The 55,833-nt window shown below is 70.6% G+C and carries 49 protein-coding genes and 5 pseudogenes; 31 read left to right on the top strand and 23 right to left on the bottom strand.

What is annotated here, in order from left to right; all coding sequences use genetic code 11:
• Positions 1–201: 201 nt before the first annotated feature.
• Both ACFV7Q_RS17530 and ACFV7Q_RS17525 read left to right on the top strand, forming a co-directional pair.
• A complete protein-coding gene (locus ACFV7Q_RS17530) occupies positions 202–810 on the top strand; it encodes a restriction endonuclease (RefSeq protein ID WP_385429255.1) in 609 nt (202 codons plus the stop codon).
• A 64-nt stretch (positions 811–874) separates the two neighbouring features.
• Positions 875–1,717: a PE-PGRS family protein gene (locus ACFV7Q_RS17525; RefSeq protein ID WP_385429254.1), complete on the top strand. Its 843-nt coding sequence runs from the start codon at positions 875–877 to the stop codon at positions 1,715–1,717.
• Here the strand turns inward: ACFV7Q_RS17525 and ACFV7Q_RS17520 are convergent.
• Positions 1,647–3,296, bottom strand: coding sequence for a PE-PGRS family protein (locus ACFV7Q_RS17520; RefSeq protein WP_385429252.1), 1,650 nt, complete (start codon positions 3,294–3,296; stop codon positions 1,647–1,649). The genes ACFV7Q_RS17525 and ACFV7Q_RS17520 overlap by 71 nt on opposite strands.
• A 1,048-nt stretch (positions 3,297–4,344) precedes the next feature.
• On the opposite strand from ACFV7Q_RS17520, the gene ACFV7Q_RS17515 reads away from it, so the two are divergent.
• The 3 genes from ACFV7Q_RS17515 (at position 4,345) to ACFV7Q_RS17505 (ending at position 10,685) form a co-directional block, all read left to right on the top strand.
• Positions 4,345–4,851 (top strand): hypothetical protein, encoded by a 507-nt coding sequence (locus ACFV7Q_RS17515; RefSeq protein ID WP_385429251.1) that lies wholly within the window; start codon positions 4,345–4,347, stop codon positions 4,849–4,851.
• A 45-nt stretch (positions 4,852–4,896) separates the two neighbouring features.
• The gene (locus tag ACFV7Q_RS17510; protein WP_385429250.1) at positions 4,897–5,244 is read left to right on the top strand and encodes an HNH endonuclease; all 348 of its coding nucleotides are present in this window, start codon (positions 4,897–4,899) and stop codon (positions 5,242–5,244) included.
• Between the two features lie 146 nt (positions 5,245–5,390).
• A complete protein-coding gene (locus ACFV7Q_RS17505; RefSeq protein WP_385429248.1) occupies positions 5,391–10,685 on the top strand; it encodes an NACHT domain-containing protein in 5,295 nt (1,764 codons plus the stop codon).
• A gap of 256 nt (positions 10,686–10,941) precedes the next feature.
• Here ACFV7Q_RS17505 and ACFV7Q_RS17500 read toward each other — a convergent pair whose 3' ends face one another.
• The 3 genes and pseudogenes from ACFV7Q_RS17500 to ACFV7Q_RS17490 all read right to left on the bottom strand — a co-directional run bounded on the left by ACFV7Q_RS17500 (position 10,942) and on the right by ACFV7Q_RS17490 (position 13,969).
• Complete coding sequence (locus ACFV7Q_RS17500) at positions 10,942–11,442, bottom strand: hypothetical protein (protein ID WP_385429246.1); 501 nt, start codon at positions 11,440–11,442, stop codon at positions 10,942–10,944.
• Positions 11,443–11,730: 288 nt separating this feature from the next.
• A pseudogene (locus ACFV7Q_RS17495) lies at positions 11,731–12,372 on the bottom strand (hypothetical protein); the annotation flags it as partial.
• A 667-nt stretch (positions 12,373–13,039) separates the two neighbouring features.
• Complete coding sequence (locus ACFV7Q_RS17490) at positions 13,040–13,969, bottom strand: hypothetical protein (protein WP_385429244.1); 930 nt, start codon at positions 13,967–13,969, stop codon at positions 13,040–13,042.
• A 185-nt stretch (positions 13,970–14,154) separates the two neighbouring features.
• On the opposite strand from ACFV7Q_RS17490, the gene ACFV7Q_RS17485 reads away from it, so the two are divergent.
• Positions 14,155–14,442, top strand: a complete 288-nt coding sequence (locus ACFV7Q_RS17485) for a heavy-metal-associated domain-containing protein (RefSeq protein WP_385429242.1) — start codon at positions 14,155–14,157, stop codon at positions 14,440–14,442.
• Between the two features lie 71 nt (positions 14,443–14,513).
• Positions 14,514–16,784, top strand: a complete 2,271-nt coding sequence (locus ACFV7Q_RS17480) for a heavy metal translocating P-type ATPase (protein ID WP_385429240.1) — start codon at positions 14,514–14,516, stop codon at positions 16,782–16,784.
• Positions 16,785–16,786: 2 nt separating this feature from the next.
• On the opposite strand, the pseudogene ACFV7Q_RS17475 reads toward ACFV7Q_RS17480, so the two are convergent.
• Positions 16,787–17,215 (bottom strand): annotated as a pseudogene (locus tag ACFV7Q_RS17475) (class I SAM-dependent methyltransferase); the annotation flags it as partial.
• 116 nt (positions 17,216–17,331) lie between these two features.
• Here ACFV7Q_RS17475 and ACFV7Q_RS17470 point away from each other — a divergent pair.
• Complete coding sequence (locus ACFV7Q_RS17470; RefSeq protein WP_385429239.1) at positions 17,332–17,937, top strand: TetR/AcrR family transcriptional regulator; 606 nt, start codon at positions 17,332–17,334, stop codon at positions 17,935–17,937.
• Positions 17,938–18,030: 93 nt separating this feature from the next.
• Here ACFV7Q_RS17470 and ACFV7Q_RS17465 read toward each other — a convergent pair whose 3' ends face one another.
• The 3 genes from ACFV7Q_RS17465 to ACFV7Q_RS17455 form a co-directional block, all read right to left on the bottom strand.
• On the bottom strand, positions 18,031–18,927 hold the full coding sequence (locus ACFV7Q_RS17465; protein WP_385429237.1) for a F510_1955 family glycosylhydrolase: 897 nt from the start codon (positions 18,925–18,927) through the stop codon (positions 18,031–18,033).
• A 90-nt stretch (positions 18,928–19,017) separates the two neighbouring features.
• The gene (locus tag ACFV7Q_RS17460) at positions 19,018–19,647 is read right to left on the bottom strand and encodes a DUF305 domain-containing protein (RefSeq protein ID WP_385429235.1); all 630 of its coding nucleotides are present in this window, start codon (positions 19,645–19,647) and stop codon (positions 19,018–19,020) included.
• Positions 19,648–19,726: 79 nt separating this feature from the next.
• A complete protein-coding gene (locus tag ACFV7Q_RS17455) occupies positions 19,727–20,170 on the bottom strand; it encodes a DUF6153 family protein (protein WP_385429233.1) in 444 nt (147 codons plus the stop codon).
• A gap of 141 nt (positions 20,171–20,311) precedes the next feature.
• Between ACFV7Q_RS17455 and ACFV7Q_RS17450 the strand changes: the two genes are divergently transcribed.
• The gene (locus ACFV7Q_RS17450) at positions 20,312–21,778 is read left to right on the top strand and encodes an MFS transporter (protein WP_385429231.1); all 1,467 of its coding nucleotides are present in this window, start codon (positions 20,312–20,314) and stop codon (positions 21,776–21,778) included.
• On the opposite strand, the gene ACFV7Q_RS17445 is transcribed toward ACFV7Q_RS17450, so the two are convergent.
• Both ACFV7Q_RS17445 and ACFV7Q_RS17440 read right to left on the bottom strand, forming a co-directional pair.
• Positions 21,743–22,459, bottom strand: coding sequence for a hypothetical protein (locus ACFV7Q_RS17445; RefSeq protein ID WP_385429229.1), 717 nt, complete (start codon positions 22,457–22,459; stop codon positions 21,743–21,745). The two genes, ACFV7Q_RS17450 and ACFV7Q_RS17445, sit on opposite strands and share 36 nt — an antisense overlap.
• Positions 22,459–22,680: a hypothetical protein gene (locus ACFV7Q_RS17440; RefSeq protein WP_385429228.1), complete on the bottom strand. Its 222-nt coding sequence runs from the start codon at positions 22,678–22,680 to the stop codon at positions 22,459–22,461. Before ACFV7Q_RS17440 ends, ACFV7Q_RS17445 begins: the two co-directional genes overlap by 1 nt.
• Positions 22,681–22,800: 120 nt before the next feature.
• Here ACFV7Q_RS17440 and ACFV7Q_RS17435 point away from each other — a divergent pair, with 120 nt between their 5' ends.
• From ACFV7Q_RS17435 to ACFV7Q_RS17425, 3 genes are all read left to right on the top strand, one after another.
• The gene (locus ACFV7Q_RS17435) at positions 22,801–23,376 is read left to right on the top strand and encodes a TetR/AcrR family transcriptional regulator (RefSeq protein ID WP_385429226.1); all 576 of its coding nucleotides are present in this window, start codon (positions 22,801–22,803) and stop codon (positions 23,374–23,376) included.
• Between the two features lie 533 nt (positions 23,377–23,909).
• On the top strand, positions 23,910–25,004 hold the full coding sequence (locus tag ACFV7Q_RS17430) for a sulfite exporter TauE/SafE family protein (RefSeq protein WP_385429224.1): 1,095 nt from the start codon (positions 23,910–23,912) through the stop codon (positions 25,002–25,004).
• The gene (locus tag ACFV7Q_RS17425; RefSeq protein ID WP_385429222.1) at positions 25,001–25,273 is read left to right on the top strand and encodes a cation transporter; all 273 of its coding nucleotides are present in this window, start codon (positions 25,001–25,003) and stop codon (positions 25,271–25,273) included. The genes ACFV7Q_RS17430 and ACFV7Q_RS17425 overlap by 4 nt, the downstream gene beginning before the upstream one ends.
• 94 nt (positions 25,274–25,367) lie before the next feature.
• Here ACFV7Q_RS17425 and ACFV7Q_RS17420 read toward each other — a convergent pair whose 3' ends face one another.
• Positions 25,368–26,060, bottom strand: a complete 693-nt coding sequence (locus ACFV7Q_RS17420; RefSeq protein ID WP_385429219.1) for a hypothetical protein — start codon at positions 26,058–26,060, stop codon at positions 25,368–25,370.
• An 87-nt stretch (positions 26,061–26,147) separates the two neighbouring features.
• Positions 26,148–26,585 (bottom strand): hypothetical protein, encoded by a 438-nt coding sequence (locus ACFV7Q_RS17415; protein ID WP_385429217.1) that lies wholly within the window; start codon positions 26,583–26,585, stop codon positions 26,148–26,150.
• Positions 26,586–26,837: 252 nt separating this feature from the next.
• Here ACFV7Q_RS17415 and ACFV7Q_RS17410 point away from each other — a divergent pair, with 252 nt between their 5' ends.
• Positions 26,838–27,377 (top strand): DUF4396 domain-containing protein, encoded by a 540-nt coding sequence (locus ACFV7Q_RS17410; RefSeq protein WP_385429215.1) that lies wholly within the window; start codon positions 26,838–26,840, stop codon positions 27,375–27,377.
• A 252-nt stretch (positions 27,378–27,629) separates the two neighbouring features.
• Positions 27,630–28,042: pseudogene (locus tag ACFV7Q_RS17405) on the top strand (four-helix bundle copper-binding protein).
• 53 nt (positions 28,043–28,095) lie between these two features.
• Here ACFV7Q_RS17405 and ACFV7Q_RS17400 read toward each other — a convergent pair.
• Positions 28,096–29,115: a saccharopine dehydrogenase NADP-binding domain-containing protein gene (locus ACFV7Q_RS17400; RefSeq protein ID WP_385429213.1), complete on the bottom strand. Its 1,020-nt coding sequence runs from the start codon at positions 29,113–29,115 to the stop codon at positions 28,096–28,098.
• Between the two features lie 55 nt (positions 29,116–29,170).
• Here ACFV7Q_RS17400 and ACFV7Q_RS17395 point away from each other — a divergent pair, with 55 nt between their 5' ends.
• Positions 29,171–29,797 carry a TetR/AcrR family transcriptional regulator gene (locus tag ACFV7Q_RS17395; RefSeq protein WP_385429211.1) on the top strand — a complete coding sequence of 209 codons (627 nt, stop codon included), beginning with the start codon at positions 29,171–29,173 and terminating at the stop codon, positions 29,795–29,797.
• A gap of 41 nt (positions 29,798–29,838) precedes the next feature.
• On the opposite strand, the gene ACFV7Q_RS17390 is transcribed toward ACFV7Q_RS17395, so the two are convergent.
• Positions 29,839–30,474 carry a DUF3105 domain-containing protein gene (locus ACFV7Q_RS17390; protein ID WP_385429209.1) on the bottom strand — a complete coding sequence of 212 codons (636 nt, stop codon included), beginning with the start codon at positions 30,472–30,474 and terminating at the stop codon, positions 29,839–29,841.
• 195 nt (positions 30,475–30,669) lie between these two features.
• The gene (locus ACFV7Q_RS17385) at positions 30,670–33,492 is read right to left on the bottom strand and encodes a heavy metal translocating P-type ATPase (RefSeq protein WP_385429207.1); all 2,823 of its coding nucleotides are present in this window, start codon (positions 33,490–33,492) and stop codon (positions 30,670–30,672) included.
• 197 nt (positions 33,493–33,689) lie between these two features.
• Between ACFV7Q_RS17385 and ACFV7Q_RS17380 the strand changes: the two genes are divergently transcribed.
• The 4 genes from ACFV7Q_RS17380 to ACFV7Q_RS17365 all read left to right on the top strand — a co-directional run bounded on the left by ACFV7Q_RS17380 (position 33,690) and on the right by ACFV7Q_RS17365 (position 35,275).
• Positions 33,690–33,959 (top strand): SHOCT domain-containing protein, encoded by a 270-nt coding sequence (locus tag ACFV7Q_RS17380; protein ID WP_385429205.1) that lies wholly within the window; start codon positions 33,690–33,692, stop codon positions 33,957–33,959.
• Between the two features lie 48 nt (positions 33,960–34,007).
• Positions 34,008–34,253 carry a DUF2933 domain-containing protein gene (locus ACFV7Q_RS17375; RefSeq protein ID WP_385429203.1) on the top strand — a complete coding sequence of 82 codons (246 nt, stop codon included), beginning with the start codon at positions 34,008–34,010 and terminating at the stop codon, positions 34,251–34,253.
• Between the two features lie 33 nt (positions 34,254–34,286).
• Entirely contained in the window at positions 34,287–34,493 is a 207-nt protein-coding gene (locus ACFV7Q_RS17370) for a hypothetical protein (protein ID WP_385429201.1), read from the top strand.
• A gap of 137 nt (positions 34,494–34,630) precedes the next feature.
• The gene (locus ACFV7Q_RS17365) at positions 34,631–35,275 is read left to right on the top strand and encodes a DUF305 domain-containing protein (protein WP_385429200.1); all 645 of its coding nucleotides are present in this window, start codon (positions 34,631–34,633) and stop codon (positions 35,273–35,275) included.
• On the opposite strand, the gene ACFV7Q_RS17360 is transcribed toward ACFV7Q_RS17365, so the two are convergent.
• Positions 35,262–35,660 (bottom strand): hypothetical protein, encoded by a 399-nt coding sequence (locus ACFV7Q_RS17360; protein ID WP_385429198.1) that lies wholly within the window; start codon positions 35,658–35,660, stop codon positions 35,262–35,264. The two genes, ACFV7Q_RS17365 and ACFV7Q_RS17360, sit on opposite strands and share 14 nt — an antisense overlap.
• A gap of 157 nt (positions 35,661–35,817) precedes the next feature.
• On the opposite strand from ACFV7Q_RS17360, the gene panD reads away from it, so the two are divergent.
• The 3 genes and pseudogenes from panD (at position 35,818) to ACFV7Q_RS17345 (ending at position 37,309) form a co-directional block, all read left to right on the top strand.
• Positions 35,818–36,237 carry an aspartate 1-decarboxylase gene (gene panD, locus ACFV7Q_RS17355; protein WP_385429197.1) on the top strand — a complete coding sequence of 140 codons (420 nt, stop codon included), beginning with the start codon at positions 35,818–35,820 and terminating at the stop codon, positions 36,235–36,237.
• A 14-nt stretch (positions 36,238–36,251) separates the two neighbouring features.
• Entirely contained in the window at positions 36,252–36,605 is a 354-nt protein-coding gene (locus ACFV7Q_RS17350; RefSeq protein WP_385429195.1) for a GNAT family N-acetyltransferase, read from the top strand.
• Positions 36,602–37,309, top strand: a pseudogene (locus tag ACFV7Q_RS17345) (arylsulfatase). The gene ACFV7Q_RS17350 and the pseudogene ACFV7Q_RS17345 overlap by 4 nt, the downstream one beginning before the upstream one ends.
• A gap of 414 nt (positions 37,310–37,723) precedes the next feature.
• Here ACFV7Q_RS17345 and gndA read toward each other — a convergent pair.
• The gene (gene gndA, locus ACFV7Q_RS17340; RefSeq protein ID WP_385429194.1) at positions 37,724–39,166 is read right to left on the bottom strand and encodes an NADP-dependent phosphogluconate dehydrogenase; all 1,443 of its coding nucleotides are present in this window, start codon (positions 39,164–39,166) and stop codon (positions 37,724–37,726) included.
• Between the two features lie 182 nt (positions 39,167–39,348).
• Here gndA and ACFV7Q_RS17335 point away from each other — a divergent pair, with 182 nt between their 5' ends.
• Complete coding sequence (locus tag ACFV7Q_RS17335; protein WP_385429192.1) at positions 39,349–40,650, top strand: transglycosylase family protein; 1,302 nt, start codon at positions 39,349–39,351, stop codon at positions 40,648–40,650.
• Between the two features lie 102 nt (positions 40,651–40,752).
• Here the strand turns inward: ACFV7Q_RS17335 and ACFV7Q_RS17330 are convergent.
• Positions 40,753–41,499: pseudogene (locus tag ACFV7Q_RS17330) on the bottom strand (DMT family transporter); the annotation flags it as partial.
• A 273-nt stretch (positions 41,500–41,772) separates the two neighbouring features.
• Between ACFV7Q_RS17330 and ACFV7Q_RS17325 the strand changes: the two are divergent.
• The 3 genes from ACFV7Q_RS17325 to ACFV7Q_RS17315 all read left to right on the top strand — a co-directional run bounded on the left by ACFV7Q_RS17325 (position 41,773) and on the right by ACFV7Q_RS17315 (position 44,915).
• Positions 41,773–43,254 (top strand): SDR family NAD(P)-dependent oxidoreductase, encoded by a 1,482-nt coding sequence (locus ACFV7Q_RS17325; RefSeq protein ID WP_385429190.1) that lies wholly within the window; start codon positions 41,773–41,775, stop codon positions 43,252–43,254.
• A gap of 306 nt (positions 43,255–43,560) precedes the next feature.
• Positions 43,561–43,734 carry a hypothetical protein gene (locus ACFV7Q_RS17320; RefSeq protein ID WP_385429268.1) on the top strand — a complete coding sequence of 58 codons (174 nt, stop codon included), beginning with the start codon at positions 43,561–43,563 and terminating at the stop codon, positions 43,732–43,734.
• A gap of 191 nt (positions 43,735–43,925) precedes the next feature.
• The gene (locus ACFV7Q_RS17315; RefSeq protein WP_385429188.1) at positions 43,926–44,915 is read left to right on the top strand and encodes an NAD-dependent epimerase/dehydratase family protein; all 990 of its coding nucleotides are present in this window, start codon (positions 43,926–43,928) and stop codon (positions 44,913–44,915) included.
• Here ACFV7Q_RS17315 and ACFV7Q_RS17310 read toward each other — a convergent pair.
• From ACFV7Q_RS17310 to ACFV7Q_RS17300, 3 genes are read right to left on the bottom strand one after another with little or no spacing between them, the layout of a single operon-like run.
• Complete coding sequence (locus ACFV7Q_RS17310) at positions 44,901–46,361, bottom strand: lipase maturation factor family protein (RefSeq protein ID WP_385429186.1); 1,461 nt, start codon at positions 46,359–46,361, stop codon at positions 44,901–44,903. The genes ACFV7Q_RS17315 and ACFV7Q_RS17310 overlap by 15 nt on opposite strands.
• Before the next feature lie 28 nt (positions 46,362–46,389).
• Entirely contained in the window at positions 46,390–46,926 is a 537-nt protein-coding gene (locus ACFV7Q_RS17305) for a DUF1990 family protein (protein WP_385429185.1), read from the bottom strand.
• Entirely contained in the window at positions 46,923–47,861 is a 939-nt protein-coding gene (locus ACFV7Q_RS17300; protein ID WP_385429183.1) for a YndJ family protein, read from the bottom strand. The genes ACFV7Q_RS17305 and ACFV7Q_RS17300 overlap by 4 nt, the downstream gene beginning before the upstream one ends.
• Before the next feature lie 179 nt (positions 47,862–48,040).
• Here ACFV7Q_RS17300 and ACFV7Q_RS17295 point away from each other — a divergent pair, with 179 nt between their 5' ends.
• The 4 genes from ACFV7Q_RS17295 (at position 48,041) to ACFV7Q_RS17280 (ending at position 52,871) form a co-directional block, all read left to right on the top strand.
• Positions 48,041–49,354 (top strand): DUF6777 domain-containing protein, encoded by a 1,314-nt coding sequence (locus ACFV7Q_RS17295; protein WP_385429181.1) that lies wholly within the window; start codon positions 48,041–48,043, stop codon positions 49,352–49,354.
• A 7-nt stretch (positions 49,355–49,361) separates the two neighbouring features.
• Positions 49,362–51,425: a SpoIIE family protein phosphatase gene (locus tag ACFV7Q_RS17290; RefSeq protein ID WP_385429179.1), complete on the top strand. Its 2,064-nt coding sequence runs from the start codon at positions 49,362–49,364 to the stop codon at positions 51,423–51,425.
• 61 nt (positions 51,426–51,486) lie between these two features.
• On the top strand, positions 51,487–52,347 hold the full coding sequence (locus ACFV7Q_RS17285; protein ID WP_385429177.1) for an Fpg/Nei family DNA glycosylase: 861 nt from the start codon (positions 51,487–51,489) through the stop codon (positions 52,345–52,347).
• A 122-nt stretch (positions 52,348–52,469) separates the two neighbouring features.
• Positions 52,470–52,871, top strand: coding sequence for a hypothetical protein (locus ACFV7Q_RS17280; protein ID WP_385429267.1), 402 nt, complete (start codon positions 52,470–52,472; stop codon positions 52,869–52,871).
• Between the two features lie 45 nt (positions 52,872–52,916).
• Here ACFV7Q_RS17280 and ACFV7Q_RS17275 read toward each other — a convergent pair whose 3' ends face one another.
• Both ACFV7Q_RS17275 and ACFV7Q_RS17270 read right to left on the bottom strand, forming a co-directional pair.
• Positions 52,917–53,381: a hypothetical protein gene (locus ACFV7Q_RS17275; RefSeq protein ID WP_385429265.1), complete on the bottom strand. Its 465-nt coding sequence runs from the start codon at positions 53,379–53,381 to the stop codon at positions 52,917–52,919.
• 247 nt (positions 53,382–53,628) lie between these two features.
• On the bottom strand, positions 53,629–54,174 hold the full coding sequence (locus ACFV7Q_RS17270; RefSeq protein ID WP_385429175.1) for a sigma-70 family RNA polymerase sigma factor: 546 nt from the start codon (positions 54,172–54,174) through the stop codon (positions 53,629–53,631).
• A 278-nt stretch (positions 54,175–54,452) separates the two neighbouring features.
• Between ACFV7Q_RS17270 and ACFV7Q_RS17265 the strand changes: the two genes are divergently transcribed.
• Positions 54,453–55,646, top strand: coding sequence for a CapA family protein (locus ACFV7Q_RS17265; RefSeq protein ID WP_385429174.1), 1,194 nt, complete (start codon positions 54,453–54,455; stop codon positions 55,644–55,646).
• Positions 55,647–55,833: the final 187 nt, after the last annotated feature.

Below are 55,833 nucleotides of genomic sequence, written 5' to 3'. Positions count from 1 at the left end.
GTATCGGGGCCCTGCTGCGGGGAGATGAGCCATGGCCAACAGGCGCTCTTACGCCTATGGAGTTCCTCACCCACACTGGCGGCCGACACCAGGGGGAGGAAACGGGTGGCAGCTTGTAAGCCGAAGCGTCGGTCGTCCCGGCGTAAGCGCAGGGACGACCGGCTCGCTGCGGGAGCCGTCGGAGGTATCGCTGTCCTCGGCGTGCTCACGTCGTCATGGGCCGTGATCTGGCCCTACCTCGTCGGGACTCTGGTCATCGGGGCGGTGACCGCGGGAGGCTGGTGGCTGTGGAAGACCGACCGGCTCCTCCGCACCCGTGACCGGACGTGGCGCCATCAGGACGCGGTCAACACTGGCCACCGGACGCTCACCGAAGTCGACGCGATGGACGGAACGGACTTCGAGGAGTTCGTGGCCGGCCTGTGCCGACGGGACGGATGCACCGACGTGCGCCGGGTCGGTCGCTCGCACGACGACGGCGCGGACGTCCGGGGACGACTTCCCGACGGCCGGACCATGGTGATCCAGTGCAAGCGCTACAACCCGAAGCGGAAGATCTCCAACAGCGAGGTCCGCAACCTCCTCGGCTCCCAGGTCCACTTCGGCGCCGACGTCGCGATCTTCGTGACCACCACCTACTTCAGCGGCCCCGCCGAGCGCTGCGCCGTGCAGAACGGCGTCATGGCCGTCCACCGCGACCACCTCGGCCTGTGGAACAACGGCGCCGCACTGTCCGCCCTCGCCTCTGTCAACGGCTCCGGCCAGGGAGACCGCCAACACCGCGCCCGCCGGAAGAAGACGTACGGATAGCCGGAGAGCCCCGGATTCTTCCGTTGACGGCCTCCAGGAGTCGTCGGACTGGCTCAATGGACCCATGGAGATCGGGGAGCACTGGGCCTATCGAGCAAGGCCGAAGGAACTGTGTGGTGCACTGCGCCGAGTGGAGATCGTCAGAGTGGGCGGCGCCGGCAGATCCGGGAGCGTCCACGTGCGCTTCCTGGAGGGTGACGCGGCCGGCCTCCAGGAATGGGTGAGCCCCAGCTGTCTGCTCGTCCTCTGGGCTGACGTGGACTCCTTCCGGGCGGACGACGCGGCGGAGCTGGCCCTGGCGGAGGCATCGAGGGCAGTGCGGGGAAGCGCCGAATTCGAGGCGGCCCGGATGATCCTCGGCTTCGTCCGGCCCAAGGGCCGACTACGCCTACGCAAGGCGGTAGCCGACGCGGGCGTCCTGGAGCTCGGACACCTCGACGAGACCGCGCCACTCGTCGGCATGGACGCTGCCCAACTGCGCAACGACCCCATGCTCCACGAGGACCGCAAAGGCTGCTTCCTTGCGGGCTGGCCGATCACCGAACGGATCGCACGCCAAGCCGCCCAGCGGCTGGCCGACGAGATCCTCCTGGAGGTCGACCAGCGCCAACAGGCCATGGAAGAGGAACGTGACCGATCTCGCTGGTACGGCTACCAGCGCCGGGACGACCGGAAGCTGGACGCGGAGAAGGAAGCCCTGCGCACGGTGCGGGAATGGTGCGGACAGGAGAAGGCAGAGCGCCACGACGAACTGGTGGCCCTGAGGGAGGAAGTGCTACGACTCGGGGAACTGGTCGAGCGTGCCGTGAAGGCGCTCCGCGACCGGGGCCACGGCGTCATCGCCTCCACCATTGAGCGCGACCTGGGCGTCCATATCTCCAGCCTTGGTCCAGACGTTCGTCGCTGAACGCCCGCGAGCGCTCTGCCTCCGGCCGCACCTCCGGCTGGGCCGGCCCGGGCTTCGCCGACGGCTTCTCCTTCTCGGGACGATGCGGGTGCCAGCCGTCGAGGAACGGACGGAGCTGGTCACCCGTCGGCTCCGCGTGGAAGTTCCGCCCGCGCAGCCCCTTGCGGCTCAGGACGGGATCCAGCCGGTCTGCCTCTGACCGCCCCCACGCCGACCACTCCCGAAGGCTCCCTGCCTCGACGGGGTCACCCGCCTGATCCGCGGCCTCGTCCAGCGCGTCGCAGAAGGCCCGCATCTCACCGGCGGCTCGCCACTGGTCCAGCGCCGTCCCGAACGTCTCGGCTCGCGCCGCGTCCACCGCCTTGATCGAAGCCACGCTGACCGCGGCCTCCCAATTCTCCTGACGACTCTGCCGCTTCTCCGCTTCCAGCCGTTGGCGCTCGGCTTCCTGCCTCGCGCGCTCCTCCTGTAGCCGACGCTGCTCCGCCTCGCGTTCCTCCCGCAGGCGGCGCTGTTCCGCCTCGTACTTCAGCCTGGCCCGCTCCTGCTCTTGCGCACGGGCCTTCAGCACCTTGAAGACCTCGTCGATCTGGTCTTCCAGCCGCTTCCTGTCTGTGTCGGCCCACTCCTTGTTGATGCCGAGGCGCAACTCGAGCTCCCCGGAGGGCTCGAACCGGTGCGCTGGCGTCACTCGCTGCCAGTCGTACGTGCGCAGGCCCGGTTGCTTGGGCACGTACCGGACCTGTCGCTGCCGCTCACGGAAACTGATCTCGTACGTGATGCCATGGACAGTGAGCAACGGCCGCGGCTGCTTCCGCTTTCTGGACACCGTGATCTCACCATGGAGGGCGAAGGCCCGCTCGGCGAACAGCCGGAGCAGTGACAGAGCCCGGGGGAGAACCTCCTCTGAGACTTCGAAGGCACTGTGGTCCTTCTCGACCGCGGCGATTACATCGTCGATGTCGGTCAGAGTCCTGCTGCGCGCGAGCCTGATGCGGTTCCACTCTGTGTCATCCTGGCCGCTCACTCGCAGCAGCCCGAAGCAGATGTCCCCCTTGGCTCGCCCGGTGTACTTCAGGTGGTACCCGGCAGGAGGGCACTGCCTCGCGGCATCGAAGGCCCGCCGGTACCGAGCCCGCTCCGCCTCACCCGGATCTGGGATGCGCAGGAAGCGCCCGGCCTGCTGCACCTCCGCGATCAAGGCCGACCCGATGTCCGCTAGGGAGGGCTGCCGAGCCTTGGGCACACGCTGAACACGAGGTTTCGGTTTGGCTGGAGTCTCGGGCTCCGGAGGCTCAGGCTCCTGGGGAGCAGTGGCGGCCGCCGTTGTACGGGTCCTCCGTGGCGTGGGTTCGGGCCGGTCTGGGTGATGGCCGTGCTGGAGGTAGAACCGCCCCGCCTCGGCGATCTCCGCCTTCCATCGCCCACCTTCCTGCGGCATGGTGATGAGGCCCCGCTCTTTCAGGACCCGTGCGGTGCGGGCGAGGTCCGGGAAGTCAGAGGTGACGGGTGCAGTGCCCTCTCCGATGCGTGTGAGGAGGGCAAGCTGGCGATCGTTGAGCGGCGTCCAACGGTGCATGCGATCGTCGTACCGTCTCTCCTCATGCCGATTCAAGTCGTTTGGCAGCCCAGATACCAGTCACCATAAGGTGGCGTCGTCATCATCATCGTGACTCCCCACCCCGCTGATGGCGGCGCCCTTTTGGCAGGAGTCTTCGTGGATGAGGTCCCGCCGTTGCTGACCTCAGCAACGGCAGTGGGAGAAGCCGATCTTCGCACGCGCATGAGACCTGGATCTTGGGCTGCTGACCGCAGCAGGTTCTTGGTCGGCTGGCGGTACCGCAGTCACACCCGCACTGAACAGGGAAAACGGTGCTTCATGCAGCTCTCGGGTGGGAGCTGGTCGGGAAATGGGCCGGATCTTGGTCTGGCGGGCGCGCACTCGGGCTGCGCCTCGGCAGCAGGGGAGCGGTCTCGACGACGCTTCTCTCCCTGATACCAGCTGCCAGCCGTGTCAGAGGTGTGAGGGAGAATCCGCAGCTGTACGGCAGGCGCCGCGGAGCGGAGCCGAGATAGGGGCGGGGCTGTGACGGAGAATGAAACCCTCTTCCGGGGGCCGCTGGGGGATATGGCGCAGAGTGAAGCGGGCTCTGTAGGAGTCCATCCGGCAGACCTCTACATGGCGGCGGTCAGCTGGTGGTCTGCGGCCGTGGCCCCTGCGGTCTCGATCGCTTCGTGGCCGAGCGCCCCGGTGACGGTATGTGCGGCGGGATGGTTCAGAGGGCGATTCGCTGCATGGTCTCCTTCACTGGCTTCTCGGCGAGTCGGCTCCTTTGGCACTGCACCACGATGTGACAAACCGCAGACTGCTGGGTGCGGCCTGCCACGCAACCCGGCGTGCCGAGAGGGCTGGCGTCGGTGCGCCCAGCTTCCTCCTGACGGGTTCACCGTTCACTGCAGGTCGTGGGGGCTCCCGTATCAGTATGTCGTTGGAAGGGCCCATACGGCAGGCGTGGGACGGCCGGCACAGTCTGCCGCCCCGCGGAGTTGGACGCTACCGGTCGGGCAGGCCCGGACCTCAGTTCGGGTCACTGTGGGAGGTGTCTGCGCGGGAGTGGCGCGGTTTCTTGGCGACCGACGCGGCCACGTACTCGCGCCTCCAGCACTTCTCCCGCCGCTCAGTGCCTGCCCGGTGCACGGACCCGGAGCCGGGCAGCTGGCGCCACGAGCTGGCAGCGGCATACGGCTGGGCCTTCAACACCCGGCCCGAACTGACCTACACGCGCCGTGCGCGCCGACAGTGGCACATGATCCGCACGGCCGTACATCACTGGGAGGACCTTCCCGATCAGCACGCCGACTTCTTCGTCCGGATCGGCGATCACGTCTCCCGCATCGCGGGAACACTCGCCACCACCGAACGCACCGCCATCCACAGTGCCCACGTGGAGTCCGCCTGGTCGCTGACCCGCCGTGCCGTCCTGGACACTGCAGAACTCGCCGCGATGGACCGCAGCGCGGTGGAGCAGTTCATCAAGGACCTGGACGAGACGCTTTCCGACATCGAGCCGGAGGAAGGGCAAGCCGCGCCGATCCGCCCGGTCCAACCTGAACACGGCTCCTCGCGGCCATGAGGGAGCGGCCGCCACGGACAGCAGCAGGCGACCGGCAGCAGCAGCGTGCGCAAACTCAAGGAGTGGTACGAGGACCAGTGCCAGATGTGCGCGGCTGTGTTGGTACTGCCCTCACCTCGCCACCGGTACAGCGAAGCCGCCCACATCCGGGCGAGGGAGGACGACGGCCCCGACGTGGTCGAGAACCTGTTGTGTCTCTGTCCGAACTGTCATGTCCTCTTCGACGCGGGCGCACGGATTCTGACCGACGACCTCGAAGTCGTCGACACCGTGACAGGCCGACCCGGGGAGCGGATCCGGCTCCACCGATGGCACTTCATCGACCTCGATTTCGTGCGCCACCATCGTCGGCGCTGGACCGGCGATGAGCGTGGCGGCGCTCTCTTGGACTGAGACGGAGGCGCGATGACAGGCACCTTGACGATGCCTCCGCCGCCATGGCCGGCTGTGCCGTCGTGCCATGGGCAATGCCAGTGCGTCGGCCGGCGTGCTCGTCCTTTCGCGTGTGTCGTTGAGGGCATCGTGCGAAGATACTGATCGTGGCGGGAAAGAGCGGTGTGGTGGTGCGGTCGTCGGGAAAGGTTCCTCCCGCCCTGCACGTTCCTCCGTCTGGCAGCGTTGCGCCGCCCGTTGTCACCAAGGTCGACTACCTGCCGTTGGACCAGCTTCCGTGGCCGGATGTGGAACGCCTTTTTCTGCGACTTGCGGAACGCAGCGGACGGGCGGAGTGCGCGGAGCTGTACGGAACGCCAGGGCAGGGCCAAGAAGGCATTGACCTGTTCGTCCGCAACACCCGCGAGACCGACGCACGCTCCTCGACAGATCCCGAGCGTCGTTACACGACCCTTCAGTCGAAGCACGTGAAGACGCTCAGTCCGGCGAAAATTGTCCAAGCGGTGGACAAGTTCCTGAGAGGTTCCTGGGCCGAGCGCTCGGAAGTATTCGTCTATGCCACCACCCATGCCCTGCGTCCCATCAAGCTGGCCGAGGAGCTCAACCGTCAGGCGGACAGGCTGGAGCAGAAGGGGATCCGGCTTGAGCGTTGGGGACGCGAGTCGGTCAGCGACCAGTTGCGCCAACTGCCCGAGGTAGTTGACGACTTCTTCGGTCGATCATGGGTAGCCCGGTTCTGTGGCCCTGAGGCAGCGGAGACACTGGCAGACAGAATGTCTGGTCAGGACGTTACTGAACTGCGTACCCGCCTGCGCAGCCTTTATCGAGCATCCTTCGCCTTGCAGGACACCGGGGCAGTGCTCCTGAACCCGGCCATGTCCACGCACGCGCCTGCACCGCTTGAGTACATCACATTGGACATCACCGACAGCGGCGGGGACTCCGCGGTCGGCAGCCGTGCGGACACTGAGGACTATCAGATTCAGGCGGACGATCACACGGTCGGGCACCGCCCACTCAGAGATGGCGACGAGGACTCGGTACGCACAGGGGAGAAGACCTTCGGGAGCGAGCTCTCTTGGCAGGGGCGGGACGAGGTGCCCGCCGTGGACCGCATGCTCCAACTCAACCGAGTCGAGGAGGACCTGGGTGGACCGGACGTTACTCGCAGGGCCTGCGACGAGTGGCTGGCCGCCGGCGATCTGTCGGTTGTGGTCGGCGGGCCCGGTGCAGGCAAATCGAGACTACTGCGTTTCGTCGTGTCCGACCTGTTGGATGAGTCGCCCCGTTCATCAGCCCTGGCCGGCAAGTTCGGCTCGAGTCTGCCGGTGTGGCTTCCCTTCTCATTCCTCTGCGAATACCTCAAAGAGGACGCGGAGCGGTCGATTGAGTCCGCTGTCCGGGCCTGGCTCACTAGATACTCAGCGCAGCACCTGCACAGCTTGGTCGCACGCGCCCTGGCCGACGACCGGTTGCTGTTGGTAGTCGACGGCCTGGACGAATGGACTGACGAGGACAGCGCCCACCCTGCCTTGACCCTCCTTGAAAACTTCATCCGCAGCCGCAATGTTGATGCCATCGTTTCCAGCCGCCCCTATGCTCTGCGCCGTCTGATGGCACTGGCCGGCTGGCGTGTGGGGAACCTGGCTCTGTTGTCCGAAGCTCAGCAGCAGCGCATGGCACGGGCCGCTTTCGCCAGGGCCGGTTTGGCCGAGCTAACTACATCTGAAGACCCTCAGAGCCCGAGCGGGGCCGCGCAACGGCTCAAAACAGACACCGCTGACCGTTTCTTGGATGAGGTTAAGGCCGTAGCCGACTTGAGCACCCTGGCTACCGTGCCGCTGTTCCTGCTGATGCTGGCTGGGATGTGGTCGAATGGGCCGCTGCCCACACGGCGTATGGAAGCCCAACGACGGCTGGTCGATGTGCTGGTCGAGGAGCACCCTGCAGTCCGCAGACGGGATATGCGCCGATCCGGCAACGGACTGGACACCCGGGAAATTCGCCAGGTTCTGGCCGCTGTCGCCTACGAACTGCGTCAGGCCGAGACAGGGCCTGCTGCCAGCATCCGCGTGTGGCGCGCTAGCGTGGTCCGGGCACTGTGCGATGACGACCTGCTCGGTTACGACCCTGCGGATGCCCGCCGTTTGGCCCCGCAGATCATGGAGACAGCCGAAGGCGATCTCGGCATCCTGGTCGCTCAGGGAGCCGGCACCTTGGGTTTTGTCCATCGCGCCGTCGCCGAACAGCTCGCCGCTGAGCACCTGACGACCCTACCCCTGGCCGATCAGAGGGAAATCGTCCGATCCAGAGTGGGCAGCCGTTCCTGGCGCGATGTGCTCCTTGCTCTACTGGCCGGCCAGGGACGCCCAGGCGAGGTTGCCGACCTGCTGCAGACGGCCACCAGCGCAGGGCCGGAGCACTCACCAGAAGGAATGGCCGGCCATGAGCTGGTCGCAGAGGCTCTGGCAGCTGGTGTCCGTATGCTTCCCCGCGATGCCACACGCTTCGCCCGGATCCTTTGCGACCGCGTCGAACGCCACCCCTGGATGCCCCATAGGGCGCGTCTAGTCGCTGCCCTCACCGGCGCCCTAACCGATACGACCGCGAGTCGAGTCTTGCTGCCATGGTTCGCGCGCAAAGCCATAGCCACCACGGACGACCCGAGCGCGTACTGGGCTCTGCGCCGCGGGGACATCGCCGTACCAGACGCTGAGGCGATCTTGCTGCGGGCTTTGGAGCATCCGTCCTCCAGCGTCAAGCACGCCTCCGCTCAGGCTATTGCCCAACGCGTGAGCGGCTCCGAGGCAGTGGCGCAAGCCTTGGCCCTGGTGGTCCGTTCAGGAAGCGAGACCCGCACCCAAGCCGCCGCACTCGAAGCACTGGTCACCGGCTGGCCCGGCCACCCCCAGACGACGGAGCTGGTCTCTTGGGGCCTGAAACAGGGAGCCGTTGGCATCTGGGCAGTCGCCCTGCGCGCACACCGGGCGCTTCAGGGCGATACCTCAGCCCCCGCCTGGGATGAGAACGACCGCCAGCGGTTGCTCAGCCTGCTCGAACGGGACTCGGTAGGGGAGGCCTGGGACCTCGTCATAGCGGAGATGGTCAGCGAAGCGGCCCGGGACGATGAGCCCGTGCGAGACCTCTGCCTCGACATCCTGTCGGGCACCCCAGGCCACCCCGGCACTCCCGGATCGCGGGAGCTCGCTTGGTGGGTGCTGCTCACCGCGTTCCCGCACGACCCGAAGGCGGTCAGATGGGTGGCCCGCGAAATCGCCTCCGACGAGTATTTCCCCTATGCCCTGGCCAACGCGCCTGCAAGCTGGGCGGATGAGCTCACCATCCGCGACGCCGCTCAGACGCGCCTGTTGCGCGAGGCCGCCCACCTCGGCGACGACGCTTATAACCTGGCTCGGCTGGCCAGGACTGACCAAGTCCGCGACCACCTGATCGACGCGCTCGACGCCGCCTTCGGCACAGCTACGGCGGCGCGGGCCCTGCAACACCACTACGGCGATGACCCCACCGCCCGAGAAGCACTGCTACGCAAGATCAACGGGCCTGCTGAGGAAGCGGTGCCCTTTGTGGAGGTCGTCGCGGCAGTCCTGGGGCCCGAGCGAGGAATCGAGCGTCTGGTCCAGCTGATCCAACAGCGCCCCCAGAAATACCTCGAGCACGCTATCGCCGCCCTGGGCAGACTCTGGATCGACTGCAAGAACGCCGCACGGGGCGAACCCTCCCCGTTCCAGCGCACAGAGGCCGAACGCGCCCTGGTACGTCACGATGCACGCTCTCTAGCCAGCCTGTGCCTTGACGCGGTGCCGAGCGAGGACTTTGGCACCGCGCGCGGTTGGATCATCGGGGCGTGGCCAGAAGTCCCCGAGGTCTTGGTCTACGCCCGCCAGTGTCTGAGCGGGGCCTCTCCCGAGGCTGGTGCTGTATTGATCGGCTACGGCCCGGTCAGCAGTCCAGAAGCCGTGCAGATCGTCGCAGAGGCGACGTCCCTGCTCAACCCCCTCCCACCCTCCCTACGGATGCTGATCGCCCGGCAGCTCACACGGCGCGGCATCGACGCGGGCATCGTGATCAAACTGCTGAAGGACTGGCGCCACGACACATCAGGTCCCGTGCGTCGGGCTGCCGGTACGGCGCTCGCCCGCGGGCTCGCCTCCGTCTCTTCCACGGCGCCGACCGCTGATGGCGCCCTGGATTCCGCCACGACGCAGCACGCACACCAGCAACAGGCACTCCCGCGCCTGCGTTCCGAGTGCCGAATTGAAATGCTCTCCCACGATCTTGAGACGGGCGATGACCGTCGCCGCACTGCCTGGGCGATCATGCTCCTGCTCAACGATGTCACCCTCCTACAGGGCGTTGTGGAACGCTACGACGGCCGGCCCGCCACCGTCGAACTTGACGATCCCCTGTCCGGCTACGACCGTCAGTTGACCGACCTGATCGCCAGCCACTGGAAGGCGCTGCAAGACCAGAGCGACAACCGATTGCCCGAGCGCCTTGCTGGACGACTCCGTCGCAACCCGCCAGATCTCACAGGCGTTTGGTCAGCTCTGGCGAACGCCGCCATTAGCCACCCGGGCCTCGACCGCGCACTGAACAATGCCGTGCACGACGACCCTAAACTCCTGCGAGACACGGGTGTGTTTGCCTGGTACGCCGAAGCCAATCCGGAAGATCCGTGCCTGCTCAAATATGCAGCCCAGGCAGCCCAAGCCGAGAACGATCCCCAGCCCGTTCTCACCGTGGTGAAGAGAATCCGCCTTACTGACGTCCACCGCCGCGACCTGCTGGAGCTTCTGGTCCATCCAGCGAGTACCAACCCGTCACGGCAACTGAACAGCGATGACGATATCGATATGGCTGTCACCGGCTGGCGGCGCATCGCCTTGGCCCGGCTCCTGCCCGATGACCCGCACGCCCACAGTCTCTATCGCAAGGTGCAAGAAGAGCCGGCTAGCGGCTACCGGCTGGGCTGGACCTGGCCCGAGGCCATCGCCGTGACGATCAATCTTGCCCCGGCCGCCCAAGTGCCCGACCTCATCCTGCGCTTCGCCGAGCGTCTACAGCGCCGAGCCGTCACCTTTGCTGGCCCCCATCTCCTCGACGCCGCTGCCCACCGCATCCGAAATGATCCCGACGCTGAGGAAGCTGTGATTGACGCCATCATTAGCCCCGATAACATGGATACCAGTGCGGTGGCATGGGGCTCCCGCAACCGCACCTACATCGCGGCATCCAGTGAGCCACTTCATCGACAGGTTCTTCTGGCCGGCATTCTGGCTACCGCGACCCGGCTTCCCGTCGACGTAGTCACAGCCCTGGCACCGCTCACTTATAGCGACTCCGTACTACATGACAACCCCCTGATGACACCTCGACCGATCAGATACGCCGTTCTGGATCTCCTCGACGCCGCTCGGTGATTTCAGCGCCTCCCACGAACTCTTAAGGGTCTTGCGGTCGACGACACATTCAGCGCCAATCAAGCCGGCCTGGCCGCAGTGCATGTGTGTGAGGCGGTTGATTCAGTCGCGCGGCTCCATGAGACCGCCGCGTGTCATCTCTTCTGCACGCAGAGGGTGGGTCGTGTCCTGCTACGTGACTCCCGGCGGCGGTCGCAGCCGAACGCTGCTCGGTATGAGCGCTGTACCGAGCAGCGGGTCCGGCGCGGCGCTGGGCTCAGGCGGCGTCGCGTGCGACGGACGGATGCCTTCGCGGGCCGAACGCGGTGTTGAAGGCGCGGCAGTGCGTCGTAGGTACGAGCAAGTACGGCGCGCCCGAGCCGGTTCGGACCGAGCGGGGGCCGGTCTCTCCCGCTGTGAGGGCGTCGTACGGGGTGAGGACGTCGAGGTTGTCGAACACGTAGTAGAGGGGCAGCTTGGTCCACGCGACGAGCTGGAGGTGCGCGTCGACCGCGGCGCTCTCGATCGCGTGACGGTGCGTCGCCCGACTTGTCATGCTGCTCTTGCAGTCGATCATTGCGACGCGGCCCTCTTTAGCGGCAAGGAGGTCGGGAGTCCAGCGGAGGGAGCTGTCGGTCTTTCGGAGTGCGGCTTGAACGGGCTGGGTGAGGACTCCCTGCCCCCACGGGTTGACCGCCCATCCCCGCGCGGTCAGTTCCTCGGCGATGCGCTGCTCGTGGGCGTCCCCCACGGCCTTCCTCTGCTGAAAGCTCGGCATGACGTGAAGTGTTGCGCAGCACGCTCCCGTCAAAACAAGAGGCAGACGCAGACCGGCCAGGCGGAACACCGCAGAAGCCGTCTCACTGTGTCCCGCTGTGTCCGCCTGCGTCCGGCTGTGTCTCACTGCGTCCGGACAACAATGGCCGGAAGTCATCCACGTCTGGCCCTCTTCGCCCGCAGAGCTGTGGGCGCCCAGTAGAGCGAGGTGGCCCGTGTATCCACGCGTTGACCGTTCGAAGGCTTCGGGGAGCTGTCCGGCTCCCCGAGGGCCTGACAGGAGTCGTGATCAGCGAAGGCGGAGACGGCGCATAGCCATGACGGTGCCGTCGGGGTGGAGAGAGACGGGACCGCGCCACTTGGCGTCCCAGGGGTCGGCGGGCCAGGAGTCGCGGAGGGCGTGGGCCTCGTGGCGGTACTGGTCGACCCTGCCGTCCCGGAGGTGGTCGAAGAGGTTCTCCGCCAGACCGGAGAAGGCCTCCACCCGGACGCCGTTGAGGCGGAACACATGATCGGTGCCCACGAACTTCCTGCCGTGGATGGTATGGGTGACGTCTTGGACGATGCCGGTGCCGGCGTGGGTGAAGGTCTCGAAGTGCCGCTTGCCTTGGCGCTTGGTGAGGTAGCGCGCTGTCGGTTCACCGCCGCCGGTGAACGCCATCAGACCTGCGGCATCGGCCTGGGCGAGAACGAACCAGCCGTGCTCCTCCGGCTGGAGGTGGTATCCGGGCAGCACGACCGGCTTCTCGACGTTCGTACGGGTCGAGGGCGAGTCGACCTGGACGTAGCCCTCTTCGTCGAGGTCGACCTGTCCGGTGCGCAGCTCCGCGCGCGGGGCGTGTCCGATGGCGATGAACAGGCCGGTGACGTCGAGCTCGCGGAGCTTGCCGCTGAAGGTGTCGCGCAGGACGACGCCGGAGAACATGCCGTTCGTGCCCCGTGCACGAGAACGGGCTGTACCTGGCCGTCACGACGGAGCTGGACTGCAAGCGATGCGACAGCGCCTCGCCTGGGACGCAGATTCACGCGGGTACGGTCTGGGTGATGCGCCACAGCCTGCGCTGAAGACCGCCTTCCTCGAAGGTGTGGACTTCCTCAAGGCGCCAGCCCTTGGCCAGGGCGTCGACCAAGTCGCGGGTGAAGAAGTGGAGAAGCCCTCACGAGCGAAGTTCAGCGCCTCGCCGCCGTGCCCGGTACCCAGCTCCAGAACCAACTGCGCGCCGGCGGCCCGGAACACGGCGGCAGCGCGAACGGCCAGCGTGGACGCGTCCTGGCCGTACATCTCGGGGTGTTCGCCATAGGTGGACTGCAGTGGTCGCGCTGCGCCTCGACCAGTGCGTCCTGCCTGTCCTCCGACATGTTGGCGTCCCTCTCTCTGCTGACCGTGTAAGGGGGCAGCCTAGAAGCCGACCACGTTCAGCCGGGCGCCCGGAACTCAGGTGTCCGTTCTCCGGTGTTGGTTCAAACGCTGGGCTCCGTCACCGCCTCGGAGGCGGTTGGCTGCGGAGTTCTCTCACCGTCGATGCTCGCGCAGTGCGTCACGCCATTCTCCCCTTTTCGAATGTGAGGGCGACGATGCCGGTGTGGACCCCTGGACATCAGTGTCCCTGGGAGTGGTCGGTGTGAGTGCCGTTGTCCTGGCCCGCTGTCGCCGAGGTGGGGACGGTGAAAGCGGCTGTGCGGACGGTGCCCTGGTGCTTGAAGTCCAGGAAGAGCCGGTAGGTGCCGTTGGTGGGGGCGGTGGCCATGAAGGAGACGGCGGGGCCGGGCTTGGTGGCGCCGTCGCCGGGCTCCCCTTCGGGGTGGACGTGGAGGTAGGCGAGGTCGCCGGCGCGGAGAGCGACGAGGTGGCCGTAGGCGCCGAGGTAGGGCTCGAGGTCGGTGACGGGCTTGCCGTACTTGGTGACGTTCAGGGTCAGGTTGCTCATCTTCCCCGCGGCGAGGTTGCCATCGAGCGAGACGGTGTAACCGTCGACCTCGGATGTGGTCTGTTGGGCGGGCAGAGCTCGGGGCTGGTAGGCGCCGGCGACGGCGAGGTCCGTGCCGAGGGTGAGGGCGGTGGCGTCCTTCTTGGCGGGGGTGAAGTCGGCGAAGACGCGGTAGTCGCCGGCGGCGAGCAGGTTGACGGGGGTGCTCCAGGTGCCGTCGGCGGCGCGGGTGGGGTGCAGGTGGCGGAAGGTGTTCAGCTCACGTGAGGCGACGATGAGGTGCAGTTCCTCGTCGTGAGCCCTGGTGTAATCGGTGACTGCCTTGCCGTTGTCGTCCTTGATGGCGAAACGCAGGGGCGCTTCCTGGCCGGCGGTCAGGCGAGGGGTCTGCACGTCGAGGGTGTAGCCGTCCTGTGAGACCTGCAGTCCGCCGGGAAGGTCCCCGGTGGTGGGGGCCGCACTGGTTTCGGTGTGTGAGGCGTGCTGCGCATTGCCGGTCCGGTCCGTGAGCGGTTCGGTGGCCGCCCCGAGGGTGTAGGCGGCGGTGAACGTGGTCGCGAGTGCCGCGCTGAAGAGTCCGATCTTGCCTGCCGTGTTCATGGCCGTCTCCTTTGGGGTGCTGGGTCGGCGGGTCTGCCGGCTGGTGCTACGGCAAACCACGATACCCCCCCGGGGTATTTCTGCAACCTGAGCCGATTGCTTGCCATCGGATAGGGGGAGGGGGTATATCTGAGTCATCGCTCGATACCCCCCAGGGGTATCGCCCTGAATGTTTGGAGACCGACATGTCCTCGTCCTGCTGCACCCCGAACAGCAGCTGCTCCTCCGCCGGCGCCGCCGACACGGTGGTCCTGGAGGGCGTCCGCACGGTGTACGCGGTCGCAGGGGTGACCTGCGGCCACTGCAAGGCCACCCTCACCACCGCGATCGGCGCGGTCGACGGCGTCAGCAGCATCGAGGTCGACCTCGCTTCCGGCACGGTCGCCGTCATCAGCGCGAGCACCCTGGACGACCAGGTGATCGCCGCCGTGGTCGACGACGCCGGTTACGAGCTGACCGGCCACGCGGCCTGAATCGCCGCCACCACTTACCATCGCCGGGGCCCCGCCGGGCCCCGGCCGTCCGCCCGCACGAGGAGTTCCGCATGACCACCACCGCAACCGGCGCCGCCGAGGTCGAGCTCGCCATCGGCGGCATGACCTGCGCCTCGTGCGCGGCCCGGATCGAGAGGAAGCTCAACCGGATGGACGGCGTGACTGCCACGGTCAACTACGCCACCGAGAAGGCCAAGGTCAATTACGAAGGTGACGTCACTGTCGCTGATCTCATAGGCGCCGTCGAGGCCACGGGCTACACCGCCCGCGAACCCGAACCGCCCCGGGCGGCCGCTGGTGATTCCGGGGAGGGTGGTACCGAGGGGGAGGGCTCGGATGAGGCGGACGGCCTGCGTCCGCTGCGGCACCGGCTGATCACCGCCCTCGTGCTGGCCGTGCCGGTGATCGCGATGGCGATGGTCCCGGCCCTGCAGTTCGAGTACTGGCAGTGGCTCTCGCTGACCCTGGCCGCGCCTGTGGTGACGTACGCGGCGTGGCCGTTCCACAAGGCGGCGTTCACCAACGCCCGGCACGGCGCCGCCACCATGGACACCCTGATCTCGATCGGTACCTCGGCGGCGTTCCTGTGGTCGCTGTGGGCCCTGTTCTTCGGTACGGCGGGTACGCCGGGGATGACCCACCCGTTCGAGCTGACCATCGCCCGCTCCGACGGCGCGGGGAACATCTACCTGGAGGCCGCCGCCGGAGTCACCGCCTTCATCTTGGCCGGCCGGTACTTCGAGGCCCGTTCCAAGCGGAAGGCCGGGGCGGCGCTGAAGGCGCTGCTGGAGCTCGGCGCGAAGGACGTCACCGTCTTGCGCGGCGGCCGGGAGGAGCGGATCCCCACCGGCGAGCTGCAGGTCGGGGACCACTTCGTGGTCCGGCCGGGTGAGAAGATCGCCACGGACGGCGTGGTGGTCGAGGGGGCATCGGCCGTGGATGCCTCCATGCTGACCGGCGAGTCTGTGCCCGTGGAGGTCGCGGCCGGGGACGGTGTCACCGGAGCCACCCTGAACGCCGGTGGCCGCCTGGTCGTGGAGGCCACCCGGGTCGGCGCGGACACCCAGCTCGCCCGGATGGCCAAGCTGGTCGAGGACGCGCAGAACGGCAAGGCCGCCGCCCAGCGGCTCGCCGACCGGATCTCCGCCGTGTTCGTCCCCGTCGTCATCGCGCTGGCTCTCGGCACCCTCGGGTTCTGGCTCGGCAACGGCGCGGGCTGGACCGCAGCGTTCACCGCTGCGGTGGCCGTACTGATCATCGCCTGCCCGTGCGCCCTGGGCCTGGCCACCCCGACCGCGCTGATGGTCGGTACCGGCCGCGGCGCCCAGCTCGGCATCCTCATCAAGGGGCCCGAGGTCCTGGAGTCCACCCGTAAGGTCGACACCATCGTCCTGGACAAGACCGGCACCGTTACCACCGGCAAGATGACCCTCCTCGCCGTCCACACCGCCGATGGCACCGACGAGGCCGAGGTGCTGCGGCTGGCGGGCACGCTGGAGCACGCCTCGGAGCACCCCATCGCCCAGGCCGTCGCGCAGGGTGCCGCCGGCAAGGTCGGGGACCTGCCCGTCCCGGAGGACTTCGCCAACATCGCCGGACTCGGCGTCCAGGGAATCGTCGACGGGTACGCGGTCCTCGTCGGCCGCGAGAAGCTGCTGGCCGAGTGGGCGATCGAACTCCCCGCCGCGTTGAAGGAAGCCAAGGTCGCGGCCGAGGCCGCCGGCCGGACCGCCATCGCGGTGGCCTGGGACGGCCAGGCCCGTGCGGTCCTGGAGGTCGCCGACGCCGTCAAGGACACCAGCGCCGAAGCCATCACCCGCCTCAAGGCCCTGGGCCTGACCCCGATCCTGCTGACCGGAGACAACCAGGCCGTCGCCGAAGCGATGGCCGCCGAGGTGGGCATCGAGCAGGTCTTCGCCGAGGTCATGCCCGAGGACAAGGTCGACGTCGTCAAGCGCCTGCAGTCCGAAGGCCGCTCGGTCGCCATGGTCGGCGACGGCGTCAACGACGCCGCCGCCCTCGCCCAGGCCGACCTCGGACTGGCCATGGGCACCGGAACCGACGCCGCCATCGAGGCCGGCGACCTGACTCTGGTCCGCGGTGACCTAAGGGCCGCCGCCGACGCCATCCGGCTGTCCCGGAAGACCCTGGGCACCATCAAGTCCAACCTGTTCTGGGCCTTCGGCTACAACGTCGCCGCCCTCCCGCTGGCCGCCGCCGGACTGCTCAACCCGATGATCGCCGGAGCCGCGATGGCGTTCTCCTCGGTCTTCGTTGTCGGCAACTCCCTGCGCCTGCGGTCCTTCCGTCCCCTCTCCTGAGTCCGAAGGGCACACCTGGCCCTCGATCCGGCGCAGCCGGGGTCGGCGAAGAACATCACCCCGTACCGGCTGATGACCGCGTCGAAGCCCTCGGCGTCGAAAGGGTGCACCTGGGCGTCGCCCTGAACGAAGGAGACGTTCTCCACCCCTTCGTGCTGGGCGCTGGTGCGGGCCCTCTCCAGCATCGGACCGGACAGGTCCAGGCCGAGTGCCTGGCCCCGGGTGGCGCGCTGGGCCGCGAGGCGGGTGCTGCGCCCGGCCCCGCAGCCGATGTCCAGCACGTGATCGGTTTCCGTGATGGCCGCGGCGTCCAGGAGGGGCTGGTTGAAGCCGTTGTTGATAGCGTCCCAGCGCTCCTGGCCGCGGGCCCACTGCTCGCCCTCGTAGCCGTTCCAGGCCTCGGCCTGTGAGGTGTTGGCGATTCGACTCATGAGTGGACTCCGTCCCGCCGGGGCGCAGCGCGGCGCCCCGGCCCTAGTATGGGCAAGTGCCCAAACAGTATGGGCGATCGCCCGTACTTGCAACGGGCTTGATGGAAGGGGCTGTTGTGTCACCTCGTGGAGTGGTGATTCCGGACCTGCGCGAGCGGTTGTTCGCGGCGGCGGAGCGTGTGGTGGCCCGCGAGGGTGCGGCGGGCCTCACGAGCCGGGCCGTCACCGCTGAGGCCGACTGCGGCAAGGGTGTCCTGCACACCCACTTCGCCGGCCTGGACGAGTTCGTCGCCGAACTGGTCCTGGACCGGTTCGCGCACAGCGCCCGCCAGGCCGAGGCGCTGGACGAGAAGGTGGGGCGGGCCACCGTCGCGGAGAATCTCCAGAGCGTCGTCCTCGCCCTGCTCGGTGCTCTGCCTCCCGCGGTGGTGGGTCTGGCGCTCACGCGGCCGGCGGCTGCCCTCCGGACCCGGGAGGGCTTCCAGGCCGGCGCGCCTGCTTTCGACGCGATCCAGCACGCCTTCGCTGCCTACCTGAAGGCGGAGCAGCGTGCCGGCCGGATCGCCGCGGACGCCGACACCGCCACCATCGCGCTGGCGCTGGTCGGCACGGTGCATCACCTGCTGATGACACGCGTTCCCGGCCGCGGCGAGGAGCCGGAAACCGTCATCGGGCGGCTGCTGGCCGTGCTGCTCGGCGGCAGCCCTCCGGCCGCCCCTTGAGTGACTTGCCGCCGCGGGCTGGCCTGCAGGGAAGGGCCATGCCCTGCAGGCTTCACCCCGGAGGGGTACTCCTGAAGCAGGGCGGCGGGCAGGTCAGTGCCCTGTGGTCGCCTGGCCCGGCTGGTGCACGGCATTCCACGTGCGTCCGCCGTCCTTGGTCTCGTAGACGGCGTCGTTCGTGTCAGCGGCCAGCAGGTGGGTGGGGCTTGCCGCGTTGAGTACGGCGGGCCGTACACCACCCGGGAGGCGGCCGCGTTCGGTCCAGGACCTGCCATCGCTACTGGCCACGACCTTGCCGTCGGCAGCGAGGCCGATCAGCTGGTCCGGGGCGGGCCGCTCCACGGCAGCCAGGGCCGGTGCGCCGGGGGCCGACTCGAAGGTGGTGCCGCCGTCCGTGCTGTGCAGCAGCCCCTCGCGGGTGGTCGCCCACACCTCCTGGGGCGCCGCTGTGTGGGCGGCCAGGTCACCGGCTGGGAGCTTCGCGCGCCGTTCCCAGGTCGCGCCGCCATCCTTGCTGGCCCAGATCTGCGAGGTCTGGCTGTCGAGGCCGTAGAGGATCGCGCCTGCCTGCTGGAGGGAGTGGAAGTCGGCCTCCCCGCCGGCGGAGACGGTGGTCCAGGTCTGACCGGCGTCGGTGCTGCGGATCAGGCCCAGATGCGGCGAGGTCGCGGTGGGGTCAGTGGGGGAGGGGTGGCCGCTGGCGAGGAAGGTACGCGGGCCGGTGACGGTGAAACCCATCGTGTCCTGGTAGCGGTCGGCAATTCGTACGGCGCCGGTGGGGCTGAGGCGGAAGACGCCCAGGTGTCCGGCGGCGTAGAGGGTGCCGTCGGCGGTGTCCACGCCGAGACTGTGGAGGTGCCCAGTTCCGGGGTCGGGATCGCTGGCCTTGGTTGCGGTGGGCTTGGGGTCCGTGGTTGAGCAGGCGGTCAGGAGCAGGGCGCCGGCCGTCGCGGCGACCGCGAGCGCGGGTATGCGGAAGCGGATGGTCATGTGTGATGTCCAGAACTTTTGAGAAGGGCTGGTCGGCGGGGGTGCGGGCAGCCGACACCGGCTGCCCGCACCGAGGCGTGCTGGACCGCGTCAGCTCTTGTTGCCGAGGAGGGTGTTCATCCGGGCGATCTCCGCGCTCTGGGAGGTGATGATCGCTCCGGCCATCTCCTTTGCGGGCTGATACTTCCCGTCGGACTGCTCGGTCTTGGCCATGGCGACCGCGCCCTCGTGGTGCTTGACCATCATCTGGAGGAAGGCGGCGTCGAACGCCTTGCCGGAGGAGGATTCCAGCTGCTTCATCTCCTCGGCCGACATCATCCCGGACATGTCGTGCCCGCCGTGGCCCGTGCCCACGGCCGGGACCTGCTCGCCCCAGGAGGTCAGCCAGCCGGAGAGGGTCTTGATCTCCGGGTCCTGGGCCTTCTTGATCTCGCCGGCGAGCTTCTTCACCTCGGCGGACTCGGCGCGGGTCGCGGCGAGGTCGGCCATCTCGATGGCCTGACGGTGGTGGGGGATCATCCCCTGGGCGAAGGTGACGTCGGTGGCGTTGTGGTCGCCCTGCTGTGCCGGGGCGGACGCGGACGGCGAAGCGGTGCTGTGGCCGTTGTGGGCCGAACCGGTGTCGTCGCCGTTCCCGCCGCAGGCGGCGAGGGCGAGGGCGGCGGTGGCGGTCGTGGCCACTGCGGTGGCGCGGCGGATCAGGGAACGCTTGGTGGTCATGGTGGTGCAACTCCTGCGGTGAAGGCGCGCCCGGATGGGCGTGCCGGGGCATGGGCCGGTCCGAGAGCTCGGGGCCGCCCTATATACGCAGGAGTTGCAGTTCGCTCAGTGACGGTGGCGCGCGTCCACTGAGGGCACCGTTCACGTGGATCCCGGGCCCCAGGGCCCGCGTGGCAGTGACGACGCTGGGGGCGGCCGGGGAGGGGAGGACCGGCGTGCCCGCCGTGCCCGCGGCGGCACAGGTCGCGTCCGCGTGCTGGGCGTGCCCGCCGCTCCCGTCGCCGGCTGGCTCGTCGGCATGTACGGCGGCGTCGTACTTCATCGCGTGCTCGGCGGCGGCAGGGGCGCCGTGCGTGGTGGCCGTCTCGTGGGCGGCCGCGCACCCGGGTGCGGCGGCGGAAGCCGCAACGGCGCCGGGCCCCAGGCCGTGCATGGCCACGAGGCCGGCCAGTACGGCCAAAACCAGCAGGAGGTAGGAGCGCAGCCCGAGGGGCTTCATCGCGCGCTTCGCCTGCTGATCCATACCGGCATCGTAAGGGCCCCTTCCGCAGAGGGCGAAGCCAGGCCGGAATTCCTGCCTCTTGAGGAAATACCCGCGGGGGGTATACGGTTCCCTTCCTCAGGTACCTCAGGGGGGTATGCGGGATCCTCCGAGGGAGTAGTCATGCCTACCGTCAATCCGCGTCGCTGGTGGGCCTTGGGAGTGCTCGCCGCCGCACAGTTCATGGTGATCATGGACACGTCGATCATTGGCGTGGCCCTGCCCGAGATGCAGCGCGACCTGGGCTTCTCCCAGGGCGACCTGCAGTGGGTGTTCAACGCCTACGTGGTCGCCTTCGGCGGACTGCTCCTTCTGGGCGATCGCCTCTCCGACCTCATCGGCGCCCGGCGGGTCTTCGTGGCCGGCTGGAGCGTCTTGATTGCCGGATCCGTCGTCGCTGCGGCCGCGAGCACCGCCTGGGTGGAGGTCGCAGGTCGTGCGGTGCAGGGTGTGGGCGGCGCGCTCATCGCACCTGCCTCCATGACCCTGCTGATGATGCTCTTCGGGCAGAACCCCAAGGAGCTCGGCAAGGCCCTCGCCCTTTACGGCGCCGCCGCACCGGCCGGCGGCACGGCGGGCGTCTTCCTGGGCGGGGTGTTCACCGAGTGGGCCAGCTGGCCCTGGGTCTTCATCATCTACATCCCCATCGGCATCGCCACTCTCCTTGCCGCCGGCCTCCTTCCGGCCGTCAGCGCCCGCCGCGGAGGCGGGGTCGACGTCCTCGGCGCGGCCGCCGTCACCGCAGGGCTCGCGCTCACCGTCTTCGCTGTCGTCCGCGCCCCCGAAGCCGGCTGGGCCTCGGCCGCGACCCTCGTCGAACTCCTGGCCGGTCTGGCGCTGCTGGCCGTGTTCGTACTGATCCAGCGTGTCTCCAAGGCGCCGCTCATGCCGCTCGGCATCTGGCGCACTCCTGGTCTGGGCGTCTCGAACCTGGCGACGGCGCTGCTCGGGGCGGCCTGGATCCCGATGTGGTACTTCCTCAACCTCTACCTGCAGCAGGTGCTCGGCTACGGTGCTTTCGCCTCCGGAGCGGCGCTGCTGCCTATGACCGGTCTGCTGATGCTGCTCATGACCACGGTCACGGCGCGGCTGCTTGGCCGCTTCGGACCCAAGCCGCTGATCGCGGGTGGTTTGCTCGTGCTGGCCGCCGGCCTTGTGTGGCTGGCGGCGGCTCGCCCGACCGGCAGCTTCCTCGTCGACGTCCTGCCCGCCTCCCTGGTGGCCGCGCTCGGTATGGCCCTGGCCTACATCCCGACCCTGATGTCGGCCATGGCCGGTGCCCCGCAGGAACAGGCGGGCCTCGCCTCCGGCATCGTCAACACCACCTACCAGGTCGGGTCCGCCCTCGGCCTTGCCGCCCTGACCGCACTCGCCACCTCGCAGGGCGCCGGGGCACTCGGTGACCTGCCTGCCCTGACCGACGGGTTCAGCGCCGCCTTCCTGGCCGCAGCGGGTATCGCCGCCGTCGGCGCCTTGGCCACCCTGACGCTGATGCGGAGCCGGCCGAGTGCAGCTGGGGTGGCGGTGGAGCCTGCCGCGGCGGTGGAAGAGGAGTCAGAACGGCGCGGGCAGTTGATCGACAAGAACTGACGGAGGGGAGGAGCGGTGCTGCCAGCGGGGCTCCGTCGGCCGCACCGCTGTGTGTGCGTCCGCGCTGCGTGACTCACGTGCGTACGCGAAGGTGCGCCTGCCAGGGCTGTGGGAAGCCATGAGCGCCTTGGGTGAAGGCCGGTGCGGAGGGTTCAGTGCGCGGAGGTGACTGTGCCGGCCCCGACAGGCCGCCGCCGCCCGCGGCGCGTCACGCCCTTCGGCTTGAACACTGACAACACCATCGCGGCAGCCAGGGCCAGCAGGGCGAGAATCGCGTGGAGGAGCGGCGACGGATTGCGCACTGTCTCGATCGGCGCATCGGATGCCGCCGCCTGCGCCCTGCGCCATTGCCTCGAAGGTCCGCATGTACAGCAGCAGTACTCCGGTGCAGACCACGGTGATGCCTAGCTTGAACAGTACCCAGTAGTGCCGCAGCAGGCCCCAGGGCGTGACCCACGACTGCACCAGTCCCGTGATCAGTGACGCGAAGGCCAGTGGCACCAGCGTGAGCCAGGCCACCGGTTCCATGATCCGGTACACCCCGCGCACGACGCCGGGATCGGAGCTGGTGACACCCACCAGCGCCAGGACGAGGAAGCTGAAGACCGCGCCCAGCCAGCCGACGCTCGCGCCGATGTGCGTGACCAGAGCCGTCTTCCGCAACCGCGCCGAGACGGCCATCAGAACCCGACTCCGGACAGGGCGCTCCCGGCGGCGACGACGACGGTGGAGCCCACGACGCCCGGACCGGCCCCGTGCATGTGGCGGCTGGGGCTGTGCTCGCCGCCGACCAGCAGCATCACCACGATCACCAGCACCACGACGATTCCGGCGACGCCGCAGATCTTCACCCAGCGGGGCATGCCTGGGCCTCTGTCACCGCTGCCGGTGGTCCCGTCCATGAAGACTCCTCCTCGGCGTACCGCTCTCGATGTCGGACGACTGTATTCCGCATTTTGCGAGACAGTGTGTCTCGATGTCGATCCCAGTGTATCGATGGCGTCGAACTGTATGCTGGGCGAATGCCGAAGCTGTGGAACGAGACGATCGAGACGCACCGTCGCGAGGTGCGCGAGGCGATCCTCGATGCCACTGCCGCCCTCGTCGCCGATCACGGACTGAGAGCGGTGACGATGTCCCAGATCGCCGAGCAGGCAGGCATTGGAAGGGCGACGCTCTACAAGTACTTCTCCGACGTCGAGGCGATCCTGGGCGCCTGGCACGAACGACAGGTCGACCATCACCTGCACCACCTCAATCAGGTACGGGACGAGGCGGGCGACCCGGCTGCGCGGCTGGAGGCCGTACTGACGGCGTACGCGCTCTTGACCTCCTCACGCGGTGGGCACGACGCCGATATCGCGTCCTACCTCCACCACAGCCCGCACGTCGCCCACGCGCACGACCACCTTCACGGCCTGATCAGCAGCCTGATCGCGGAGGCGGCGGCGAGCGGCGACCTCCGCGCCGACACTGACCCTGGCGAGCTCGCCACCTACTGCCTGCACGCCCTCTCCGCAGCCCGAAGCCTGCCCTCCGAAGCGGCCGTCCACCGACTGGTCCAGCTCACCCTGGCGGGCCTGCGCAACCCCGGCTGAGGGCAATGGATAGCATCCGGTTCCATGGCCGGGCAGCGCGTGCACCCTTCGGCCCGGCGCTGGGCCGGGCTGCTCGTGCTGCTCGCGCTCTTCTGGTGCACGACGGGCCTGGCCCGCCCTGCCATGGCCGCAGGCGACGCGATGTCCGCCATGCCTGAGATGGCCGGCAGGGCCGCAGCACAGGCTCCGCAGGCACCTGCGCGAGAGCTCCAGGCTGCCGTCGCACCCATGTGCCCCATGGACGTAATGGAGTGCACGCCGTCACTGCAGGATCGCCCGCCGACGTCGGGTCTCTCGCTGGCGGGCGGGCTGGAGCCGGCCCCGTGCGACTCCTTCTCGCCTGGCGCTTCCGGTGCGGTGCGCGCGCCTCCCCAGCCTGCTGCTCGCGGGGGACCTGACCTCGACCGACTGTGCGTGAGCCGGACCTGATCGTGCCCCACTCCACCGGGCCCTGCCCGCTGGAGCGATGACGTCCGACCATTCCGGCACGCCGTCATGCGCGCGTGCCTCTCCTCGCTCGGAGTTGTTCTCGCATGTCCTCCACTCTCAGCCTGCTGCTCAGCGGCGCCGGCACGGGCCTGCTGGCCGGCGGCGCCTCCTGCGCCGCTGTTCAGGGCGGCCTCCTCGCCGGGGCCGTTTCCCGCCGCACCACCGCCAACCCTGGCGCCCCCCGGCGGGCAGCCGAACCGCTCGCCCCGGTGGGCGCCTTCCTCGCCGGCAAGCTGCTATCCCACACCACCCTCGGCGTCCTGCTGGGCATCTTCGGCTCCGCCCTCCAGCCCAGCCCCCGCACCCGGGCGGTCCTACTGATCGCGGCCGGACTGCTGATGGTGTTCTTCGCCCTGGATCTCCTGGGCGTCAAGGCGGTGTCCCGGCTCGTGCCGCGCCCGCCGGCCGCCTTCGGGCGGCTCGTCCGAGGCCGTACCAAGTCGTCCTCGCGGCTCGCGCCCGCGGCCCTCGGTTTCGCCACCGTGCTCATCCCGTGCGGAGTGACGCTGTCCGTCGAGCTGATCGCGGTCACGACCGGCTCAGCAGTCGCGGGAGCGGCCGTCATGGCCGGCTTCGTGATCGGCACCGCCCCGCTGTTCACGCTGATCGGATACGTCTTCCGCCGCGCCAGCCAGAACGTCTCCAGCTACCTGGCGGGCGTCACCGGAATCATCGTCGCGGCCATCGCAGTCTGGACCATCTCCTCAGGACTGCAGGCGGGAGGCTGGCTCCCGACCGCCACGACCGCCACGACCGCATCGGCCGCATCGGCCGTCGGCAGCGTCCCGGCCGCAGTGCTCCCTTCGCCCCAGGCGGCTCCCAAGACCGGCGCGCCCCAGGAACCAGTCACCGTCGACGCATCGGGCAAGCAGACCATCGTCCTGACCGTCACCGACTTCTACATGCCCACCGTCTTCACGGCAAAGGCCGACGTGCCCACCGCCCTCGTCCTTCGCGGTGCTGATGCCGGGGGCTGTGCCCGCGCCTTCACGATTCCCGAGCTTGGCGTCGAGGAGATCGTCAAGAAGAACGGCGACACGCGCATCGACCTCGGCGCCCGCAAGCCGGGCAAGCTCCTCTTCTCCTGCGCCATGGGCATGCAGGGCGGCACCATCGACTTCCAGGGGGACCGGGCATGAGCTGGCTGCGCCGCCGCAAGGGCTCGAAGGTCGACCGTGAGGCCGCTGACCCCGGAGTGGTCGTTCTGCGTATCGAGGGCATGCACTGCTCAAGCTGCGTACTCCTCGTCGACGAGGAGCTCGAGGAACTCGTCGGCGTGCGCTCTGCCCGCACGTCCCTGCGGTGTGCCCGCGCCGTGGTCCAGCTCGATCAGCCGGGTGCCGTGCACACGGACGAGCTGGTTGCGGCCGTCGAGCGCGCCGGCTACCGAGCGGTTCCGATCAACTGAGGAAGCCGCTTCGCAAGGGACATGGGCAAGACCACGGGCCCAGCGTGGTTCACGCTGGGCCCGGTAGTACGGCTATGCGGTTGCCAGACCAGGGTCAGTGGCTGTGGGACGAATGGCCGTCCCCTTCAGGCGCGGCGGGTGCCTTGGTCGGGTTGTCGTGCCCGGCGGGTGCCTTGGTCGGCTGGCCTTGCTCAGCGGGAGCCTGGTCCGGCTCTGCGGGGGTCTGGGTCGTGGAGCCGTGGTCGTGGCTGTGGCCGTCGGAGCTGATGGTGCCGGCGAGGGCGGTCATACCCAGCCAGGTGAGGGCCGCGATCACGACGACGACGGCCGCGAACGGACTGACGAGGTGTCGCCAGCGGCCCTTGGAGTCCTTGGCGACGAACGCGACGTACGACATGAGCAGGCCGATGGGGGTCATCCAGGCGCTGCGCTCGGGGAACTGCTCGAAGTGCTGGATGCCGCCGCCGACCATGCCGACGCCGAAGGACAGCAGCAGGGAGAACGCGACCAGGGAGAACGCCTGGCCCACAGCCGGACGCTCATCGGCCAGCACGAACTCGTTGACGATGGTGCCCAGGAGGAACACGAAGGCGCCGACGGCGCAGATGATCGCGTACAGCGACGGGTTGATCGGGTAGTGGACGACGGCGCCGGCGATGAGGGCGGCGCCCATGAAGTAGAGCATCTGGCCGCTGTAGCGAGCGGGGAGTGACTTCTTGTCGAAGGTGGGGCGGCGATGCCTCGTGGGGGGAGTCTCGTGGAGCTCGGGCTTGAGAGCTGTGGTCATGCGGGTACGGCCTTTCAGATCTTGCTGAGTGAGAGCAGGCAGAAGCCACGCCGGCACCGGTGGTGTGGCGTGGAGCGGCTGCAGCTCTCAGCAGCGCAGGACCGAAAGTCGGTGTAGGCACGGTGGGTCGCCGGTGCGGCTGACCCAGCGGTGCACGGGTGCTGACCAACGGCGGAGTACGTCGAGGATGCGGTCGGAGCCCCCACGTACACGCGCGAACGCGTGCAGGGCGGCGACGAGGTACAGCAGGGCCAGGCAGACCTCTCCGGCCCCGCCGTGGTTGCAGGGGGAGTCGTGGTCGGGGATGTGCCGTGTTTCGGTGGCGTCCTGGAGAGCAACGTCAGAGTGGGCGTGCGGAGCCCTCTCCCCTGCATCGATGACCGGCAACGCGGCAGCGTGCCCGCTGTGGGCCTGCAGATGGGAGGTCGGTGCATGCATCGCGAACACGGCAAACACCACCACGAAGACCGTTGCCAGCAGCAACGCCCCCTTGTGGTGGCCGCGACGGACCCTGCCTGAAATCACGCTGCATGACCCTAGGGGGCCTTGGTAGCGAAATGGCAACGGGAGCGCGTCCCGCCTTGGCGATGAGAGGTAGATCACATCGGGTGTGGATCTGCTTGCGCGGCGTCACTGCATGCCCACAGGTGGCTGGCTGGCGCCGAAGGGCGGCCCTGATCGACTGAAGAAATCCCCTCGCCATATACCCCCCAGGGGTATATGGTTGGGAGTGTTAGGCCACGGGGGCTCACGCTCGAAGAGGAAGAGGCGAGAGAAATGGACCACTCCGCACACCACGTGGAAACGTCCGCGCACGACCACGCGGGCCACCTGCACGACGCCGGGCATGCGCACCACGCGGGGCACGTCCACGCCGGGGGAGGAACGACCTGGTCGATGGCCGCGAAGGCGACCCTCCACTGCCTCACTGGGTGCGCCATCGGCGAGATCCTGGGCATGGTCATCGGTACGGCTCTGGCCTGGCACAACGCCCCGACCATGGTCCTGGCGATCGGGCTAGCCTTCTTCTTCGGCTACTCCTTCACCCTCTATGCCGTCCGCAAGGCCGGCCTGGGCTGGAAGGCCGCCATCAAGGTCGCCCTGGCCGCCGACACCGTCTCGATTGCCGTCATGGAGCTCGTCGACAACGGCATCATCGCTCTCGTCCCGGGTGCCATGGACGCTCACCTGAGCGACGGCCTGTTCTGGTACGCGCTCCTCGGTGGCTTCGCCGTCGCTTTCCTGATCACCACGCCGGTGAACAAGTGGATGATCGGCCGCGGCAAGGGCCACGCCGTCGTCCACGCCTACCACTGACCGCACGCCTTGCATACAGGCCCGCGCCCGAGCCCCAGCTCAGGGCGCGGGCCTGCATTGCGCAGCAGCCGCCGGAAGTCTGGCGGTGAGACCGGCCAGCACCAGGCGCAGCGCGGTCCAGGCCCTCTCTCTGATCGCGGTGCTGCGGTGCGCCGTCAGGGGCGGGGGGCGATCCTGGCCGTAGAACGCCGTACGGCTTCGTCGAAGGCGCACCTCACCTCCGGCCGGCGGCGGGAAAGCGAGGGTGTCGTCATGAACGCGCCCGTCAAGGACATGCTGCACAGCTACCCGGGCCGACCTCGGGAACGTCGACCAGAACAAGCTCGCCCGCTGCATAGAGGAGTGTCTCGCCTGCGCCCAGGCACTGCACTGCCTGCGCCGACGCCTGTCTGTCCGAGGGGATGGTGGGCGACCTCACCAAGTGCATCCGCACCGACATGGACTGTGCCGACATGTGTACCGCGACCGCCGCAGTCCTCTCCCGCCACACCGGCTACGACGCCAACATCACCCGTGCCCTTCTCGCCGCCTGCGCTGTCGCCTGCAAGGCGTGCGCGGACGAATGTGCCTCCCACGCCGAGATGCACGAACACTGCCGTATTTGTGCCGAGGCGTGCCGCTCCTGCGAAGAGGCGTGCAACGACCTGATGGCCTCTCTCGGCTGACGGCGTCGTCAACCGAATGGGGGCCCGTGCCTGATGCGCGCCTCGTCTCGGGGTCAGTCGGCTGCTGTGATGCCGTGCGCGGCCAGCTGCTCCGGCAGGTCGGCCAGCGCCGCCATTTGGTCGAGGTGGTGGACGCCGGCTGGCACGTCCTGCATGAAGAGGGTGCGGACGACGTGGGCGGCCACCAGGCTGGTCGCCCGGCTCTGACCCTTTCCGGTCAGGGACAGGGTCGCGTGGCGCTCACCGCGGTAGGCGTCGGCCCGTACCGCGAACCCGTCACCGCCGAGGTGTACGCGGCTGAAGACCCTGGTCAGCAGCTGCTGCTGGCGTGCGCCTCGAGCGCCGCGAAGTAGTCCCGTCCGGCGGAGCGTGAACAGCGAAGCAGTCAGCGACCTGGAGTCCAGGCATAGCCGCGTGGTCACCTCCGGGACGCCGAGGGTGCGCCGCAGGGTGTGCTGGTCGGAGAACGGGAACGGGTGGGCGGTCCGGACGCCGAACCCGGGGAGGGGCACCCGGCGGGCGCGGGCGGTAACGGGCTCGCCCAGGCCGGCTACCGTCCACCGCACCGCGTCAGTGCCGTGACGCTCTCCCGCGCCGAGCAGCACGGTCAGGTCGATCCGCTCGGCACCACCGACGGCGTCGTTGACGCGTCGGGCGAGGAGATTGGTCAGCCCGGGGGCGACCCCGACGCTGAGCACGGCCGTGGCCCCTGCCCCGGCCGCCATTTCGTGGAGGCTTGTCACCTCGTCGAGCAGTCGATGGGTCGCTCCGACGTCCACGAGGTGGATTCCGCGTTCGAGGCAGATCCGGGCGAGCCCCGCATCCTCCGGCTCGACGCACAGCGCAACGACGCTGACGTCGCCCAGCTCGTCCAGCACCTCCCGAAATCCGTCCGGGTCGCCGACGTCCACGCGCACCCCACCGAGCCGCCGCGCCTTCACTTCATCCCGTCCCGCGGGGACGACATGACCGGGCAGCCACTCGGCGAGAGTGTCGGTCACCGTCGACCCCACGGCTCCGTAGCCGCCGACGACGAGAACCCGTCCGGTGGTGCGTGAGTTCACTGTAGTCATACTCCAGTGAAGTATACTGTAGTGCGACTACAGTCAAAGAGGAGGGGTGGATTCCATGGCCGAGTCATTGACCAGGGCGGAGAAGGCCAGGCGGACCCGACTGCGGATGATCGACGCCGCAGAGCGGCTGTTCACCGAACGGGGCTGGGCCGGCACGACCATCGACGAGATCGCCCGCAGCGCGGGGGTCGGCGTACAGACCGTGTACTTCACCTTCGGGAACAAACGCGCCCTGCTCAAGGAGCTTCTGGACACTGCCGTCGCCGGCGACGCGGATCCGGTCGCAACCCTCGATCGCCCCTGGGCCCTTGAACTCCTTGCTGAACCCGACCCGGCGGCGCAACTCCGCCTCCAGGCGGCAGGTGCGCGCCGCATCCTGGAACGAGCCGCGTCGGTCTTGGAGGTCGTACGCGGTGCTGCCACCTCCGAACCCGAACTCGCCGAGCTGTGGCGGACCAATCTCCGCCAGCGGCACATGGTCCAACTCCACTTCGCTCAGGCCTTGGAGGCCAAGATCCCCGGTGGTCTGCGTGACGGCCACGACGCCGAGTCAGCCGCCGACATCTCGATGACCGTGCTCGGCCCCGAGACGTACGGCCTGCTGGTGACCGACCGCCAGTGGGCGCCGGAGCGATGGCAACGGTGGGCTGCGGACTCTCTCGCGCGCCAACTCCTGCCCTGAGGAAGGGGCGGCGGTCCGTTGGAGGGGCGCCGGGGCGTGAACTACGAAGACTTCCCGCCGCCACACGGAGCTCCCGGCTCGGGAGTCTGCGGGCCCTGGACGTAGCGCTCGAAGAACTGCGCTATGCGCGAGTCGGAGGCGTCGTTCACGCTCAGCTGGTGCCCCCAGGCCGAGAGCGTGATCGGCGCGGTCTGGGCCGGGTAGGGGCTCATGAGCGTGTACGGCGTTTTCGACACACGGTCGGCCAGCGTCTTGATGTCGGCGGCCCTCGCCCTGTCCGTGTACGTGACCCACACGGCGCCGTGCTCGAGCGAGTGAACCGCGTTCTCGTCCGACAGCGGCTTGTCGTAGACGTCGCCTTCGCAGTTCTGCCAGACCGGGTGGTGGTCCCCGCCAACGGGTGGGGCCATGGGGTACGAGACGTCCGTGGTTACGTGTTTCCGGCTCAACCCCTGCCAGGTCTTCTCGCCAGCGACGGCCGTTGCCTGTCGTTGCTCGGAGGAGTCGGAGGCCGAGACGAGGTATCCGATGCCCACGCCCGCAGCGGCCACGACCACTGCCGAGACGACGGCAATGGTGATCTTCCTCCGGCGTTCGTGGGTACGGTCAGCACGCCGCATCTCCTCGATGCGCGTGCGACGCGACTCGGGTTCGCCTCTCGGACTGCGGGAACTCATGTGCTGCGCACCTCCTGGGTGCGGTGCACCGGCGGCCGGGAGTCCGTCGTCGGCGGCCTTACCTCCTTCTCCATTTTAAGGACGGTGGCCGCAGGCCGCGACCGCTGAAACGGGGCACAACCGCGCACCCGTACGGCACTTGACCTGCAATGCAGCGGGCCCGGTGTCACCGGGACGGCTACACCACTGGCTCTCTCACGTCGGAGGGTTCGGCGGCCTCCCGGTGGAGGCGCCGCCGGTCGTTGAAGCATCGGATGGGGACTGGCGGGCGTCGAAAGCCGCAGCACAGTGGGCGGAGCAGAAGTAGTAGGTGCCCGCGCTGGTCGTCCTGCGTTCCGCGGCGTGGGCCGGATCCAGGCGCATGCCGCACACGGGGTCCACGACCTCTTCGGCGGTCCGGGCCGAGTCTGGGTGCCGATGCTGCTCGTTGCCGTGTGCCTGGTGGGGCTCGGCCTCCGAAGGGCCGTCCGCCGTCGACCTGTGGTCGGCAGGCGTTTCGACTCGGGGCTCGGTGCGTGCGGGCTGGGTGTGCGGGAGCGGGGTGGGGTGCCAGCGGCGCAGCCGGGAGGCGTTGGCAACGACGGACAGCGAAGACAGGGCCATGGCTGCAGCGGCGATGATGGGGCTGAGACGGATTCCCCAGAGGGGGTAGAGGACGCCTGCGGCGAGGGGGATGCCGATGGCGTTGTAGATGAGCGCGAAGAACAGGTTCTGCCGGATGTTGCGCATGGTGGCGCGAGAGAGGCGGATGGCGGTGACGACTCCGGTGAGGGAGCCGGAGATGAGTGTGATGTCGGCGGCTTCGATGGCGACATCCGTGCCGGTGCCGATGGCCAGGCCGACATCGGCGGCGGCCAGGGCGGGGGCGTCGTTGATGCCGTCGCCGACCATGCCGACGGTGCGGCCTTCGCCCTGCAGGCGGCGGATTTCGTCGGCCTTGTGCTCGGGCAGTACCTCGGCGAGCACGCGGGTGATGCCGACCTGGCCAGCGATCGCGGCGGCGGTGCGGGCGTTGTCGCCCGTGAGCATCACGACCTCGATGCCGAGGTTTTGCAGGGCGGCGATGGCGGCCGTGGAGTCGTCCTTGACGGTGTCGGCGACGGCGAGCACTCCGGCGGGGCGGCCGTCGATTCCGGCGAGCACCGGTGTCTTGCCCTCGGCGGAGAGCCGGGCGAGGTGCGGTGCGAGGGTGGTGGAATCGATGCCGGCTTCTGCCAGGAGCAGTTTGGTGCCCACGAAGACGGTGTGACCGTCGACTTCTGCCCGGACGCCTTTGCCGGTGACGGAGTCGAAGTCGGTCGAGGCTTGCCAGGTCAGCCCGCGCTCACGGCTGCCAGCGACGATGGCCTGCGCCAAGGGGTGCTCGCTCGTCTCTTCGGCAGCTGCCACCAGCTGCAACAGCATGTTCTCGTCGAAAGCGTCCGCGGTGTGGATGTCGGTGAGGACGGGTCGGCCTTCGGTGACAGTGCCGGTCTTGTCGAGTACGACCGTGTCGAGCTTGTGGGCGGTTTCCAGGGCTTCGGCGGAACGGATGAGGATGCCGGCCTGGGCGCCCTTGCCAGTGCCGACCATGACCGACAGCGGGGTGGCCAGCCCGAGGGCGCAGGGGCAGGCGATGATCAGTACGGCGACTGCGGAGACCAGGCCCAGGGTGAGGGCCGGAGCCGGTCCGATGGTGAACCAGACGGCGAACGTGGCGATGGCTATGGCGATCACCGCGGGCACGAAGTAGGCGGAGACCGCGTCGGCGAGGCGCTGGATGGGGGCCTTGGAGGCCTGTGCGGTCTGGACGAGGCGGATGATCTGGGCGAGCATCGTGTCCGCGCCGACCTTGGCCGCCCGCACGCGCAGGGACCCAGTGCCGTTGACGGTCGCGCCGATGACGGTGTCGCCGGCCCGTTTGGTCACCGGCATGGGCTCGCCGGTCACCATCGACTCGTCGACGGCGGACGAGCCGGACAGGACTTCGGCGTCGACGGGGATCTTCTCGCCGGGCCGGATGACGACTTCGTCGCCGACCGCGACGTCCTCGACGGGGATCTCGGACTCCGCGCCGTCCCGTATGACGCGGGCGGTGCGGGCCTGCAGGCCGACCAGGGCGCGGATGGCCTCCCCAGTGCCCGCCTTCGCGCGGGCCTCCAGGAGGCGGCCGAGCAGGATCAGCGTCAGGATCACACCCACCGCTTCGAAGTAGACCTCGCGCACGTCCTCCGGAAGCAGACCGGGGGCAACGGTGACCAGCAGGCTGTAGCCGTACGCGGCACTCGTACCGAGCGTGATGAGGGAGTTCATGTCGGCGGACCGGTGGCGCAGGGCCAGCCATCCCGTCACGTGGATCGGCCACCCGGTGTAGAACATCACCGGAGTGATCAGCGCCAGCTGCAGCCAGTGGTTCAGCATCCATTCCGGTACCCAGTTCGCCCCGAACAGCTCGTGCGCCATCACGGCGAAGAGCACCGGCGCGGTCAGCACCGCCCCGAGGACGACCCGGCGGGTCAGATCCCTGATCTCGGCCTGGCGCTCGGCGACGTCCGCAGCCTCCGACTCGGCCGCCGACCGCTCCACTGCGGGCGGTGGGCCGCCGTCACGCGCGGTGGCGGTGCTGGGGCCGGACGCGGATGGCGACGCGGTGCCGGGCTGCCCGTCCGGTTCGACGAGCAGCGTGCCGTGGATCATGTTCATGCCGCAGGCGAAGCCGAACGTCCCCGCACGGTCCGGCATCAGATGCACGGCGGTGCGGGTGTTGGCGGGCAGCCCCGCGCTGACCCGCAGCTCGGGGAAGACGACCCGGGAGGTGCACTCACCGGATTCCTGCCGGTCGAAGACCAGCTCCAGCGGCACACCCTGGCGGACCTTGATCAGGTTCGGGCTGTAGCCGCCCCGCACGGTCACGTCCAGCCGCTGCACCCCGCCCTCGAGCCGGGTGGCCCCGGCGCGGCGCGGGCCGAAGAAGTACCAGCCCAGGCCACCGATCAACACCACAGCGGCCACGATGACAGTGACATCGACGGCACCCATGGGCCATCGCCTCCCTGCTCGGCATCGTCCCTTCCAGCATGCGCCCACCCCCAGCGGTTGCGAGTGGGGACCACTCGGCCCCGGCAGGGGACCATTCGGCTCCAGCCCTCGCCCCAGTGGCGGCCGGATGATGCCAGTAGCCAGACAAGCCTCGTGGGTCTGGCCCATACCCGGGCCGGTCGGGCAGGTGAGTAGTGATGATGTTCTGGTACGACCACGATGTCAGTGGGTGGGGCTGGTTCGCGATGACGGCCAGCATGATCCTCTTCTGGGCGCTGATCATCACGGCGGCGGTACTCCTCTTCAAGGCTCTGAACCGCCCCTACGAGCACATCCACGGCCCCGCCCCCGCCGCGCCGACCCCCGAGCAGATCCTCGCCCAGCGCCTGGCCCGCGGGGAGGTCGACGAAGACGAGTACCAGCGCCGTTTCGCCGCCCTCCGCACCAGCCCGCCGAACGCTCCGTAACCGAATCGCCCGCACGTGGGCGATTCCATCGCTTCGAGGGAGGCCACCGTGAACTCCAACCGCAACTACGGGCTGTACGCCCTTGCTGCCGCGATCGCGTTCGTCGGCGCCCTGGCACTCGGCGTGCCGCTCGGGACGCTCGCCTGGCTGGTTCTCGTCGCCGCCTGCCCGCTGATGATGTTCTTCATGATGCGCGGCATGCACGACACCGACGGCCACGCCGACCACCACGACTCCCCGAACAAGGACCAACTGGACAGACACGACCACCCGACGGGGCCCGGCCGCGTCTGACGCACGGCCGGTGAAACCAAGCAGGCGATGGCCATGGCCGCCCTGATAGCCGTCCTCGCCGCCGCGCTGATCCTGGCGGGCCTCGTCTACGACACCGCCCGCCTGATCACTCCCCGCGAGTGCCGGATGCCGCCGCTCGCCCGGCTGCGCGGACGGCGGGCTGGCCTGGAGGCCGCCGAGCGGTGTGCTGGCTCACGGGCACCGCACTGCGCCCCGCGGGCACTGGCCGGGAGCAGGTGAGTGCCAACGCCACACATCCTGTGGCCGCTGATCGTCGTCAACCGCACTCTGTCCGTTCTATTCAACTGGCTGCTTCCACTCCGAATTCCGCTGCACCGGCGGGTCCGCCCGCCGGCCATAGCAGGAGATGCACAACGATGAGCACCATCCGACTCAATGCCCGCCGTGCCGCCCTGACCGGCGTGGCCGCAGCGGCCGCACTCGTTCTGGCCACCACCGGTGGCATCACAGCGGCGTCCCCCGCAATGCCCGCCACCACCACCGCGACGGTGAGCCCTGCCACCACAGCCGACGAACACAATCAGGCCGACGTCACGTTCGCCCAGCAGATGATCCCTCACCACCGACAAGCCGTCGTGATGGCGCAGATGGTCCGCAGCCACTCGTCTTCCGGTGAGGTCGAGGCTCTCGCCGACAGGATCGAGAAGGCGCAGACGCCGGAGATCGAGACGATGGCGAGCTGGCTGAAGGCATGGGGCGAAAAGGTGCCTGAAGGAATGGGCGGTATGCAGGACATGCCTGGCATGGGGCACGACGACACCACGTCCACGCCCGGCATGATGGACGACCACCGGATGACGAAGCTCGACCACGCTTCGGGCCGGTCCTTCGACACCATGTTCCTGACGATGATGATCGAACACCACGAAGACGCCATCGACATGGCCAAGAAGGAGCTGCGGCAAGGTTCCTACGGGCCCGCAAAGGACCTCGCCACCGACATCATCAGGACCCAGACCGCCGAAATCGTGCAGATGCGCGCCATGCTCAACACCCGCTGATGCGACCGGCCTTCGTCAGAGTGGGCGCGTTCGTGTCGTGGCCGCGGGGGCTGGCGACCGAGAGGTTCTTGCAGGTCTTCGGGATGCCGAGCTCGGTCAGATGCGCGCTGGACGGTCGCCACATTGGCGCCGGGGTCGTTTCGAGCGGTGAGAGTTCCTCCTCGGCGAGGTCGTTGCCACAGCCGGATGCATAGGGTACGACCTGCCCTGCGATGACCGGTTGCTTGATCGCGGTGGGCAAGTTTGAGGTGCCTCCGGGGGAAGCGAGTCCGCCTGAGCCCTCCCAATCTGCGTGACGTATCGTCAGGCAAGTCAGCATCTGGTCAGCATCGGTCTCCCACATTCCGAAGCGGCTGTCCGATGCAACGCTGGTCGGCAGCGTCACAGCAGCCGTGGTGCCCACGGAAGGGCAGGCCAGGAGCCTTCTCGTCAGAGGCAGTCGATTTTCCCCAGGATCTCCGATCTGACGCCTCCCGGTGTAGAGTGCAGAACGCCCTTGACCTGCAGAAAGCTGGCAGGGAGCCGTCTTCTAGGAGCTCAAATTGCTGCGCACCATGATCAAGTCCAAGATCCACCGGGCCACTGTCACGCAGGCCGATCTGCACTACGTCGGTTCCGTGACCATCGACGCCGATCTGCTCGATGCCGCCGATCTGCTGCCCGGGGAGCTCGTCCACATCGTCGACATCACCAACGGGGCGAGGCTGGAGACGTACGTCATCGAGGGCGAGCGGGGGTCCGGGGTCATCGGGATCAACGGCGCCGCCGCGCACCTCGTGCACCCGGGTGACCTGGTCATCCTCATCAGCTACGCGCAGGTCGAGGACGCCGAGGCCAGGACGTTCACGCCGCGCGTCGTGCACGTGGACGCGCAGAACCGCATCGTCGAGCTGGGCGCGGACCCGTCCGCGCCGGTGCCGGGGACGGACCAGGAGCGCAGCCCCCACGCGGTGGCTGTCTGAGAGGAGTCGGGACCATGACGCAGGCCGGGTCGATCGAGTTCGAGGACCAGCGGGAGGCCGGAAGGCTGCTCGCCCTCGAGAACGGGGAGGCCGTCGGCCTCATCGCGTACTTCGTGCTCGACCGGGAGCCCGGCGCGCTGGTGGCCGTGCACACCGTCGTCGAGCCCGGCCACGAGGGCCGGGGCATCGCGGGCGACCTGGTCCGGGCCTTCTACGGGATCGCCGCCGAGGTAGGGGTGCCCGTGGTCCCGCTCTGCCCCTACGCCGCGAGCTGGGCCGCCCGGCACCCCGAGCAGGCGCCCGCGGCGCCCGCCGAGGTCGTCGCCGCGGCCCGGGCGCAGCTGGACGCCAGCCCCGACCTGGGGTGACGGGCCTGACCCTGCTGCTCACCTCCCCGGTCCACGTCCCCGTCTTCGACGCCCTGCGGGACCGGGAGACCACCCGGGGGGCGTGCTGCGCCACCTCGTGGTGCCGGAGCTGATGGAACGCGCTCGCGCGCCATGGCCCCGCAGCTGCGGGCGCGGCTGGCGGGCTCCGCCGGCCCGGTGCTCGTGACCTGCTCGACGATCGGAGCGGTCGCGGAGTCCTGGCCGGGGAGCTGCGGGTGCCGGTGCTGCGGGTCGACCGGCCGATGGCCGCGGCCGCCGTCCGCACCGGCGCGGGGATCACTGTACTGGCGGCCCTGGCGTCCGCGCCCGGGCCGACCGCCGCCCTGCTGGCCGTGGAGGTCCGCTCCAGCGGCCGGGCCGCGGAGATAACGTCCCGCGTCGTCGCCGGGGCCTGGGAGCGCTTCGAGGCGGGGGACACCGCCGGGTACCTGTCCCTGGCGGCCGGGGCCGCCGACCGCGTGGTGGGCACGGACGCCATCGTGCTCGCCCAGGCCTCCGTGGCAGGTGTCGCCGCCCTCGCCGCCACGCCCGTGCCGGTGCCGGTGCTCTCCAGCCCGTCCCCGGCGTTGGCCGCAGGGCTCGCTGCCGCCGCCGGGAAGCTGTTCTCGATGCGGGCGGCGGGGTCGTGGCCTTCCGCGGCACCGTCGCGGGCATCGGGGCGGGCCCGGTCCCGGGGCCGCTGATCCGGCACGGGAGGCGCAGCCGGACGGGCCCGGAACGCACCGGCACGGGCCCGTGCCCCGGCGGGCGCGCCCCGGTAGCAGCAGGCTGCCGGGGCACAGGCCCCCGGAGGCGTAACCACCCGGATCGCGGGAAGGTGAGGCATATGGTGCAAGACATGCAAGGTGCACAGGGTGCACACGGTGCACGTGCCGAGGACACGCAGCCGCCCGTGCCCGAGCCGCCGCCGGTCCCCGGCCCGAGCCCCTTCCCGGATCCCGAGCCCATCCCGCGGCCGGTTCCGCCGGTGCCCGGTCCCGTCCCCGAGCCGGATCCGGTGCCCCCGCCGCCCGGGCCCGCGCCCGTCCCGCAGCCCGGTCCGCTGAGCTGACGCCGCCGGCCGACGGCCCGGCCGCCGGCGCCGCCCCGCGGCCGGGTCAGGCCGTGCGGACCTCCGAACGGTCGCCGCTCCAGAGGGTGTGGAACGACCCCTCCCGGTCCGTGCGCCGGTACGTGTGCGCCCCGAAGAAGTCCCGCTGGCCCTGGGTGAGCGCCGCCGGGAGCCGCTCCGCGCGCAGCGCGTCGTAGTAGGCCAGCGAGGCCCCGAACGCCGGCACCGGGATGCCGTGGGAGACCGCCGCCGTCACCACGGCCCGCCAGTCGTCCTGGGCCGCGCCGATCTCCGTCGCGAAGCCCTCGTCCGCCAGCAGGCTCGGCAGGCCCGGCCGCGCGTCGTACGCCGCCCGGATGCGGTCCAAGAACGCGGCGCGGATGATGCAGCCGCCCCGCCAGAGCGAGGCCACCGCGCCCAGGTCGATGTCCCAGCCGTACTCCTGGCTGCCCGCCTGGATCTGGTGGAACCCCTGGGTGTACGAGACGATCTTCGAGGCGTACAGCGCCTGTTCGACCCGGGCGGCGAACGCGTCCGCCTCCGCGGCCGGCAGCGCCACCGTTGAAGGACCCGCGAGCCCCCGGGAGGCCGTGCGCAGCTCTGCGTGGCCCGAGACCGCGCGGGCGAAGACCGCCTCGGCGATCCCCGACACCGGCACCCCCAGGTCCAGGGCGGTCTGCACGGTCCAGCGGCCGGTGCCCTTCTGCTCCGCCGCGTCCGCCACGACGTCGACGTACGGGCGCCCGGTCGCGGAGTCCGTGTGCGCGAGCACCTCCGCCGTGATCTCGATCAGGTACGAGTCGAGCCGGCCCCGGTTCCAGGTCCGGAAGGTCTCCGCGATCCGGGCGGGGGAGTAGCCGGCGACCTCGCGCAGCAGGTGGTAGGCCTCGGCGATGAGCTGCATGTCGGCGTACTCGATGCCGTTGTGCACCATCTTCACGAAGTGCCCGGCACCGTCGGGACCCATGTGCGAGGTGCACGGCGTTCCGTCGGCGGCCTTCGCGGCGATCTTCTCCAGCAGCGGGCCCAGGGAGGCGTACGACTCCTCGGAGCCGCCGGGCATGATGCTCGGCCCGAGCAGCGCGCCCTCCTCGCCGCCCGAGATCCCCACCCCCACGAAGTGGATCCCCTGCTCCCGCAGTTCGCGCTCGCGGCGACGGGTGTCCTCGAAGTGCGCGTTGCCGCCGTCGATGATGACGTCGCCCGGCTCCAGCAGCGGGGCGAACTCGCGGATCACGGCGTCGGTCGGCTCTCCGGCCTTCACCATGACGATCAGGCGACGCGGCCGCTCCAGCGCGTCCACGAACTCCTTCGCGGACCCGGCGGCGACGAAGGACCCCTCGTGCCCGAACTCCTCCACCAACGCCACGGTCTTGGCGGACGTGCGGTTGTGGACGGCGACGGTGAACCCGTTGCGGGCGAAGTTCCTGGCGAGGTTGCTGCCCATCACCGCAAGCCCGGTGACACCGATCTGGGCCGTGCTGCTCATGCGTGCGCTCCTGAGTGCTTCGACGTGCGGGGCCCCGACGCTACCCCGGCGCGGACGCCCACGGATCTTTCTACTCACAAAACAATGTCAACTTGCCCGTCCGTGCGCCTGGTTGCGCCCCTTGTCAGGGCTTGGGCGCGACGTTAAGTTGTGGGATTCCTGATGTCTTGGAGGGGGCTTCCATGGGGGTACGGGGCCGGCACCGCCGGTACCAGCCGAGCAGCATCAACCGCGCGTCGCTCGCCGTCACCGCCGGCGGGGCCGGCATCGCGCTCCCTCTCATCGGAGCCGGTGCGGGAACCGCGCACGCCGCATCGGTGGACACCTGGAACAAGGTCGCGGACTGCGAGTCCACGAACGACTGGCACACCAACACCGGCAACGGCTACTACGGCGGGCTGCAGTTCAGCCAGAGCACCTGGCGCGCGTTCGGCGGCACGGTGTACGCCCCCCGCGCCGACCGGGCCACCAGGGAACAGCAGATCGCGGTCGCGGAGAAGGTCCTGAAGAGCCAGGGCCCGCAGGCCTGGCCGACGTGCGGGAAGCAGGCGGGGCTCGACCGCGGCGGCCCCGCGCCCGACCTGAAGCCGCAGAACCAGGTCGTCACCGTCCAGGCGCCGCAGGCACCGGTGGGCGACCGGCCGGCCACCGAGCCCCGCCCGACCGGCACCTCGGTCCTGCCGAACCCGTACGTGGTCGCGCCCGGCGACTCGCTCTCGTCGATCGCCACGCGCCAGCACGTCGAGGGCGGCTGGCAGGCGCTGTACGAGACCAACCGGACCACCGTCGGCAGCAACCCGAACCTGATCTTCCCCGGGCAGCGGCTCACCCTGCGCATCACCGCCGCCCCGCCCGCCCAGAACCCGGAGAAGCCGCCGCGGACCGCCGAGCCGGTCAAGCCCGTGGCACCGGCGGAGCGGGCGACCCCGGAGCGGCCCGCGGAGAAGCCCGCCGGGAAACCCGCGGCGAAGCCCGCCGGGCGGCAGGCCCCCGGGCCCGCCGGCGGTCAGGCCGCCCAGCCGGCCGCCAAGCCCAAGCCCGCCGAGAAGCCGGCCTCAGCGCCGCAGCAGCCGGCCGCGAGCGGCTTCACCGCCCCCGTCGACGCCGCCATCGGCACCGCCTACCGCAAGGCCGGCTCCGCCTGGTCCAGCGGCTACCACACGGGCGTCGACTTCCCGGTCGCCACCGGCACCGCCGTCAAGGCGGTCGGCCCCGGCCAGGTCGTCTCCGCGGGCTGGGCCGGGGCGTACGGCTACCAGGTCGTCATCCGGCACGCGGACGGCCGCTACTCCCAGTACGCCCACCTGTCCGCGCTCGGGGTCAAGGACGGGCAGCAGGTCTCCGGCGGCCAGCGGATCGGCCGCTCCGGGTCCACGGGGAACTCCTCCGGGCCGCACCTGCACTTCGAGATCCGCGCCACACCCGGCTACGGCTCCGACATCGACCCGCTGAAGTACCTCCGCTCCCACGGGGTGGGCATCTGACCCGCGCGCCTGCGGCGGCACGGCCGTGAGCACCACGAGGCCGGCCGCCGCCAGCGCCGCGCTCGCCAGGGCAGCCGCCCCGCCCGCCGTCCCGTGCCGGAAGCCCTCGCCGAACAGCATCATGCCGACCGCCGCGGCGACCACGGGATTGACCACGGTCACCGTGGCCAGCGGCGCGGTCAGCCCGGCACCCCGGTAGGCCGCCTGGGACAGCAGCAGGCCGCCGGACGCGAGCACCGCGATCGCCGCCAGCTCCGGCCACAGCGGCCCTCCGGGCCCCGCGGGGACCGCCACTCCCGCGGTGACCCCCTCGGCCACCGATTTGGTGAACACCGAGGCCATGCCGAAGGACGTACCGGCCGCCGCGGCCAGCAGCACGCTGCGCAGCACCGCCCGCCGCATCCGGTGCGCCGCCAGGAACAGCGCCGCCACCGCGGCGCCGGTCACCGCCAGCAGCAGGACCTGCTCCCGGCCCGCGGGCAGCCGGCCCCCGTCCCCGCCGGTCAGGGCCAGCAACCCGGCCAGTCCCACCGTCGTCACGACCGCGCCGCGCCAGACGGCCGCCCCCGCCCGGCGGTGCACGAAGACGGCAGCCATCGGCAGTGCGAAGACGATGGTGAGCGCGCCGAGCGGCTGCACCAGGCTGAGCGGCCCGTACGCGAGCGCCACGACGTGCAGGAGCGCGCCGAGGCCGTTCAGCGCGACCGCAGCCCACCATGCCGGCCGCCGCAGCGGGGCGTACGGCCGGTCCGGGGTGCCCTCCGCCACCCGCTCCTGGACGATCGCGCCCCCCGCGTACGCGACGGCCGACACCAGGCAGAGCAGAACCGACAGCACCAGGGCATCCATGAACTCCACGATGCCCCACCCACACCGGCCATTTCCTCCCTCCACAGGCGGGCATCCATCCCGCCCCGGGCGTACTCCCGAAGCAGGACGCAGCGGCCCGCGCACTGCGCACGGAGTACGTCCGGGGCCGCGCCCTGCGTGACGGTCCGCTCGCGGTGCGTGAGAGTGCGGCCGACGGGTTTGTTTCCGGGCGTGTCGGATCCGTACAGTTGCCGCTTTGGGGACTTCCGCAGCAGGCGGACGCGGACGAGTGATCAAGGAACGGCAGCGGCCATGACGGTGACCGAGACCGAAGAGAACCAGGAATACGGGCCGGGCATCGACCCGGAGCGCATGGCCGTCTGCCTCAGCGTGCTGGAAGAGCTCGACACACTGGAGGTCGACCACCCCGACGCGATCGCCGTGCGCCGGGCCACCGCCGGCATCTACCGGACGGTCAAGCAGCGCCGCCGTCAGGAGCGCCGCGCCGCCAAGACCGCCAACGACAAGGCCGTGACCGAGTCCACCGCCACCGGCTCCGCGCAGCGCATCGACGACGAGACCGAGGGCATCCTGCCCTCCTCGATCACCGAGGCGGGCCGGATCGCCGGAATACTCCAGCGCCCGCGCTCCTGCTACGTCTGCAAGACGCGGTACGTCGAGGTCGACTACTTCTACCACCAGCTCTGCCCCGAGTGCGCCCTGGAGAACCGCGCCAAGCGCGAGGCCCGTGCCGACCTCACCGGCAAGCGCGCGCTGCTCACCGGCGGCCGGGCCAAGATCGGCATGTACATCGCGCTGCGGCTGCTGCGCGACGGCGCCCACACCACGATCACCACCCGCTTCCCCAAGGACGCCATCCGCCGCTTCAAGGCGATGGAGGACTCGGCGGACTGGATGCACCGCCTGGAGGTCGTCGGCATCGACCTGCGCGACCCGGCCCAGGCGGTGGCGCTCGCCGACCAGGTGACCGGGGCCGGTCCGCTGGACATCCTCATCAACAACGCGACGCAGACCGTGCGCCGCCTGCCCACCGCGTACGCCGCGCTGGTCGAGGGGGAGGGTGCCCCGCTGCCGGCCGGCGAGCTCCCCGCCCACCACGTCATCGGCGCCTTCAACTCCGGCGCGGTCGACGGCCTGGCGGCCCTGCCCGTCGGCGTGAGCGGGCTGGAGGCCCAGAAGGTCGCCGACCTCGCCCTCGTGGCGGGCAACGCCAGCATCGAACGCCACCTCGACGGCACCGCCATCGACGCGGGCGGCCTGCTGCCGGACGTCGTCGAGACCAACACCTGGGTGCAGACCATCGACCAGATCTCCCCGGTGGAGCTGCTCGAGACCCAGCTGTGCAACTACACGTCGCCGTTCATCCTGATCAGCAAGCTCCGACCGGTGATGGCAGAGGCCGCCCGGAAGGCCTCCAGCGGCCGTGCGTACGTCGTCAACGTCTCGGCGATGGAAGGCGTGTTCAGCCGCGGCTACAAGGGTGCGGGTCACCCGAACACCAATGCCGCCAAGGCCGCGATGAACATGGTGACGCGGACCAGCGGCCAGGAGATGTTCGAGACCGACCGCATCCTCATGACCTCGGTCGACACCGGTTGGATCACGGACGAGCGCCCGCACTTCGACAAGCTGCGCCTGGCCGAGGAGGGCTTCCACGCCCCCCTGGACCTGGTCGACGGCGCGGCCCGGGTCTACGACCCGATCGTCCGCGGCGAGGCCGGCGAGGACCTGCACAGCGTCTTCCTCAAGGACTACTCCACGGCCAACTGGTAGGCCCGCACCCGCACCGCTCCGGACACGCTCCGGTCCCTCTTCCGAGGGGCCGGAGCGTGTCCGTTTTCGTGGTGTACCTCCGGACAACATGGCGGAACGACGGGCTGAACAGATCGGAAATTCCGGCCGTCAGGGTGGATTTGGCCAATCTATAGAGCGCGGTCGCGCTCAAATGTGTAATCTGATGGGCAGCAGAACGACCCCACCGGGTCGCCTCCACCATGACGCCACCGCGTCTGCAAACCCTTCATCCCCATTCCCCGGCGCACTTCGGACGCCGGTTCGAGCGACACAGAGGAGCGCGCGGTGACAGACACGAAGGCGAAGTCCGACGAACTGCTGGAGCGCACGGGCTGGCACGTCCGCCCCCACTCCGACGAGCTCGGCAGCCTGGAAGTCTGGGCGCGTTCCGCCCCGATCCGGCTCGCCGGCTACGAGGAGGACCTGGCGGAGTCCCACATCCTGCCCGGCATCGACTGACCGGCCCGTCGCCCCCGGCCCGCCCGCACGCCCCCGAGCCGCCCGGCAGCGGGGGCGCGGCACTGCCCGGCCCCCGGCTCCGCGGCCCCGGCCAGGGCCCCGGAGTTCCCGTTCGGCGTACGCCGTGAGCGTCATCGCTGACGGCGATCACCGCTTCCCCGGCCGGACCGCCCCGCGGCACGCTGTCCCGCATGACGACACTGCTGATGCTGGGCGGCACCGAATTCGTCGGCCGCGCCCTCACCGATGACGCCCTTCGACGGGGCTGGGACGTCACCGTCTTCCACCGGGGACACCACGCCCCGCCGCCCGGCGTCCGCGCCGTGCGCGGCGACCGCACCGCGCCCGGCGGACTGGACGCCCTCGCCGCCGCGGGGGAGTGGGACCTCGTGGTCGACACCTGGTCCGGCGCCCCCACCGCCGTGCGCGACACCGCCCGCCTCCTCGCCGGGCGCACCGGGCACTACACGTACATCTCCAGCCGCTCCGTGTACGCCTACCCGGCCCCGGTCGGCATGGCCGAGGACGGCCCCGTGGTCGAGGGCTCGCCCGATGCGGACGCCACCGCCTACGCCGAGGACAAGCGCGGTGGCGAGCTCGCCGCCGAGGCCGCCTTCGGTGACCGCGCCCTCCTGGTGCGCGCCGGCCTGATCCTGGGCCCGTACGAGAACGTCGGCCGGCTCCCGTGGTGGCTGGACCGGACCGCCCGCGGCGGCCCCACCCTCGCCCCCGGCCCGCGGGACCTGGCGCTGCAGTACATCGACGTACGCGACCTCGCGGCCTGGACCCTGGACGCGGCCCGGGCCGGGCTCGGCGGCCCCTACAACGCGGTCTCCCCGCTCGGGCACGCCACCATGGGCAGCTTCCTGGAAGCCTGCGCGGCCGTCACCGGCGGACGCGCCGAGCTCCGCTGGACGGACCCGGAGGCCATCGCGGCAGCGGGCGTCGAACCCTGGACGGAACTGCCCGTCTGGCTGCCGCCGGGCGAGCTGTACGACTTCATGGTCGGCGGCGACATCTCCAGGGCGCTGGCGGCGGGGCTGAAGTGCCGCCCGGTCGAGGAGACCGTCGCCGACACCTGGGCGTGGCTGCAGTCGCTCGACGGGCCGCCCCCGCTCCGCCCGGACCGCTCCGCCAAGGGAATCGACCCCGAGCGGGAAGCCGCCCTACTCGGCCTCTGACCCGTCCCCGGCACCGCCGGAGCCGCGATCCGCCGCGAGACGGGTCGGCGGCAGGTACTCCCGTACCGGCCGGCGGTGCCACCACGCCCCCGTTTCGCGCAGCTCCCGCCAGGAGGTGAACCGGTAGCGGTACACCCGCGCCCGGACGTAGTGGGGCGGCGCGTCCGGGAACGGGTTGTGGCGGATCAGCCGCAGCGTGTCCCGGTCGCCCGTCAGCAGCCGCTCGACGAACTCGCCGAACCAGGGGTGCGCGTAGCCGGGGGAGAGCGCCGCGAACCACATCAGCCAGTCCAGGCGCAGATGGTACGGCGCGAACTGGCGCGGGACCCGCCGCAGGTCACCCGGCTTGCCCTTGAACCCGTACTCCCGCCAGTCGCCGTCCTCCCGCGGTACCCGGTCCGCGGTGCCCTCGACCACCACCTCGTCGCGGATCCGGCCCACCGTGCCGAACGCCCCGTAGGTGTTGACCAGGTGGAGGGAGTCGAACGAGCGGTTCATCACCTGGCGGCGCGAGATCATGTTGGTCACCGGATGCCGGCTCAGCCACAGCACCAGCACCGTCACCGCGCAGACCGGCACCACGAACCACAGCGGCGCCCCGGTCGAGGCCGCGGCCGGCGGCGGCCCCGCGAGCCCCGTGAAGTCGACCGCCGACACGGCCAGCGTGATCGTCAGCCAGTTCAGCCAGGCGAAGTTGCCCGACAGCACCAGCCACAGCTGCGTGGCGATGACGGCCCCCGCCGCGTACGAGGCCACCGGCTGCGGGGTGAAGAGCAGCACCGGCACGAGCAGTTGCGTCACGTGGTTCGCGGCGCACTCCACCCGGTGCAGCGGCCTCGGCAGGTGGTGGAAGAACCAGCTCAGCGGCCCCGGCATCGGCTGGGTCTCGTGGTGGTAGTACAGGCAGGTGAGCTCGCGCCAGCAGGCGTCCCCCCGGATCTTGATCAGCCCCGCGCCGAACTCCACCCGGAAGACCACCCACCGCAGCAGCCACAGCATCAGCACGGGCGGCCCGATCCGGGCGTTGCCGAGGAAGACGGCGAGGAACCCCACCTCCAGCAGCAGCGACTCCCAGCCGAACGAGTACCAGGTCTGTCCCACGTTCACGATCGACAGGTACAGCAGCCACAGCACGGCCCACATCGCCATCGCCGCGCCCAAAGGCACCATGTCCCCGACGCCCGCGGCGAGCGCGGCGGCGAGCGCCGCGCCCGCCCAGGCGCAGCCGGCGAAGAACCGGTCGGAGTAGTGCAGTTGGAACAGGCTCGGGGCGCGCCGGAAGGGAACGTACCGCACGTACCGCGGCACGGGAAGCATGCCCTTCGCCCCGATCAGTGCCCGGAACTGCAGGGCGGCCGCGAGGAAGGCGAAGAGGTAGACGCCGGCCAGGGCCCGCTGGAAGACCAGCCGGGCCAGCCAGTAGCCGGGCGCCGTGAACCAGTCCATCGACTCCAGTATCCGGCCATCCGGCCGATCAGGCCGCCGCGGCCAGCCGGCGCAGGACCCGGCCCAGCCGGCGGGCGTAGCACCGCTGGAGGAAGGGGACCAGCGGGCCCGCGAGCCGGGTGTACCAGCGGGCGGGACGACTGAAGGCGGTCACCTCGAACCACACCGTGCCGTCGGGGTCCTGGAGCACCAGGAAGGCCTCTTCGCCGTGCTCCGGGTGGCCGGGCAGCGTGCCGTACGCGAACCCCGTGCGCGCGGGCCCGTACGCCGTCCAGACCACCTCGCACGGGACCTCGATCCGGAGCGGCCCCCAGCCGATCCCGACGTCCACGCGGCTCCGGGGCCGGACGGCGCCGTCGCCGCAGCGGACGCGTGCGCCCGAGGCCCGGTGGACGGCGAAGGTGGTGACGGCGGTCCCGGCGGCCTCGAAGACGGCCCGGCTCCGGCCGATCCGGGTGCGGTGGTGCAGGTGGTGGTAGCCGGCGGGCAGCGGGCGGCCGCCGGCCGTCGCGCCGCGCTCGGGGTAACTGAGCGCGGGCCTGCCCGCGCTGGTGATCCGGGTCACGGGGTGGTCTCCTCCGGTTGGGGGCTGCCGGCGGTGAGCCGGCGCCAGGCCAGTACCGAGCACAGGGCGAAGCCGAGCGCGTTGCCGAGGCCGTGGGTCGCGGCCATCCAGGTCAAGGTGGGGTGCGGGATCCCGGTGGCCTCGCCGAGCGCCCACCACAGGGCGAGCACCATGGTGACCCCCAGGACGCCCGCCGAGACCGCCAGCAACCACCTGGTGCGCCGGTCCGGACCGGTCGGCCGGATCTCCTGCCAGGTCACCAGCGCCACCAGCCACATCCCGGCGGTCAGCACCACCGCGCCCGCCAGCTCCGCCCAGTCGTCCACGAAGTAGCCGAGGAGGACCAGCAGGGTCCCGCCGGGCACGCTGTACGCCGCCCAGCGGGCCCGGCGGGCCCGCCGCGGCCCTCCTGCGGTGCGCCCGCTGGCGAGGGCCCGGCACACCAGCCCGGCGACCAGGGCGGCGGTGAACCCGGCGTAGTGGAAGTGCGGCACGGTCAGGGCCAGGACGTCCAGGTCGAAGCCGAAGAGGCGGTATCCCGCGCGCTCGGCGACCAGGGCGGTCGCGGCGACCGCGGGGGAGGCCAGCGCGGTGAGCACGGCGATCTCGGCAGCCGCCCCGTCCGTCCTGGCGGCCGTCGCGGCGTCCGTCCCCCGGGTGCCGGTCCTGCCGGTCGGCTTCCGGGCGAGCGCCCGGGCCCGCAGCAGCCGCACCGGCACGCGGGCCGCGAGGGCCAGCGCGGCCACCGCGTACAGGACGGCGAGCGACGCGGCGGGTGCGCCGCGCGGCAGCCAGAGGCACAGGGCCCCGGGGGCGGCGGCGAGCGGCCAGATCCGGGCCGTCCTGCGCAGCCCGGCCGGGTCGATCAGCAGTAGGCCGGCGGGGACGATGCCGAGCATTCCCAGGGTCACGATCACGTTCACCAGTACCGTCACCGCTGACTCCCCACGCACCCGAACGCGCTTTGAACGCGTTCAATCCTTGGTCGCGACCTTACGGGGTTTCCTGAACATGTTCAAGATTCTGGGGTCGCGGTGGCCGGACGCTCCGGTTGCGGCCCCTGCGCGGATACGGCAGACAGGAGGGAGCAACCGGGGCGAACAGGGAGAATCACGTGCAAGTTCCGACACCACGTCAGACGCCGCGCCGTCACACACCGGCCCGCGCCGCCCTCTTCACCCTGCTCGGCCTCCTCGCGGCGGCCTGTGGCGGGCAGGAGGAGCCCGCGAGCGCGCCCGGCCCCGAGAGTCAGAACCTCCACCTCCAGCCCGTGGCCACCGCGGGCCCCGACCCCTTCACCCCCTCCAGCGCGGTCGGCGAGTCCGCCCCCGTCCAGCCGCCGGTGCCCAACCCCACCGGGCGCGGCGTGCGCACCGTCAGCGGGGCCACCCCCGGCCTGTACGGCGGCACCCGCCGGCTCGGCAGTTGCGACGTCGAAGCCCAGCTGCGCGCCCTGACCGCCGACGAGGCCAAGGTCCGTGCGTTCGCGAGCATCTCCGCCGTCGAGGAGGCGAAGCTCCCCGAGTTCGTGCGCGGCCTGACCCCCGTGGTGCTCCGCGCCGACACCCGGGTCACCAACCACGGCTTCCGTGACGGCGGCGCGTACGCCTTCCAGTCCGTCCTCCAGGCCGGGACCGCCGTCCTCGTCGACGGCACCGGCATGCCCAGGGTCCGCTGCGGCTGCGGCAACCCGCTGCTCGCCCCGCGCGCCCCCAAGGGCAACCCGGTGCTGAAGGGCGACCAGTGGAACGGCTACCGGCCCAATCAGGTGATCGTCATCGAGCCGACGCCCCAGCTCCTCGGCAGCCTGGTCATCGCCAACACGGCCGACAACACTTGGATCGAACGCCGCACCGGGGACGACGGCGCCCAGGACCGCACGCCAGCGGTGCAGCCCGCGCACGACCCGGCGGACGGCATCCCGGCCGGCTCCCCGTCGTCGGCGGCTCCCGCGCAACCGACCGCCCCGCCCCACACCCCGGGCACGCCGTCGGGGCCGGGTCGGCCCGACGCGCCGGCTGCCCCGCCGCGTCCGCAGCCGAGCCTGCCGGGCGGCACCGCCGCGGTCCCCCCCGAGCTGCCCCCGGGCGGTCAGCCCACCGACCCGGTGGTGCCGCAGGACCCCGACCTCTCGCTGCCGTGGCCGTCCGACCCCGCGGTCCCGGCCGATCCGGCGGTTCCGCCGGATCCCGCGGTTCCGCCGGATCCCGCGGTTCCGATGGATCCGGCGGTCCCGGCCGATCCCGCGGTCCCGGCCGATCCCGCGGTTCCGGCCGATCCGGCCGTCCCCGCCGACCCCCCGGCCCCGTACGACCCGTTCGACGTGTACGAGGAGCCCGCGCAGGGGAACACCTTCGAGGGCGATCCCTTCACCGTCCCGGACCAAGCGCTTTCGCCGGCCACCGCCCCGGATCTGGAGAGCGCCTGACCCGCCCGTGTGTCATGGTGGACCGGTGCCGACCACCGTATCGCTGCCGGACGACTGGCCCGCACACCCGGACCGGTCGCTCTCGCTCAACCGCATGGGCAGTTTCGACTGGGACCTCGTCGCCGGCGTCATGCACATGGACGAGGCGGCCCTCGACGTCTTCGACACCCTGCCCGAGGAATACGACGGACGGCCCGAATCGCTCGCCCCGCGGGTTCCGCACGCCGAGTCCACCCGGCTCGACGCCCTCGTCTCCAGCACCCTCAAGAGCGGTGAAGACAGCTACGGCGCCTACTTCCGCATCCGCTGCCGCGACGGGCGGCTGCGCTGGACCCACACCCAGGGCCGCGTCATGCGCGACCGGGACGGCCGGCCGTACCGGATCATCGGCATCGTCCGGGACGCCACCGAGGAGCTCACCCACTCGGCGGAGCGCCTCGGACTCGACGAGGAGCGGCGGCGGCAGACCTCCGTCGTCGAGAGCACCACCGCCGCCCTCGCCCACGCCCGGACCGTGCGGGACGTCATCGACGTGATCGGCGACGCGCACGGCCTGGAGCGGCTCGGCTCGATGGGCATGGTGATGGGCCTGGTCGAGGCCGGGCGGATCCACCTCGTGGCCGAGGGCCCGGAAGGCAGCTTCGTCCCCGGCACCCGCTACACCCGCATCGACGAGAACTACCCGATGAGCGAGGTGGTCCGCTCGCTCCAGCCCCGCTTCCTCGACTCCGCGCACGAGTTCGCCGAGGACTATCCCGGGCTCTGGCAGAAGATCTCGTACATGGACATCTCGGCGGCCGCCTACCTGCCGCTGATCGCCCAGGCCCGCCCCATCGGCGCCATCGGGCTGCTCTACCAGGACAAGGACGGCTTCACCCAGGACGAGCGGAACCTGCTCGTCGCGCTGGGCAGCAGCATCGCCCAGAGCCTCCAGCGCGCCATGCTCCTCGAACAGGAGCACGATCTCGCGGAGGGGCTCCAACAGGCCATGCTGCCGCGGCGGATCCCCGCCGTCGACGGAGGCGAGATCGCGGTCCGCTACCGGTCCGCCCGGATGGGCCAGGACATCGGCGGCGACTGGTACGACGTCATCCCCCTGCCCGGAGGCCGGGTCGGTGCGGTCATCGGCGACGTCCAGGGCCACGACACGCACGCCGCCGCCGTCATGGGCCAGCTGCGGATCGTGCTGCGCGCCTACGCCGCAGAGGGGCACTCGCCGGGCACGGTCATGGCCCGCGCCTCGGTGTTCCTGCACGAGTTGGACACCGACCGCTTCGCGACCTGCACCTACGTCGAGGCCGACCTCGCGACCGGCGTCCTGCAGGTGGTGCGGGCCGGACACATCGACCCGCTGCTGCGCACCCGGGGCGGGGACTGTCGGCGACTGTCGGCCGAAGGCGGGATGCCACTGGGCCTCTCGGCAGAGTTCGGCCGGTTGGAGTACCCGGTGACCACGGTGGAGCTCGACCCCGGGGAAACCCTCCTGATGTGCACGGACGGCCTGGTCGAGCACCCCGGAGCGGACCTCGACGACGGCGTGCGGCTGCTAGGCGACCTGGTCCGCAGCGGCCCCGCCGACCTCCAGCAGCTCGCGGACCGTCTGTGCGGAGCCATCGACGAGCGCGGCGGCGACGACGACATGGCCCTGCTCCTGCTGCGCCGCCGGGTGGAGGAGGCCGCCCAGGGGGGCGGCCGGCTCCAGCAGCACGTGGCCCCGGCGGATCCCGAGGCCCTGGTCGCCGCCCGCCACATGATCGGGGCGGCGGTCCGGGCCTGGGGCGCGGGGGAGCGGGCCGACGAGATCGAGCTCGTCGCCGACGAGCTGATCGTGAACGCCCTGATGCACACCGACGGCCCCGCCATCGTGACCCTGCGGGTCCTGACCGGCCCGGAACGCAGGCTCCGGGTGGAGGTGGAGGACCGCTCCAGCGCGCTGCCGCGCCGCCGGGAGGCCGGCGACTCGGGGGTCTCGGGTCGCGGACTGATGCTGGTGGACCGGCTGGCCGGCGCCTGGGGGGTGGAGTCGCGGGGCAGCGGCAAGTGCGTGTGGTGCGAGTTCCTGATGGACTGACCCGGTCGTCTCCTGACCTGGTCCGCTCGCGGATCGTCGCACCTGAGGTCAGGCTGGGGGCATGCCCGAGCTGCCGGAGGTCGAGGCCCTCAGGGACTTCCTCGACGAGCACCTCGCCGGGCAGGTGGTCGCCCGCGTCCTCCCGCTCGCCATCAGCGTGCTCAAGACGTACGACCCGCCGCTCACCGCCCTCGAAGGGCACGCGGCCGGCCCCACCGCCCGGTACGGGAAGTTCCTCGCGCTCCGGATCGGCGACCTCCATCTGGTCACCCACCTGGCGCGGGCCGGCTGGCTGCGCTGGCACGACGCCGTGCCCGAGCGCCCGCCGCGCCCCGGCAAGGGGCCCCTCGCGCTGCGCGTGGTCCTGGAGGGCGGCGCCGGTTTCGACCTCACCGAGGCCGGTACCCAAAAACGCCTCGCCGTCCACGTCGTCCACGACCCGCAGGAGGTGCCCGGCATCGCCCGCCTGGGCCCGGACCCGCTGGCCCAGGCCTTCGACCGGGATGCGTTCGCCCAGCTGCTGGCGGGCGAGCGGCGGCAGATCAAGGGCGTCCTGCGCGACCAGAGCGTGATCGCGGGCATCGGCAACGCCTACAGCGACGAGATCCTGCACGCCGCGAAGGTCTCCCCCTTCAAGCTCGCCTCCGCCTTCGACGAGGAGCAGGTCACCCAACTGTACGAGGCCGTACGGGGCACCCTGCGCGAGGCGGTGGAACGCGCCCACGGGGTGGCCGCCGGAGGGCTGAAGGCGGAGAAGAAGAGCGGGCTGCGGGTGCACGGGAGGGACGGGGAGCCGTGCCCGGTGTGCGGGGACACCATCCGCTCGGTGTCCTTCGCCGACTCCTCCCTCCAGTACTGCCCCACCTGCCAGACCGGCGGCAAGCCGCTCGCCGACCGCAGGCTGTCGCGTCTGCTCAAATGACCTGCCCGGTGGTCGTGGGCTGCGTAGACTCCCGCAGCATGTCGCAGGAGCAGCCGCCTTGGCCGGGGCAGCCACCGCGGGAGCAGCCGCTGCCGCCGGGGCAGCCGCCGCGGGAGCAGCCGCTGCCGCCGGGGCAGCCGCCGTCGCCCCGGCGGGAGACCGTCACGGGCCCGCCGCGCGGCGCCCGCCGCCGGCCGCCCGCGCACACCCCGGCCCACTCGGAGATCTCCGAGCAGACCACCCTGGGCGCCACCTACGTACGCGCCCTGATGCGCAGTCAGCTCCGGGCCGGTCTGTCCGCGTTGGCCGTCCTCGCGCTCCTGGTCGGGACGCTGCCCGTGCTGTTCGCGCTGGCGCGCCCGGCTCCGGGGCCACTGGTGTGGGCGGTGCTCGGCCTGGTGGTCTACCCCGTGCTGTGGCTGATCGCCCGCTGGTACGTGGCCCGGGCCGAGCGCAACGAGGCCGACTTCACCGGTCTGGTGACGGATCCGGCCGAGGCCCCGGTCCCGCCGGACCGCGGGTAGGGGCCGGTGCGTCACCGGACCGCTGCGCGTGCGCGGGCGGCGGTCTCAGAAGAGGTGCATCGCCAAGTGGCCCAGAGGAAGTCCTAGTTGCCAGGCCGGCGTCCAGACCCGGGCGTTCTCGTCCAGGGCTTGGGGGCCGTCGGCGTGGCCGGTCCGGCCGGGTTCGAGGTTGGTGGCGAACAGCTCCGTGCTGTCGAGCCAGCGCCAGGCCGCCCGGGCCAGTTCCAGGTCCGGGTCCTCGCCGCGACCGCTTTCCCGGGCCTCCTCGCCCAGCGCGAGGAACCGGGTGTGCACCCAGTCGCGCCAGGGGTGCCCGTACGCGGTCAGCGAGAGCCACTCGTCGAGCTGTGAGACGACGCGGATCCCGGAGAGCTCGCCGGCGGCGTCGGAGAGGTAGATGGTCAGGGCGAGCGTGTCGCGCCCGGCACGGAACTCCAGGGTACTGACCGGGATCAGCCGTCCCGTGCGCAGCAGTTCATCGGCGATGTACTCGGCGTAGAGCCATGCCATGGGCACCGCGAGCCCGCCGTCACTGGTGCCGTTCGTACCCTCGGGCTGCACCGTTCCACCTTCTCCCGCGTGTCGAGCTTGCCTCCGTCTGCGTCGAGCCTTCACCGACCGGCTTGCACGACGGGGCTTGTTTACTCAACTTGAACGGTCTGCGGCCGATTTCCGTTCGCTTTGTGTCCGATCCCCATGCATTGGGATCGTTCGGCGCGTGATTCCTCCGGGATTCCACGGGATTCCGCGGGTGGACTCAGGCGCCGAGGCCGTAGCCGTATCCGTATCCCTGGAGGTCCTTGCGCAGGGCGCGCAGGGCGTAGTGCGTGCGGGACTTGACGGTGCCGGCGGGGATGCCGAGCTCCGCGGCCGCCTCGGCCACCGAGCGGTCCTGGAAGTAGACCTGCATCAGCACCGCGCGGTGCTCGGGGCCGAGGGAACCCACCGCCCGCCGGACGTCGATGGCGATGACCGAGCCGGCCACCGCGTCCTCGGTCGCCGGCGCCTGCTCCAGTGACTCGGCGTCCACCTCCTGCGGCCGGGACAGGCGGGCCCGGCGGGCGTCGATCGCGAGCCGCCGCGCCACCGTGAACAGCCAGGGGCGCATGGAGTCGTGGCTGCTCGCCAGGACCTCGGGGTGCTGCCAGGCCCGTACGAGGGTCTCCTGGACGAGGTCCTCGGCCCGCTGGGGGTCGCCGGCGGTGAGGCCGAGCAGGAATCCGAACAGAGCCCGCCCGTGGTCGCGCTGGAGTTCGGCCAGCGCGTCGGGATCGGTGCGCGCGAGGGTGGGGGAGAGGGGCACGGGTGGCTCCTTCCTGGGGCTGCCGGGGTCCTGATGCACCCACCCTCACCTGCGGCGGGCACCTCGGGAACCGTCACGCCCGGGCGTTGCGCCCAAGCGTCACGGTCGGCCGGTCAGCGGACGCACCCGGCGACGAACGGTCGAACGGCGCGGCGAACGGCTGCCGGCGCGGCCCCCCGTTCGGCCGGATGCGGATGGATCCGTTCCTGGACGCGCAGCATCTCCCCCCATGGAGTAAAAGATGATCAGATAGTCGTACTAACGGGAGATTGGTCCGGATGACCACCACACGCACCCGGCGGGCCCTCGCCTTCCTCTCGGTGGCCCTTCTCGCAGTGGCTGCCGCGGGCTGCTCGGCGCGCGGAGAGGCCCCGCCCGCCCGCCTCGGCAACCCCCACGCCCCGCCGCCGTCCAGCGCGGACGGCACCGCCCGCGGCTTCACCCTCGTCGCCAGCGGCGACGTGCTGCCGCACGACTCGATCATCCAGCGCGCCGCGGCCGACGCCAACGGCTCGGGCCACGACTTCCGGCCGATGTTCTCCCGGGTCAAACCGCTGGTCTCGGCCGCCGACCTGGCCCTGTGCCACATGGAGACCGTCTACGGACCGGACGGCGGGCCCTTCACCGGCTACCCGGCCTTCACCTCCCCGCCCCAGGTCGCCGACGGGCTCCGGGACGCCGGCTACGACGGCTGCTCCACGGCCTCGAACCACACCCTGGACGCCGGCCCCGAGGGCATCGCGCGCACCCTCGGCGCCTTCGACCGGGTCGGGCTGGGGCACGCCGGCTCGGCCCGCACCGCCGCCGAGGCGGCCACGCCCACGGTGTACCGGGCGGGCTCCGCGAAGGTCGCCCACCTCGCGTACACGTACGACACCAACGGCTACCCGCTGCCGAAGGGGCAGCCCTGGGCCGTCAACCTCATGGAGAAGGACAAGATCATCGCGGACGCGCGGGCCGCCCGGAAGGCCGGCGCGGACGTGGTCCTCGTCAGCCTGCACTGGGGCACCGAATGGCAGACCGAGCCGGACGAGCGCCAGCTCACGCTCGGCCGGGCGCTGACCGCGTCGCAGACCGGCACCCGCCCCGACATCGACCTGATCCTCGGCACCCACGCCCACGTCCCGCAGGCGTACGAGAAGGTCAACGGGACCTGGATCGTCTACGGCATGGGCGACCAGGTCGCCGGCGAGATGTTCAACCACTCGGGCGCACGGGACCTGCGCGGCAACTACGGCTCGATCGGCCGCTTCACCTTCGCACCGCCGGCCGCGGCCGGGGAGCGCTGGCAGGTCACCAAGGCCGAGTTCGTCCCGCAGATGATGGACCTCGCCTCGGGCAAGGTCGTCAACCTGCCCGCCGCGCTCGCCGAGGACCCCGATGAGGAGCGGTACCGCACCGCCCAGGACGCCATCGGCGAAGCCGTGCTCTCCCGCGGCGCCGCCAAGAGCGGCCTGACGATGGGCAAGTAGGCGAGCACCGCGACGTACGGGCGGCCCGCCGGGCCGTCCGCCCGGCCGCCCGCACGGCACCGTCCGCCCGGCCGCCCGCACGGCACCGCCCGCCGGGCACCGTGACCGGCACACCGCCCGAACCGGCGGCACCGCGGGTCGGCTGACCATGCGGGCAACCCTCTCGTCCAACTGGCCGACGCTGCTG

Source organism: Streptomyces sp. NPDC059851 (assembly GCF_042732005.1).
Lineage (GTDB): Bacteria > Actinomycetota > Actinomycetes > Streptomycetales > Streptomycetaceae > Streptomyces.
This window is presented reverse-complemented; position numbering and strand designations above follow the sequence as displayed.

What these genes read in the sequence shown, in the direction of transcription:
- ACFV7Q_RS17525 (WP_385429254.1), top strand. Translation starts at nt 875, where the DNA reads ATGGAGATCGGGGAGCACTGGGCCTATCGAGCAAGGCCGAAGGAACTG.
- ACFV7Q_RS17520 (WP_385429252.1), bottom strand. Translation starts at nt 3,296, where the DNA reads ATGCACCGTTGGACGCCGCTCAACGATCGCCAGCTTGCCCTCCTCACA.
- ACFV7Q_RS17500 (WP_385429246.1), bottom strand. Translation starts at nt 11,442, where the DNA reads ATGCCGAGCTTTCAGCAGAGGAAGGCCGTGGGGGACGCCCACGAGCAG.
- ACFV7Q_RS17490 (WP_385429244.1), bottom strand. Translation starts at nt 13,969, where the DNA reads ATGAACACGGCAGGCAAGATCGGACTCTTCAGCGCGGCACTCGCGACC.
- ACFV7Q_RS17485 (WP_385429242.1), top strand. Translation starts at nt 14,155, where the DNA reads ATGTCCTCGTCCTGCTGCACCCCGAACAGCAGCTGCTCCTCCGCCGGC.
- ACFV7Q_RS17480 (WP_385429240.1), top strand. Translation starts at nt 14,514, where the DNA reads ATGACCACCACCGCAACCGGCGCCGCCGAGGTCGAGCTCGCCATCGGC.
- ACFV7Q_RS17465 (WP_385429237.1), bottom strand. Translation starts at nt 18,927, where the DNA reads ATGACCATCCGCTTCCGCATACCCGCGCTCGCGGTCGCCGCGACGGCC.
- ACFV7Q_RS17460 (WP_385429235.1), bottom strand. Translation starts at nt 19,647, where the DNA reads ATGACCACCAAGCGTTCCCTGATCCGCCGCGCCACCGCAGTGGCCACG.
- ACFV7Q_RS17455 (WP_385429233.1), bottom strand. Translation starts at nt 20,170, where the DNA reads ATGGATCAGCAGGCGAAGCGCGCGATGAAGCCCCTCGGGCTGCGCTCC.
- ACFV7Q_RS17450 (WP_385429231.1), top strand. Translation starts at nt 20,312, where the DNA reads ATGCCTACCGTCAATCCGCGTCGCTGGTGGGCCTTGGGAGTGCTCGCC.
- ACFV7Q_RS17445 (WP_385429229.1), bottom strand. Translation starts at nt 22,459, where the DNA reads ATGGCCGTCTCGGCGCGGTTGCGGAAGACGGCTCTGGTCACGCACATC.
- ACFV7Q_RS17440 (WP_385429228.1), bottom strand. Translation starts at nt 22,680, where the DNA reads ATGGACGGGACCACCGGCAGCGGTGACAGAGGCCCAGGCATGCCCCGC.
- ACFV7Q_RS17435 (WP_385429226.1), top strand. Translation starts at nt 22,801, where the DNA reads ATGCCGAAGCTGTGGAACGAGACGATCGAGACGCACCGTCGCGAGGTG.
- ACFV7Q_RS17430 (WP_385429224.1), top strand. Translation starts at nt 23,910, where the DNA reads ATGTCCTCCACTCTCAGCCTGCTGCTCAGCGGCGCCGGCACGGGCCTG.
- ACFV7Q_RS17425 (WP_385429222.1), top strand. Translation starts at nt 25,001, where the DNA reads ATGAGCTGGCTGCGCCGCCGCAAGGGCTCGAAGGTCGACCGTGAGGCC.
- ACFV7Q_RS17420 (WP_385429219.1), bottom strand. Translation starts at nt 26,060, where the DNA reads ATGACCACAGCTCTCAAGCCCGAGCTCCACGAGACTCCCCCCACGAGG.
- ACFV7Q_RS17410 (WP_385429215.1), top strand. Translation starts at nt 26,838, where the DNA reads ATGGACCACTCCGCACACCACGTGGAAACGTCCGCGCACGACCACGCG.
- ACFV7Q_RS17400 (WP_385429213.1), bottom strand. Translation starts at nt 29,115, where the DNA reads ATGACTACAGTGAACTCACGCACCACCGGACGGGTTCTCGTCGTCGGC.
- ACFV7Q_RS17395 (WP_385429211.1), top strand. Translation starts at nt 29,171, where the DNA reads ATGGCCGAGTCATTGACCAGGGCGGAGAAGGCCAGGCGGACCCGACTG.
- ACFV7Q_RS17390 (WP_385429209.1), bottom strand. Translation starts at nt 30,474, where the DNA reads ATGAGTTCCCGCAGTCCGAGAGGCGAACCCGAGTCGCGTCGCACGCGC.
- ACFV7Q_RS17385 (WP_385429207.1), bottom strand. Translation starts at nt 33,492, where the DNA reads ATGGGTGCCGTCGATGTCACTGTCATCGTGGCCGCTGTGGTGTTGATC.
- ACFV7Q_RS17380 (WP_385429205.1), top strand. Translation starts at nt 33,690, where the DNA reads ATGATGTTCTGGTACGACCACGATGTCAGTGGGTGGGGCTGGTTCGCG.
- ACFV7Q_RS17370 (WP_385429201.1), top strand. Translation starts at nt 34,287, where the DNA reads ATGGCCGCCCTGATAGCCGTCCTCGCCGCCGCGCTGATCCTGGCGGGC.
- ACFV7Q_RS17365 (WP_385429200.1), top strand. Translation starts at nt 34,631, where the DNA reads ATGAGCACCATCCGACTCAATGCCCGCCGTGCCGCCCTGACCGGCGTG.
- ACFV7Q_RS17350 (WP_385429195.1), top strand. Translation starts at nt 36,252, where the DNA reads ATGACGCAGGCCGGGTCGATCGAGTTCGAGGACCAGCGGGAGGCCGGA.
- gndA (WP_385429194.1), bottom strand. Translation starts at nt 39,166, where the DNA reads ATGAGCAGCACGGCCCAGATCGGTGTCACCGGGCTTGCGGTGATGGGC.
- ACFV7Q_RS17335 (WP_385429192.1), top strand. Translation starts at nt 39,349, where the DNA reads ATGGGGGTACGGGGCCGGCACCGCCGGTACCAGCCGAGCAGCATCAAC.
- ACFV7Q_RS17325 (WP_385429190.1), top strand. Translation starts at nt 41,773, where the DNA reads ATGACGGTGACCGAGACCGAAGAGAACCAGGAATACGGGCCGGGCATC.
- ACFV7Q_RS17315 (WP_385429188.1), top strand. Translation starts at nt 43,926, where the DNA reads ATGACGACACTGCTGATGCTGGGCGGCACCGAATTCGTCGGCCGCGCC.
- ACFV7Q_RS17310 (WP_385429186.1), bottom strand. Translation starts at nt 46,361, where the DNA reads ATGGACTGGTTCACGGCGCCCGGCTACTGGCTGGCCCGGCTGGTCTTC.
- ACFV7Q_RS17285 (WP_385429177.1), top strand. Translation starts at nt 51,487, where the DNA reads ATGCCCGAGCTGCCGGAGGTCGAGGCCCTCAGGGACTTCCTCGACGAG.
- ACFV7Q_RS17275 (WP_385429265.1), bottom strand. Translation starts at nt 53,381, where the DNA reads ATGGCATGGCTCTACGCCGAGTACATCGCCGATGAACTGCTGCGCACG.
- ACFV7Q_RS17265 (WP_385429174.1), top strand. Translation starts at nt 54,453, where the DNA reads ATGACCACCACACGCACCCGGCGGGCCCTCGCCTTCCTCTCGGTGGCC.